The following is a 53,295-nucleotide window of genomic DNA, read 5'->3' as shown; positions in this document are numbered from 1 at the left end:
GTGCAGGTGCAGCAGTCGGTGTTCCGCTGCTTTCTGGTGCAGTATCTATGGAGGGGGTTGGTACAGCTGCTGTTATCGCCGGCAGTGCAACTGTCGGTAGTGCACTGAGCAAAATCAACGTTCCCGTAGGGAGCTTACAGTACAGCTTTGCGAAGAGTTATGAAGATTATTCCAAAAGTGTTAAGAGAATGGGACCGCGCAAAGGAAAAACTCCCGGGAATAATCAATCTCAAAATAAACAGTTCAATGACATTATAAAAAAATACAAATTGAATAAAGCTCAACAAAGAACACTTCATGAGGAAATAACAGGCCAAGGAATGGGCTATCATGAAATTGAAGAAATTGCGAGGGATATAGTAAATGGAAAATAAACTGCAAAAACTGATAGGGCAAAAGGTGGTGAAGAGTTGCGCCGGTGGTGGCGCAGGCTCAGTCATGGAAGTAGATTTTTCTGATGATTCATATTTCTTTATATGGTGTACATGGAGGATAGAGCAAGGTGGAGAAGTTATTGTGACATCAGCTGATACTATTGCTCCGTCAGGATACAACGATAGCCAAAATGGTTTTATTGGTGAAAAAGTTCCGCTGCTTATCGGAGGTGAAGTAGTAGATGTAAAATTGTCTCCTCTTAATGACTTAGAACTTCTGCTAAGTAATGAATATCGACTCAGAATTTTTTGCGATATAAGTTATTCACGAGACGATTATGCGCATAATTGGGAGTTTAATATCCCAACAAAAAATCTTTCGATAGAAGTGGATAACCACTTTGAAATCAAAGAGTCACCATATGATAACGAAGAGATTGCAACTGAAGATTTTGTGGCTGATGGGAGTTCTTTCTATGAAGATGTTGAGGCTTTAAAAGCTGAACTTGAGGAACTCCGTACCTACAAAAAAACACAAGAGAATAGGGAAGCAATTGCACCTGAGGATGTTGAAGCTTTCAAAAAATGGAAAAAGAGACAGGAAGAATTGAAAGCCTTCGGATTTTAGTATGCAGCCTCAATAACAAATTCTGCTGAAAAGCAGGATTTTTAGCAAAGACGGCAACATTCTGCAGATTGGGCCTTTCCAGCAGGGTGTCATCGTCCTGAAAAACGACATTTACGATGAAGCTTTGACTGACCGCGCGAACAAAGAATACGACGCTGAAAGCTGGGAGCGTGCCAGAGAAAGTTTTGCACAGCTGTTTGTAGGCGGAGCTTCCATGATTGGCGGTGCCCTGTTAGATTTAGTCGGTGTTCCGCTGCTTTCTGGTGCAGTATCTATGGAGGGGGTTGGTACAGCTGCTGTTATCGCCGGCAGTGCAACTGTCGGTAGTGCACTGAGCAAGATGAACGTCCCCGTAGGGAGTGTGCAGTACAGCTTTGCGAAAGGGTATGAAGAACGGCGTCAAAACATAGGCAAGACAAGTGAGACAACAGTGAAAAATGTGGAAGGAAAGGTCAGAGGAAAATCGTCCAAGTTTCGTGTTGATGTTGAACCTGATGGGGACAAGATCCAAGTTCAATCAGGTAAAGGGAAAAGCTCGAAAGATATACGGATAAGACCCGAGAAAATCACGGACGATGACAAAAGCATTATAGAACAAATTGAAGAAAATAATCAGGGTGTGAAATTCAATAAAAATTCAATGGAGCAGCTTGTAAAAGGTATTCGCAAGGCAATGGATAGATTAAAATGAGGGGGGTAGATAATGATTATTTATGGACAGATTAAGTATAAGAAAGATTTTCCTGATTACAATGAAATTGTTGAAAAAATGTGGTTCAAGAAAAAAGATGGAAGAGTAATAGAATTTTCACATGATTGGGATAACGAGGATTTTACTTTTAGTAATAGTCTTGATAGATGGCTCAATGGCGACCGTTGGAAAGATGTTGATGTTGAATTAGATAGGGAATGGATTGCTTCTTCTGTAACTAAAATTGATGATTTTGATGAACTTCAATTTATAACCAGCCATGTTGATATTTTGACCTCTGATAAACGCGCACTTTTTATTCTTATTGTGGAACGTATGAGAATGGTTGGTGGATTAATCAGCGAAGACGACAAGAAAACATGGATTACTGTTGAGGAATTTGAAAAGCGTCATCATGATATTTTGAGTCTAACCTATGACGAAGCTGATGATATTAGTTTTAAGGAAATCAAAACAATGGTGGCAACTCGGGAACGTCCCGCAGACTGGGAAAACGGGGAGGAAGAAAGGAATAGAGCTGAATATTTTCTAAACTTGGAGATAGAAAAGTTGCAAAAAGAAAACGAAAAGATGAAATCTGAGCTTGAAGAACTCAGAGCCTACAAAGTAGCACAAGAAAGCAGGGATGTAATTGCACCTGAGGATGTTGAAGCTTTCAAAAAATGGAAAAAGAGACAGGAAGAATTGAAAGCCTTCGGATTTTAGTATGCAGCCTCAATAACAAATTCTGCTGAAAAACAGGATTTTTAGCAAAGACGGCAACATTCTGCAGATTGGGCCTTTCCAGCAGGGCGTCATCGTCCTGAAAAACGGCATTTACGATGAAGCTTTAACCGACCGCGCGAACAAAGAATACGACGCTGAGAACTGGGAGCGTTCCAAAGAAAGTTTTGGTCAGCTGTTTGCAGGCGGAGCTTCCATGATTGGCGGTGCCCTGTTAGATTTAGTCGGTGTTCCGCTGCTTTCTGGTGCAGTATCTATGGAGGGGGTTGGTACAGCTGCTGTTATCGCCGGCAGTGCAACTGTCGGAAGTGCACTGAGCAAAATCAACGTTCCCGTGGGCAGTGGGCAGTACAGCTTCGCGAAAAATGTCGAAGCCAGAGCAAAAGAAGTAAGTGAAAAAGCTACCTATTCCCCACATACCAAGCATGTAGGAGTTAAGAGTTACGGCTCTAAGATGAAATTGAGCGATGAAGAAGCCCAAAAAGTCTTAGATGAGGCTGTACAATCCGGTGGACAAAAATATGGATACAAAGATGGGAAAGTCTATGAATTTCAATGCGATGACGCAGGAAACAATCCAACGTGGCATGGGTACGAAATCTCTGGAAATGAAATGGTCGTTGATAAGAAAGCAGGTAATGTTTTAAAGCAATGGCTGAGTGAAGGAAAGATTAATAAAGCTGAGTACGGAAAGTTAATAAAGGGAAAGGTTAAATAGTGTGAATGAAATGGACACTTTAACAATGAGATTTAAAAAAACAAAGACACCTTGTCAAGAAGAGCGTAAGGGTTCTTTGTACGATTTATGGGGGGAGTTGACTCTTCAATATGGTGATAAAATTCTTTTAGAATGTGAATGGGAAATGCATAGGTGGATTTTAAACTTTATTGAGAAAAAAAAGAATTTGCTGATTGAAAAGTATCCATTCCGATATGTTAACTCTATCAAAGAAAGCGATGATTTATTGATGGATAGTATCGATTTTGGAAATTTAGATGACGAAAGCACAGAAATACCTGAAAGTGCTTTTGAGTTGGTTGAGCTATATAGCGACTATATTTCACGACACAGTTTTCATCTTGACGAGACAACAACACAGCGGTTCTATATTGGCTTAAATCCAAGCGGGTATGGAGAAATCTCCTACTATGTTGAAAATGAAGACAGGTATTACAAATATGAGTTTGATATGCCAACTTTTGTGGCACAAGCAGATGCTGCAATCATCCACTATCTGAAGAAGTTCCAGCTCAAACTCACGAGTGATGAGGAGTATTTCAAGAAATTTTTGGGTGAGGAGTATGCCCAATATATCGGCGAAAACGCACGGCTAGATGCTATGAGCTTTGGCTTTTAAACCATCCTTCTTCGAGATTGGTTTGTAAACGAAAAAATTCAGCCGACAAGCAGGATTTTTCAATAAGACAATGACTGGAACCAGAGCTTGTTGACACTAAAATGTGATATAATTTAGCCATGACACATTCACTTTCTTACAAAAAGATTCTGCAAATTCTGAAAAAAAATGATTTACTTTCAGAAAGTCGGATTGAAAATCCTGAGGCAGAGGTCAGGAATATTTCGTATAACTCTTCTGAAGTCACGGCGGACACGCTTTTCTTTGTTAAAGGGGTTCATTTCAAAGAGGAATATCTGGTTCAGGCGCTGGCCGCCGGCGCTTCTGCTTATGTTGCTGAGCAGAAATATGCGCTTGACGCGGATTATATTCTTGTTAGCGATATTCGGCTGGCGATTTCAATTCTGGCGCCGATTTTCTTTGAGAATCCGGCGGATGACCTGGATTTAATTGGCATCACGGGGACAAAAGGAAAAACTACTGTTGCTTATTTTCTGAAAAATATACTGGACGCTGCGAGCGGGACTGAGACTGGCCTGATGGGGACGGAGGAAACGATTACGGGGATTTCGCATGTCGGCTCGCACAATACGACGCCCGAGCCTATTGACTTGCAGAACTTTCTGGATGAGGCCCGCGAGGTCCAGCTTCCTTACTTCACGATGGAGGTGACTTCGCAGGCCTACAAAGTCGGCCGTGTGCGCGGGATTACCTTCGACCACGGGATTTGGCTGAACATCGCCGAGGATCATATCAGCCCGGCTGAGCACCCTGATTTTGAGGATTATATCAGCTGTAAGCTGCAGCTGATGCTGCATTCGCGCGAAGTCTTGATTAACCGCGGCACGGACCACTTCGAGCGCGTTCTGAAAACTGCGGCTTCCTCTGAGCTACAGCCTGCCATCTCTCTTTACGGTGCGGAAAATTTCAGAGATGAAGTTGACTACTATTACTGTAACCTCGGCAAAGACGGTGCTTTACAGACTTTCACGGTCAAATCTGGCAGAACTGGTTATTCGGAGGATTTTGCCATCCGCACAGTCGGTCTGTTCAATGTCGAAAATGCCACAGCGGCCGTGGCTCAGGCCAAGCTCCTGAATATTCCGGATGTGGCGATTCGCTCTGGGCTTCTGAAGACTGTGATTCCCGGCCGCATGAATATCATGGAGAAAGACGGCATTACTTTTGTGGTTGATTATGCCCATAATTTCATGAGTTTCAGTGCGCTGTTCAAATCGATTCGCCAGGATTATCCGGACAATAAAATCATCGCTGTCGGCGGTGCGCCTGGTGAAAAGGCTTATCAGCGCCGGAAGGATTTTGCGGACGTGGTGAGTCAGTATGCTGATTATATTTACATCACCGCTGAGGACCCGCAGTTTGAGAGCGTGCGTGAGATTTCTGAGGAAATTGCCTCTTTTCTGCCTGAGAATACGAGGTATGAGATAATCGAGGACCGCGAGGCGGCGATTCGGGCGGCCTATGCGTCAGCTCAGCCTGGAGATGTCATCGTTCTGCTGGCTAAAGGCACAGAGGCTTTCCAGAAGGTGTGCGGCAAGTGGGCGCCTTATCCTTCGGATGTTGTGCTGGCGCAGGAATTGTTAAAATAAATGGAAAAAGGCTTGGAAATGTCACCTGTTAGTGAGCATCTCCAAAGCCTTTTATTTTTTACGGCTTCAAAACATTTCCCTGCTTGTCGACTGACCAGCCTTTCAGGTCAGTTTCAGGCTTTTCGCTGTCAAGCGTATCTCCGAAATAATTCGTCGGGAGCAGGCTGAAGACGAGGAAGGCGACCAGGAAGAAAAATGTCAGGATGAAGGCGCTGAAACCAAGCGCAGCATCGGCCTGAAGCTGGAAAATAAAGCCGCTGAATTTTACTGCTAAAAATAGGACCAGGAAAAGGAAAATAGAATAGCCTTTCATGCCCGTATCACGCATGCGGCGCGACAAGAGCGCGAATACCGGGAAAATCACGCCGATGCCCATGATGATGCCCAGATAAAGAAATGGATTGAAAAGGGTCGGGTTAAAGCTTAGGCTCGGAATGGCCTGCAGGACCAGCTGTGTTGCGCCGAACAGCATGAATACCGGGACGAAGAGGATGGCTAGAAAGAGGCAGGCAAACCAGAAGCCGGCACGAGTTGTTCGTCCAGTGAAATTAAAGTAGCCGGTGAAAAAGTCTTTGATTGCACGGCCGAAGCTGATTTTGCCGTATTGATTAATTTTTGTCATCAAAGTCTTCCTTCCTGCTCCGAATCAGGAGCTTTTTTTGCGCAGAAAATCAGCAGGATTAAGGCATAGACGCCTGCAAAAAGTGTGATACTGCTCAAAATAGGGACAGATACAAACTGTGCAATGGCATTTGCCAGATAAATGGCCGGCAGCGGATAAGCTAAAGCTGGAGAATAGCCGGCATCACGCAAACGCCGCGCGGTCAAAGTCGTCACCGGCACCATAATCAGCAGACTAAAAACTGTTCCAACAATCTGAAGAATTATAACTGACAGCGGCATATTGTTCATTAATTTCTCTGTAAGCTGCTGAATATCGTTCGGATTAGTTGTTGTAGTTATATCCGGCAGCAGTTTCATCGTTTCGCCAATAATAATGACAGTACTGAAGAGAGTGATAATCGCACGAATAATTGTGTTAATCAAAAAAGTCCACCAGTAATCACTGCGACTACTTCTTCCGTTCGGCTTCAGCGCCAGTTTCCAAAAATCTTTATATGCTTTTATCATTCAATCCACTGTGTCCGCTGTTTCCAGAATCGAACACATCCTTTCATTTTTTCAGTAATTTCTTGGCCTGCGCCAGCGCTTCAGGCGTCAAATCATCACCTGCCAGCATTTTCGCGATTTCCTCAACGCGCTCATCCGGATTCAGCTTGCGCACGGTTGAGGTCGTCACATCGTCGCTGGAAGACTTCTCGATATAAAACTGTGTATCCGCAATTGCCACGACCTGCGGTAGATGCGAGATGGCCAGAACCTGTCCCGACTGTGAAATCTTATAAATCTTCTGGGCAATGGCCTGAGCCACACGGCCCGACACGCCTGTATCCACTTCGTCAAAGACGATGGAGGTCTTATTTTCACGGCGGGCAAAGCTCGATTTGATGGCCAGCATCAGACGGGACAATTCACCGCCGGAAGCTGTTTTTGCCAGCGGCTTGAAGCCCTCGCCCGGATTGGTCTGAATATAAAACTCAACCGTTTCATTCCCTCGCGAGGAAAACTTCGCAGGGCTGAATTTGACCGTAAAATCGGCCTTTTCCATATATAAATCAGCCAATTCCTGCTTGATATCGGCTTCTAGGGATTTGGCAATCTTGTGCCGCGCAGTGTTCAGCTCTGCAGCGGCTGCGACAAGCGCCGTTTGTTTCTCCTTGACACCTTTTTCCAGGCTGAGCAGGTCTGAGGTTTCACCTGTTAAACTGGACAGTTCACGTTGAGAATTGTCCAAAAAGTCCAGCACGTCTGATAACTCAGGGCCATATTTGCGCTTCAGTGCGGTCAATGTAAAAATCCGCTCTTCCAGCTGCGTTAATTCTGCCGGATTGAACTCCAGGTCAGCCAGCGTATTGTCCAGGCTGGCCGCCACATCCTCCAGCAGCGAAGAAGCTTCCAGAACCTTCTCAGATAAAGTCTGATAAGCCTCATCAAATTCACTGACCTCATCTATCCGCCCCAGCACAGCCTGAAGCAGTGACAGGCCTGAGCCCTCTTCTTCATCTTCACCGTCAAGCAGCTGATAAGCGACATTCAGATTTTCAGCAATAAATTTCACATTGTTGAGTTTGTCACGCTGCTGCTGAAGTGATTCGTCTCTTTCCAGGTCAATACCTGCTGACTCAATTTCTTCAATCTGAAACTGCAGCATTGAAATCCGCTCTGCGAACTTTTTCTCGTTCTCCTGCCGCTCAGTCAGCAGAGAACGTGCCAGGCGATAGTCTTCAAAGTCACGCTGATAATCAGCTTTCAGTTTCAGAAATTCTCCATCGCCGAATTCATCCAGCATCGCCAGATGATGACGAGCATTCATCAGTTCCTGATTGTCATGCTGCCCATGGATATCAATCAGAAACTCGGAAATCTCACGTAAACTGGTCAAATTCACCATTTGGCCATTGACTCGGCAGCTAGAGCGCCCATTGGCAAAAATTTCACGCCGCAAAATCAGCTCGGAAGACGGCGTCAGCCCAAGCTCTGTCATTTTAGCGTCTAAGGCCGAACTAGCACTGACAAAAAACAGCGCTTCAATTTCCGCCTTGTCTGCACCGTGGCGCACGAAATCACTAGACGCCCGCTCGCCCAAGAGCAAGTTCATCGCGTCAATAATAATTGATTTACCCGCACCTGTCTCGCCCGTTAAAATGGTCATGCCCATATCAAAGCTGAGCGAGACTTCCTCGATAATCGCAAAATTTTTAATGGAAAGTTCCTGCAGCATTAATCCTTTTTGAGCTCCTTGTATATGGTCTCCGCATCTGCCGAGTTTTTCGCCACAATCAGAATCGTATCATCGTCGTTGATGATGGCAAAAGTCCATTCTGAAAAACGTACACGGAAGTCGTTCTTGATGCCGGCAGTCGTACCAGGCAAGACGTCGACCCGAATCATGTTGCCCTGTCTCATCACAGAATTAACAAACTTTTCCGTCAGACTCTCACGGCCGCGCTTTTCGCTGGAACTAATGTAGCGATAAGTATCATGACCCGTTGCAACCTTGACCATGCCAAGCTCTTTGATGTCACGCGAAATTGTGGCCTGAGTCGTGTTCAAACCGCGTTCTTTCAAAAGCTGCACCAAATCATCCTGCCGTTCAATCTCAATGTTGGAAATCAGGTTTTGCAATAAGGCCAATCGATCGGCTTTTTTCATTTGAGTTGCTCCTTTTCCTGCTCAATTACTGCATCAATGTTAATCGCAGCAGATTGCATTGTTTTTTCTTTTATTAAATGAACCAGAAATTCTACATTTCCAGCTCCGCCCTTTATGGGTGAAAAAGTCAGATTTTTTAGGCTGAAGCCAATATTTCCTGCTGTCGCGAAAACTTTTTCGATTACTTGAAGATGAACCCTCGTATCTTTGATAATTCCGTTTTTCCCGACCTGCTCACGTCCAGCCTCAAACTGCGGTTTTATCAAAGCAGCAACTTGCCCCTGCTCAGGAAGAATCTGATACAGCGGCGGAAGAATCAAATCCAGTGAAATAAAGCTCACATCAATACTGGCAAATTCCGGTTGTCCTTCTGTAAAATCAGACAAGCGGGCATTGCGGAAATTGAACTGCTCCATCACAGTCACACGCGCATCGCTGCGAATCTTCCAGGCCAGCTGATTAGTCCCGACATCCAAAGCGTAAACATGTTCAGCGCCTGCCTGTAGCATAACATCAGTAAAGCCGCCTGTTGAAGCGCCAATATCAAGACAGTTCTTTCCTTTGACAGAAATTCCAAATTCTACCAGTGCCTTTTCGAGCTTCAAACCACCGCGAGACACGTATTTAAGCTTTTCACCTTTTAAGCGAAGCTCTGTTGACGCATCAATTTTTACGCCTGGCTTGTCAAAACGCTCGCCGGACTTGGCATCAACGACTAAACCAGCCATGACGCCGCGCTTTGCCTGCTCACGTGTCTCAAATAGTCCCTGATTGACAGCTAAAACGTCGATTCTTTCTTTCATAATGACAAACTTTCTACGATACTCAGAATCCCAGAGGAGTCAAAATTCGGCAGATTCAGCAGCTCAGTTCTGACTTCGGCCAAGTTTGAGGCCAGTTCAGTCTTCGCGCCGTCAAGCCCAAGCAGAGCCACATAAGTTGACTTTTCTTCCAGAACATCCTTGCCGGGCGTCTTGCCAATTTCTTCCAGCGTGCCTGTCACATCGAGAATATCGTCCCGAATCTGAAAAGCCAAACCCAGCTTCTCTCCAATATGCCGCAAAACTTCCACATTCACTTGTCCAGCTATGATTCCGGCTGCTGCAAATGGGAAAGTCAGCATGCGCCCGGTTTTCAAGCTGTGAAGATGTTCAATCTCATCCAATGACAAGGTTTTCCCCTCACCAGCCATGTCCAGAACCTGACCAGCCACCATTCCCTGTGAGCCAGACGCCGCAGACAATTCGCGCACCAGCGCAACAATTGTCTCAGCAGGCAAATCGCAAGTCGCAAGCAGATAATAAGGGTCTAGAAAAAGTGCATCACCCGCCAGAATCGCCAGCGCATCGCCATAAACCTTGTGATTTGTCAATTTACCGCGCCGATAATCGTCATTGTCCATGGCAGGCAAATCATCATGAATCAGCGAGCCCGTATGAATCAGCTCCACCGCAGCTGCCGCCTGATAATGCGCCGCCGTCAGCTCTATGCCGAATCCCTCCAGCATTTCCAGAAACAAAATCGGCCGAATCCGCTTGCCGCCTGCCGTGACAGAATATAAAACTGACTCGCGCAGCTCAGCTGGAATCTCAGTTTTCTGATAAAATGAACGCAATGCTGTCTCAAGTTTTGTCATTTCAAACACTCCTTTATTTTAGCATATTTTCTCTCTTCTTTCTCATTTCATTGCTAAATTTATAAAAACAGTCTTTAATCCTCCCTTACTTATAAATACGTATTTTTTCTGGAAATGTTACATATTTTAAATAAAAACCGGTTAATGAAACCAGGTTTTTACAATATTTTTTGACAAACGACGCATATTGTCTAAAGTGGTTGTCTTATCCATGGCCTCTTCCAGGCTGATTGGGCCTGTTTGAATCGAGTAAGCCGCTGTCAGGATTTCGTCCAGCTGGCTTAAATCGTCTGCCAGCGAGCCGCAGAGTGCAATGACCGGCACCTTGTGTTTAGCGGCGAGAAGCGCCATTCCATAAGGTACTTTTCCAGAAGCAGTCTGCGCGTCCATCCGCCCCTCACCTGTAAGCACAAGGTCAGCATCTGCAATTTCATCTTCAATTTTCAGCAGCTCAGCTATTTTCGGAAAGCCGAGTTCAATTTTCCCGCCGAGAATGGCAACCGCGGCACCTAGACCGCCAGCTGCACCGCTTCCTGGAATTGCCTGCAAATCAAGCCCTAACTGCTGCTTCACTTGCTCAACTACTTGCTGCGCCTGTTTGTCCTGTGCGGCCATGATTTCGGCTGTTGCGCCTTTTTGTGCGCCAAAAAAATAGGCGTAGCCCGTTGAACCTGCGTAAGGATTCACAACATCGGCCAGTCCGATTAGTCTCGGTAACTTCGGAAACGTCCCGGAAAGATTTTCTAATTCAACTCCGAGTCCTGCAAGCAGGCCCAGCCCGCCGTCCGACGTGCCGCTGCCGCCCAGTGTCAGAATAATCTCAGCAGCGCCGCGTTCAGCGGCATCACGAATCACAGCGGCTAAGCCGAAACTAGTTGCTTTCTGCACGGTCACAGAATCTGGGATGATTTTGTCAATTCCCGCAACCTGCGCCGATTCTATCACTGCTGTATCATCAGCTAGTAAATAGTGGGCTGTAATGGGACGACGCAGCAAATCAAGCGTCTCGACAGAAATCATCTCGCCCTGCAAGGTCTGCCGCAGGGCGGAGATTGTGCCTTCACCGCCGTCAGCAATCTCAAAGACTTTGACTTCAGTGTCAGGCAGGCACACCAAAATACCGGCTTTTGCCGCCTCACCCAGCTCCAGACTGCTGGCAGAATTCTTGAAAGAATCGATGGCGACGACGATTTTCATTTAGCCGACAATCTTCTGATGCAGCGCTGCGTATGCCTGCGCCTCTTCTGCTGCCGACCAGACTACCAGCTCCTGCCGGCCCAAAAATGTGTCGACCTCGGCGATGAAGTCCTTGTCGGGCACGTCTGCAAAGGCCACAAAAATCGGCTCGTCCGACTCAGACGTATGTGCCAGCGTATAAACCTCAAACTCGGCATTGCGGCCGTTTTCGTCAATATGAAAATGCGCCGACGGCTTGCCCACATAGAGCACGCGGTTGGTCTGGTCGACGATAATGTCGCGCTGCTCTGCCGGGATGCTCATCGCCATGTTTGTCATCTGCGCCATCTGCTCGGGCGTGAAATTCTCGCTGGCAAACTGCTGCACGGCCATCGCCTGCTCGAAAGGATTCATGCCAGGCAGCCGCGCCATCAGCTCCTGAAACTTCGCCAGCATCGCCGGGTCAGACATGCTCTGCAGAAATTCCGGGTCCATATTATTTATATCAAAAGGAAACATTTTTCACCTCAATTCGCTCTAAAACAGCATAACATAACAAATGCTCAAAAATCTCCGTCCAAAGTCGGATTTTTATTCAGCGGCAAAGTCAGTCTCTTCGCCGTTCTTGCCGACTGACTTGACCAGCACCTGCTCCGCCTCGTCCAGCGTCTTCTTCAAGCTTTCGGACAGCTTCATGCCGTTCTGAAATTCCTTGATTGCGTCTTCCAGCGGCACATCACCGTTCTCGAGTTTATGCACAATTTCTTCAAGTTGTGCAAGTTCATCTTCAAATTTTACGTCTTCTTTTTTTGCAGTCATATTTTCCTCTTTATTCTGTCACTTGCGCATTTACCCGACCGTCTGCAAGCTCGATATTCAAGCTGTCGCCGAGCTTAAGCTGCTTAACCGACTTCAAAATCCTCTCGTCTTTTCCCCGGACAATGGCGAAACCTCGGGCTTTTATCTTACTGACATCAAGAAGCAATAAGCCTTGACTTGCCCGCTCTGCACGGTTCTTCTTCGCCTCTAGAATCTTCTGGAAATCCGGAATCAGCCTCCGGGAATAGATTTCAAACTGATGCTGGCTGTTTGTGAGCTGACGCTCGGTCAAGCTCGTCAGGCGCCGCGTCAATTCATCCAGATTTCGCCGGTGCCCGTCGTAGAGTCGCTCCGGCTGCCGGAAAATCACCGAATTTGATAGTTTTTCAACGCGCTCCCGCTTCTGAGCGATTAAATTCTGCAGACGCCGTGACAGCCTCTGCTGCTGCTCATTTGTCCAGGACAGAAGGTCATACTTTGTATTCGGCGTAGCCAGCTCTGCGGCCGCTGTAGGTGTGGCTGCACGTCTATCGGCTGCGAAATCTGACAGGGTCACGTCTGTTTCATGCCCAACCGAACTAATTATCGGCAGTTTCGAGTCAAAAATCGCCCGGACGACAATCTCTTCGTTGAAACACCAGAGGTCCTCAATTGAACCGCCGCCGCGCCCTATAATCAGCAAGTCTAAATCCTCACGCGCATTTGCCCGGGCAATATTTGCCGCAATTTCCTCGGCACTGCCTGCTCCCTGGACTTTTGTCGGGAACAGCAGAATCTCCATCATTGGAAAGCGCCGGTTGATGGTCGTGATGATATCGCGAATTACCGCGCCTGAGGGCGAAGTCACCACGCCAACTTTTCGTGAAAAGGCCGGAATCTGCTGCTTGAAACGCGCGTCAAACAAGCCTTCCTCTGTCAGCTTTTTCTTCAGCTGCTCGAACTTGACCGCCAGCTCGCCCACGCCGTCTGGAATCAGCTCTTCAATGATGATGGAATAGCTGCCGCCCGGCGCATAGAGCTCAACTCGGCCGACCGCGTTGACTTTCATGCCGTCCTCAAGCTTGAATTTCAGCCTGGAAAAATTCCCCGCCCACATGGTCGCAGAAATCACGGCTTTTTCGTCTTTCAGCTTGAAATACTGATGACTCGGCCGCTGCCTGAAGCCGGACACTTCACCTGTCACGAAAACGCGCTCAAGGTATGGGTCCTTGTCAAATTTGGCCTTCAGATACTTGGTCAGGGTTGATATTGAAAGGTATTCTGTCATTTTATTATGTTCACTTTGTGGTATAACTCCGCTGAGCTGCATCCACCGTCTGCTTCATTAGCATCGTCCGCGTCATTAAACCAACGCCGCCAGGTACTGGTGTAATCAGGCTGGCAATGTCTTTCACTTCCTCAAAATCCACATCGCCGTGCAGCTTGCCTTCAGAGTCACGGTTCATGCCCACGTCAATTACCACTGCGCCAGGCTTGACATCCGCCGCCTTGATAAAGCGGTCAGAACCGATTGCCACGACCAGAACATCCGCCTGCCGCGTCAATTCTGACAAGTCCTGCGTCTGCGAATGGGCAATTGTTACCGTCGCATGCTGCATCATCATGAGCTGCGCAATGGGCTTGCCGACAATGTTGCTGCGGCCGACCACGACAACACGTTTCCCGTCAAGTTTAACGTTATATTCCTTGAACAATTCCATAATTCCTGCTGGTGTTGACGGAATCATCAGCGGATTGCCGGCCCAGAGGAGGCCCATATTCAGCGGGTGAAAACCGTCCACGTCTTTCTCAGGCAGAATCTTCATCAAGACTCTCTCGGCGTTAATCTGTTCAGGCAAAGGCAGCTGGACAATAATGCCGTGCCAGTCTGAATCCTGATTGTACTGGTCAATGACAGCCATCAGCTCAGCTTCGCTCGTTGATTCAGGCAGTTTTATCGTCTTTGAGCGAATTCCGATTTTCTTTGCGTCACTCTCTTTTCCGCGCACATAAATCTGACTCGCAGGGTCTTTCCCCACTAAAATCGTGATTAAACCAGGAAGCACAGGCATTTGTGCAATCTTTTCTTTCAGCTCCGTCTGAATTTTCGCAGCTAGAGCTTTTCCATCCATTATTGTCATATCTATTATTATACCTTATTCTAAGTGCGAGCGTCTTATAAAATGATTAGAATTTTCTTGGTAATGGGAAGACGACCCTCCCTGTATTCTTCTTGTGTCATTCTCATTCCGTGCGCAATGCAAAGTAGACCAGCAAGAGGAGAAAGGCCGAGCCCAAAAGCGTCCAGCTCTTGAAGACTTGCCCCAAAAATCCTGAAAAAATGACGCCGATAAATAAAACTAAGATGAGCAAGCCGAAAAACCAGACACTGCGCCAATGCTTCCTGTCACGTGTGATAATCAGCTGCGTCAGACTCGTCGCAAATCTTTTCAGATTCGCAGTCGACAAAACCGAGCCGAAATTCATATTTTCAAGCTGCGAGAAAGTCGTGTCCTGGATTGCCATAAAAAAGGACAGAATTCCCACAAAAATGCTTACTGAAAGATGATGCCAGACCGTATTGTACAAGACTGTAATCACCGCAATCCCGCACATCTGCACCAGAATGAGATAAAGCGTGTCAAACTTGCGCCGAACCAGCAGCCAGTGCGAAAAGGTCTCTCTGAACATGACGCCCAGTGTAAAAAAGATAATCGGAATCACAAAATTCCAGACGTGCGGAATATTCCACTGCACTAGGCAAATCCCCGCCTGAATCATATTTCCCGTCATCATATCGGCAAAACGCTGGTCAAAATAAAAAAACGCATAGCCGTCAACAAATCCTGCGTTAAAAACCAGAAGCAGGATGATGAAGAGCTTTCTTTTGAACTGAGTCTCCATATAACAATTATATCAGATTTTTCAGGCGATTTTCTTCCAAATTCGAACTATTTCTTTATTTATTTTTCAGCTGTAAGTAGAATAACTTCTTTTCCTTGCTCTTTCAGTGTTTTCACATGTCTCTCGCCCCACTGGCAAAGACTGTCCAAAACAGCGCTGAGGCTTTCTCCGTATTCGCTGAGCGAATATTCTACTTTAGGGGGCACTTGATTGTAGGATTGACGCTCTATAATGTTAGATTCTTCGAGTTCACGCAGCTGCTGTGTCATCATTTTTTGACTGATTCCGGGAATTTTTCTCTGCAATTCTCCTGGACGGACTGCTCCATGTCTCAGATTACATAAAATAATCGGTTTCCATTTTCCGCCAATGACATCCATTGTTGCTTCAACTCCGATATTATAAATTTTTTCTTCCATTTCTGAATCTTTCTGTCTGTAGTATTTTGCAATGCATACTTTTTAGTGGGTACAGCACAAAAAAGTAGGTACTATACAAAGGAACAAGCATATTATATAATAATTTTTGTAATAAATAAAGACGAAAAAGGAGAATTAATTCTTGATTACTTCACTGACAGATAGAATCGAACTGAACAATGGGACGAAAATTCCTGGAATGGGTCTGGGTGTTTTTCAAATTCCGGATGCTCAAACGGCTGAGGTTGTGAAAAACGGCATCATCCATGGTTATCGCCTGGTTGATACAGCAGCTATCTACGGCAATGAGGACGGAACCGGCATTGGGATTAAAGAAGGGCTGGCTGCTGCCGGCTTGAGCCGCGAAGAGCTTTTTGTGACATCGAAAGTCTGGAACAATCATCTCAGCTATGATGAAACAATCAAAGCATTTGAGGAGACAATGGCGCGCATTGGTTTAGATTACCTTGACTTGTATTTGATTCACTGGCCTGGTCACGATGCCTATGAAGAATCATGGAAAGCACTTGAAGACCTTTATCTTGCCGGGAAAATCAAAGCAATCGGCGTCAGCAATTTTGAAGTTCATCATTTAGAAAAGCTTTTGAGCTTTGCCCGGGTTATTCCAGTGCTCAACCAAGTTGAACTGCATCCGAAGCTTTCACAAACTGAACTTCGTGCTTTTGCCGAAAAGCATAACATCAAGATTCAAGCCTGGTCACCTTTGATGCAGGGACAGCTCTTGAGCCATCCCGTGATTGCAGAAATTGCCGAGAAACACCATAAGTCTGCTGCACAAGTGATTTTGCGCTGGGATGTTCAGCAGGAAATTCTTCTGGCTGTGAAATCTGTGCATGCCGAGCGCATGCTAAGCAATGCAGATATCTTTGATTTTGAACTCAGCCAGGAGGACATGAATCAGTTGAATGCGCTCAATGAGTCGCTGCGAGTCGGTCCAAACCCTGATGAGTTTGATTTTGCTTAATTGTTAGACTCTTGTAACATTTAATTTTTCAGATTGTAAACAAAATCACGATGAATTTTGTCTACAGTCTGATTTTTTGTCCCCTGAATAAATATCTGCCTGACTTGTACGAAAAAGAACCAGCTGTTCAACTGGTTCTTGAGCCTTCCGACATTGCCAAATCCTCGTGAATTGCCTGAATATCCTCATCAAGCTTGACCTTGCGGAAATTCCGCGGCAAAAACTTGCGGATATCATCCTCATTGTAACCGACTTGCAAGTGTGTGTCGTCAAAAATAAGCGGCCGGCGAAGCAGCGTACGATTCTCGTTGATAAGTGCGATAAGCCTGCTGATAGAAACATTGTCAAAATTCACATCAAGGTGTGTATAGGCTTTGCTGCGTTTAGAGATGATTTCTTCCGTCCCGTCATCCGTCAATGAAAGAATTTTCAGCAAATCCTCTTTCTTGATTTCATCGGTCAAAAGATTAATTTCCTTATATTTGAGTTCGTGCGCACGGAGCCATTCCTCAGCCTTTTTACAAGAACTGCACGACGGCACCGTATAAACTATTATCATAGACACTCCTCGCTTTCTAAGCTCATATCCCGTCCTACTCTAATAAACTGTCTGCTTACATTGTAGTTTGTTCTACTGAAAGAAAGCTTAAAAACATCTTAAAGATATTCTCGATAAATCCTATCCGACAAAGAGGTCAAAATTTCATAATTTATTGTCCCGCGATAGTCGGCAATATCATCAGCTGTAATCTCCAAATCTCCGTCCCGGCCGATTAATACCACCTTTGTCCCTATAGGATAACGGTGCTCAAGCCTAATCGTCATCTGGTCCATCGAAACCCGCCCCACAATTTCACAGAATTTGCCGTCAACCAGCACGCGAAAGCCCTGTAAATCCCTCGCCCAGCCGTCTGCGTAGCCTATCGGCAATGTTCCAATGAATGTAGGCTCAGTGGCCGTATAAGTCGCGCCATAGCCGACCGTGTCGCCTGCTTGAATTTCCTTCACATGCGTAAGTTCCGACTGCAGCGACAAAGCAGCCTCCAGCTTCACATCAGCCGGCAGCATCAGTGCCCTTCCGCTCGGATTCAGCCCGTAAAGCGCCAAACCCAGCCGCTCAATGTCCTGAACCTGTTCACTGTGCCAAATTCCTGCAGCAGAATTTGTAGAATGGACATAATGCGGCCGTCTGGACAAATTTGACAAAAGCTCAGCAAATCTTGACGCCTGCAAGTCATATTGACTGGTGTCCACCTCATCCGCCGTGGCAAAATGGGTGAAAACGCCGTCAAATATTATCCCGTGATTATCCATTAAATCAATCATGGCATTTGCTTCAGCGAAATCACGCACACCAATGCGTCCCATTCCGGTGTCAATCCCAATATGCAGCTTCAGACCAGATAAATCCTCATCAGACTTGAGCACAAGCTCCAGCCATTCTAAACTAGGAGCAGTCAATGTCAAATCCAGCTCACGCGCAATCGATGCATCTTCAGGCACAATTCCCGATAAAATCAGAATCGGCTTTTTCTGTAGACCGCCGTCACGCAGCTCGATTGCCTCATCTAGATTTGACACACAAAAACCGCCGACCAAATCTTCAATCGCCCGTGAAACTTTCACTGCGCCATGCCCATAGGCATTTGCCTTGACGGCTGGCCAAATCTCAGGCACCTTTCCGTCATCATTCAGTCCAATATGGCTGCGAATCTTTATCAGATTGCGCCGAATCGCTGCTAAATCAATTTTTGCCGGTGTATGCCGATGTGGTGCTGGAATCACTGTATTTTCCCTTCTACTTCAACTGAGTTCATCTTCGCCGTTTCGCGTCGTGTTTCACATCTTATTCTCCAAAATAACAAAAGCCGTCGCTTCAAACTGGGTATGAGAAATTGACAAATGGACATTTCCCTCATCAAAGGGCTGCTCCACAAAAAAAGGATTTCCCTTATCATCGTTGTCAATCGTCAGGTCCAGAAAATGCAGCTGTGAGCTGATGCCCGTTCCGTAAGCCTTCGCAAATGCTTCTTTCGCCGCCCAGCGTCCTGCCAGAAATTCCGTTTTCCGGACAAGTGTAGCAAAACTGTCAAATTTCAGCAGTTCAGTCTCCGTCAAAACTTTTTCAACAAAGCGGCGATTCTCAAGCGCTGTCGTAATTCGGGACAATTCCACTGTGTCCACGCCAATTCCAATAATCATTATGATAAGTATATCAAAAATTCGCTTGAAGCGAATTTTAACGATTTTTATTATTCGGAATCTTTCAGAAACTTAAATAGCTTAATCTGCGGACCTGCCAGCGCATGGCTTTTTAAATCCTTTTCGGACAGCCATTTTTGATTGTACAAGGCTGATTCCTCATGCACTTGTCCTGTTTCCAGCTGGCAAACGATTAAACGCACATGCCATTTTAGATGCGAGAAAACGTGTGTGATTTCGCCTATTTCCTCAAATTTGACGACAGAAGATTTGAAATCCGCCGGCAAATCAATCTCAGCATTTTCTTGGACTTCTTTCAGCGGAAAGGTCCACATATCAGCTAGCAGGCCATTTGACGGCCGCTGTGCCATCAGATATTTACCCGCAGATTTAAGTGCAAATGCTTGATAATAAACGTCTTTCTGCTTCAGTTTTTTTGACTTGACAGGAAATTTCTCCTGCGTACCCTGGGCGAACGCCGCACAATAGGCAGAAATTGGACAAATTTCACATTTTGGCGATTTCGGCAGGCAAATGCTAGCGCCAAGGTCCATCAATGCCTGGTTAAAATCTCCCGGCTCCTTATAACTAATGACTTGGCGGAACTTTTCATCAAAAATTTTTCTTGTTGCGGCTTTGGAAATGTCGTCAGAAATCGCAAAAACTCGACTGCCTACGCGAAAAAGATTCCCGTCAATCGCAGCTTCCGGCAGATTAAAACAGATAGAAGCAATGGAGGCTGCGGTATATGGACCAATTCCCTTGATGGAGCGGATTTTATCTATTTCTTGAGGAAAGTCGCCCTTGAACTCAGACATTATCTGCTGGGCACCGGCTTTCAAGTTTCTCGCCCGCGAATAATAACCCAGACCTTCCCAGAGTTTCAGTAATTCTGCATCGTCAGCATTTGCTAGGTCGGAAATGGCCGGATATTTTTTCAGAAATTTCTCGTAATAGGGAATGACTGTCTCCACTTGTGTCTGCTGGGACATGATTTCTGAAATCCAGATTTTGTAGGGCTCGTTTGTCTCACGCCAGGGCAGAGCTCTTTTACTGGCCTGATACCATCTCAGCAGCGAAGTTTGAAAGTCTTTGATTTTTGCTTTGTTCCAATTCATGTGCAATTATTTCATTTCTGTGCAGCTGGTTCTGTCTCTTTCAGAGCGTTCCAGTTCTCGTCAGGCTTTTCTTGTCCGCTGAGCTTTGCTTTGACGCGTTCAGCCACCTCGTACGGCACGCCGGCATCGGCTACCTGCTGGATGCTGGCTTCCTCGACGGCTTTCATGTTTTTAAAGGCTGTCAGCAGCTTCTGTTTTCGCTTAGGCCCCAGCCCTGCAATCCCGTCCAGCTTGGATGAGAAAGTATTTTTCCCCCGAACCTGCCGGTGGAAAGTGATGGCAAATCTGTGGACTTCGTCCTGTATCCGCTGCAGCAGGAAGAATTCCTGAGAATTCCGGCTCATCGGCACGACTTCCAGCGGGTCGCCGAAGAGCAGCTCGGAGGTCTGGTGCTTGTCGTCTTTCTGCATGCCGGCCACCGGAATGTCCAGCCCCAGCTCGTCTAGAATCGCCTTGGCCGCGTGTACCTGCCCCGCTCCGCCGTCCATGGCAATCAGGTCCGGAAGCACGCCGCCCTCACGAATGGCCCGCGAATAGCGCCGGGTAATGACTTCACGCATCGAGGCATAGTCGTCCGCCCCCTCGACGGTTTTGATCTTGTACTTGCGGTAGTCCTTCTTCGAGGGCTTGCCGTCAATGAAAACGACCATCGCGCTGACTGGCGACGTCCCCATGATATTCGAGTTGTCAAAGCTCTCAATCCGCGTAGGCGTAGGAATCCCCAGCATTTCACCGAGATTTTCGACAGCGCCCTTGGTTTTAATCAAATCTTTTTCGACGAGGTCAAATTTCAGCTGGAGCTGCTGCTGCGCGTTTTTATTGGCCATCAGCACCAGCTGCTTTTTCTCGCCGCGCGCAGGCTGGAAGACCTTTGCCTTGTTATCCACCAGGGCTGAGACAGAAGCCGTGTCAATGTCCTTCGGAATAAATATCTCGCCTGGCAGTAAATGCTGCTGGTCCTTGTAAAACTGGCCGATATATGTCAGAAAGTCTTCTTCCGGTTCATTGTAGTAGGGGAAAAGATTGACGTCACGCTTGATGAGCTTGCCCTGGCGCATGAAGAAAACCTGCACACACATCCAGCCTTTGTCCACAGCATAACCGAAGATGTCACGGTCTTTATTGTCCAGATTACGCACGCGCTGCTTGGTTCTCAGGATTCCGATGGCTTTGATGATGTCGCGATATTCGGCAGCCTGTTCAAATTCCAGATTATCCGAAGCCTCCTGCATTTTCTGCTTCATTTCATCCACGATTTCATTGTCATCGGTCGTCAGAAACTTCGTGACCTGTTGGGTCATTTTCACATAAACCTGCGGATCCACGTGATTCACGACGGGGCAGAGACACTGATGAATATGGTAATAAAAGCAGACCCGCGTTTCGTGCAGGCTGCACTTGCGGAAAGGGAAAATCCGGTCTATCAGATGCTTGATTTCCTGTGCGGCGCCTACATCCGGATAAGGCCCGAAGTAATGCCCGCCGTCTTTCCTGACATTGCGTGTGATTTCCACGCGCGGATATTTTTCATTGGTAATTTTGATGAAAGGATAAGACTTGTCGTCTTTCAGCAGAATGTTGTATTTCGGCTTGTACTCTTGAATCATGTTGATTTCGAGCAGGAGCGCCTCAATATTTGAGCCTGTGACAATCCATTCGACATCGGCGATTTCAGAAACCAGCAGTTCTGTCTTCGTGTCGTGCGAGCCGTGGAAATACGAGCGCACGCGGTTTTTCAGGTTTTTGGCCTTGCCGACGTAGATGATTTGTCCGTTTTTATCTTTATGCTGATAGCAGCCGGGCGAATCCGGCAGGAGCTCGAGTTTGTGTTTGATAATGTCGTTCATTGTTTTAGATAATTATAACATTTTTGCGCTGTGAGTACAGGCAAATTTTTTAATTTAAATCTTATGTATTTGCCACTTTTTTCTAAATAATATATAATGTTTTTGACATTTTTAAACAAATATGTTACAATCGTATTTATAACATATAGAAAGTGAGGAACATTAATATGTTAAACAATTCTTTTTCAAAAAAGCTGCGCAGCCATATTGGTATTAACGGGCTTCTGTCACTGATTGCTGGTCTGCTCATTCTTTTCTGGCCTGGGAGGTCGGCTGCGGTTGTGACGGTTCTCATCGGCATTTCCTTTGCGATAATCGGACTCTTTTATGTCATTACCAGTTTTTCTGCTGTTGATGAATCAGGCTGGGGGCGCTTCGGGCATTTGCTTCTGGGCGCGCTTTATCTCGTTGCCGGGATTTTCTCTTTCATCAATTTGGCTGCAACGACGACTTATCTTTTCCTGTTTATTGGAATTTTCGTGGGAATCACTTGGCTGGTGGAAGGTTTCACAGCATTTGGAATGGTGCAGTACAGCTCGTCTAAGGGCTGGACAATCTTTTCTGCGATTTTGAGTGTACTGGCTGGTCTTTCGCTGCTTTTCACGCCGTTTATGGGGGCTGCTTTTCTCTGGATTTTATTGGGTATTTCTCTGGTTGTGCTTGGCGCTATCAAGATTATCCGTTATTTCATTTGGTGATTCTCTTTCAAAAACAAAAAAATTTTCCGCTGAATGTTCAGAGGAAAATTTTTATTTATCGTCGATTTCGGAAAAAATTCTGCATGATGGCTGCGCATTTTTCTTCTAAAATCCCGGATTCAACTTGCACGCGATGGTTGAGACGTTTGTCCTGCAGGACTTGATAAAGGCTCTCCACGGCACCGAATTTCGGATTTGCCGCGCCATAATACACTTCCGGCATTCTGGCTAGTCCGATTGCGCCGGCACACATCAGGCAAGGCTCTATCGTCACAAAAAGTGCGCAGTCTGTCAAGCGCCAATTTCCAGTCGCCGCATTGGCCGCTTCAATGGCGGAAATTTCCGCATGATGAGTGGCACGTTCATCGAGTTCGCGGCGGTTAAATCCTCGGCCGATGATTTTTAATTCGGCTTCTGGAATTCGCTCAAAGAGTCCTGAGGCTGCTTTTTCCCGCGGAATCTGCACAATCACGCAGCCAATCGGCACTTCGTTGTTATCTGCTGCCTTCTGTGCTTCAATTAGGGCCTCTTGCATGAAAAATTCTTTTTCTTCCGCCGTGAATGTCATAGCTGCCATTGCTTGTGGGGCTGCGCAAGCTCGACCTTTATCTCATGGCCTGCCGCGTCTTGCGCTTCTTTCTCTAATTGATTTAAATCACAAAACTGCGGTAGATGGCTTAAAATCAGTGTTTTCACATCTGCTTCTCGCGCAATTTTTCCCGCTTCTTCGCTTGACAAATGGTTGGGCATGTTGTGCTTGTCTTTCAGGAAATAAACATCCGCCAGCAGCACGTCCGCCGCCTTGCTGAACTCCGCCAGCTCAGGGAAATAGCCGGTGTCGCCCGTGTAAAGCAGCACCTGTCCTGTTCTGCGCTCAATAATGCGCATGGCATAGCAGGTCACGGGATGGACTGTTTTCAGGAAAGTTACATCAAATGGCCCGATTTTATTGACTTTATTGACATCATAAGCATGTCCTTCGGAAACCTTATCCATGGTGAGTTTGGCGAATTCAAAGGCATTTTCATCGTGTCCGTAAATTTTCAGAATCATGCCGTCCCAGCCGTCCTGTCCCAGCGGATAAAGCTGGCGATACTGCCGCAGCACGCCGAGATCTGCAATGTGATCCTCGTGATAATGGCTGACCAGCACCGCATCCAGCTGCGTCGGCTGCAGTTCGTGCTCGAGTTCGGTTACTGCCCGGCTGCCGCAGTCTAGAAGCATGTTGAAGCCGGATTCTGACTGCAGCAAATAGGAAGTTGTTCCGGCATCGCGGGTGGGGTAGCCTCCCCAGACGCCTAAAGCTGTTAATTTCATTCTTTCACCTCGTTTTGCTTTTTGTTCTTGGAAGTATTTAAGTTTCTATTTAAATTATAGCAGAAAATTGGGTATGTTGATGGCTTCTGGCCCTTAAAAAAATCCACGATTTCTCGTGAATTTTCAGACTTTTACCAAATCCCGATAATTTTCATCCAGCCGGTACCAATCGTCAGGAAAATGACAATATACATCAGTCCCAAGATAAAACACAATCGCCACCAGTCATTTTGTTTGACGAAACCTGAACCGAAGACGACGGGAGCAGGGCCTGAGGCATAATGCGTCGTTGAGCCGAGCAAATTGCCGAAATAGCCAATCATCAGGGCCGCAAGCATTGGCGGAACGCCGCCGGCCAGGGTCAAGGCGAGTGCCGCTGAATATAGGGCGGTGGTATGCGCTGTCTCTGAAGCAAACATGTAATGAACATAGAAATAAGCAAGCAGGACGATAACCAGAACGGCAAACCAGGGCAGACCGTGGAGCACTTTGCTCACATCTGTTGAGAGCCAGGAAATGAAGCCCAGCTCGTTAAGCTGACCGGCCATCATTACCAGCACGGAGAACCAGAAGAAAGTATTCCAGGCTCCCCCTTCGTTCAAGATGTCTTTCCAGGTCAGCACGCCTGTCAGCAGGAGAATTGCGATGGCAATAAAGCCGACGGTTGTCGCATCCATACCGATAAAACTTCCGGCAACCCAAAGAGCCAGCGATAGAAGGAAAGTGCCCATCATAATTTTTTCAGCTGCTGAAATCGGCCCTTGAGCTGCCAGCTCTTTCTGCGCCCAGTCTTTTGCACCTGGCGTCTCTTTGATTTGCGGCGGATAAATTTTGTAAAGAACCAATGGTGCCAGGATTAAGGCAATCACTCCGGGAACAAGTGCTCCCAGAAACCAGATGAACCATGACATGTGAATGCCGGCTTTCAGTGCGAGTGCATAAGCAATCGGGTTACCAGCTTCGGCTGTCAGAAACATGGCTGAGGTGACGACATTTGCCTGATATTGTGTGAAAGCCAGGAAAGAGCCGACTTTAGCTTCGGTATGATCTTCCGGATCTGAACCGAGTGCGTGAGAAATTGATCTTACAATCGGGTGGACAATTCCCCCGCCGCGCGCAGTATTACTTGGTGTTGCCGGCGCCAGAATCAGGTCTACGCCGACAATTGAATAGGCTAGTCCCAGCGTTTTTCTGCCGAATGTTCGAACAAATATCAAGGCAACGCGCCGGCCTAGTCCTGTTTTGATGAAGCCTCGCGAGAGGAAGAATGCCAGTGCAATGAGCCAGATGCTCGAATTTCCGAAGCCTGTGATTGCTTTAGCCATCGGCACTGTTCCTGTCAGCACTGTAAGTGTAAATCCAACCAGTGCAATTGCGCCAATCGGCAGTGGTTTGGTGATGAGGGCAACGATGGTGGCAACAAAAATTGCAAACATGTGCCAGGCTGCCATTGACACGCCTGCTGGTTTAACGGGAGATAGGAGCCAGATAATCAGCCCGATGACAATTGGTATGATGAATTTTTTGTAGTTTATTTTTTCAAGGGTACTCATTTTTTCTCCTTTAAATAGCGTTCGACTCAGTTTTTTGAGTAAGCGCTTTCTTGCTCTGTGCAAATAATGACACTAATTTCATAATGTGAAAAATTTCTTTTATTCTTTCGCTGAACGTTCCAGATTCGTCATGGCCGAAAAGTCCATCCACTCGTCATATTCAGCGGCACTGATTCGTCCATCGGCAAGTGCCGCCGCCCGTAAACTTGTGCCTTCGCGGTCAGCTTTCTGCGCAATTTCAGCAGCCGCATGGTAACCAATATGGGGAGAGAGCGCAGTCACTGTCATCAGCGAATTCTCGAGCAATTCTTCCATACGTGCCGCATTGATTTCAAGGCCTGCCACGAGCTTGTCCGCAAAGCCCGTCATTGTTCCGGCAAGCAAATTCGCCGACTCCAGGAAACTGGCAATCAGAACAGGTTTATAGACATTCATCTCGAAATTTCCCTGGCTGGCCGCAAGTCCAATCGTCACATCATTGCCGAGCACACGAACCGCCGCCATGGTCAGAGCCTCAGCCTGCGTCGGATTGACTTTCCCCGGCATAATCGAGCTTCCCGGCTCATTGGCAGGAATTTTGAGCTCACCGTAGGCAGCCCGAGGTCCAGAAGCCAGAAATCGGAGATCATTGGCAATTTTGATGAGATCAGCCGCCAAAGTTTTGATGGCGCTGTGGACGATAACCAAGGCAGAATGATGCGCCAGACCATAGAATTTATTTGATTCAGCTGTAAATGGCGCATCGTAGAGCTCCGACATCTGCGCCGCAATTTTTCCGCCCAGCTCCGGGTTCGCATTTAAGCCTGTACCGACAGCCGTACCGCCGATTGCCAGCTCATAGAGCGTGGGCTTGAGCGTCTGCAGATAAGCCAAATCATGCTTCAAAGCAGACAAGTAGCCGGAAATTTCCTGTCCAAAAGTCAAAGGCGTGGCATCCTGCAGATGGGTGCGTCCAACTTTCACAACGCTCCAGAATTCGTCCTGCTTGATACGCAATTGCACAATCAGATTCTGCAGCGCTTTTTCCAGTGCCGTGACGGCTTCGACGGCCACCAGGTGCATGGCTGTCGGAAAAATATCATTGGAGCTCTGAGCGCGGTTGACATCATCATTAGGCGAAATTTCAAGGCCGGGACGGCTGGCAAGATGCGCTACCACTTCGTTGACATTCATATTGGTCTGTGTGCCGGAGCCTGTCTGATAAACAGACAAGGGGAAATCTTTGCCTAAGTCGTCATCCGATTGTGCTAGTAAAGTTGTGATAGTCTGCACAATGGCTTCTGCTTTTTCAGCTTCAATTTGGCCAAGTTCCTGATTAGACAGGGCGGCGGCTTTTTTCAAATTGAGCAGGGCACGGATAATCGGCAGAGGCATTTTCTCACCCGTCGGGAAATTTTCCAGACTACGCTGCGTCTGCGCCGACCAATGCGCATTCACCGGCACTTTAACCTCTCCCAGAGTATCTTCTTCGATGCGATAATGTTCACTCATTCGTATTTTGCCTCCCAGATTTCATTTTCCACAGCTGCTTTGACATCTGTTATCACCCGCGCTGCGACACCGTCGTCAATTGCTGCTTGTACCACGGCCTCAGCCACGAGTCGTGAGGCTTCGCGGACATATTGAAGCGGCGGCAGAATCGGTGCGCCTGCCTGACTCAAATCCTGCAGCGCTGAAATCGCGCCTGCGGCTTTTGACAGCATGTTTTTCGTGACCGTACTTGCCTTCGCCGTCACAATTCCTAAGCCCAGTCCAGGATAGAGCAGAGCATTATTAGCCTGTCCAATGATGTATTCAACGCCGTCAAATTCGACAGGGGCTGAAGGGCTTCCCGTCACTACCAAAGCTCGGCCGTTTGTCCATTGAATGAGATTTTCAGCTGTAGCTTCACAGAGCTTCGTCGGATTGGAAATCGGCAGGATTGCTGGACGGTCATTGATTTCTGCCATTTTGCGCACGGCTGCTTCGGTGAAGGCACCTGGCTGTCCAGAGCAGCCAATCAGTACCGTCGGCTGAACCGCCTCAATGATTTGAGTCAAATCTGTCAGATTTTTCAAATTCTCTTCATCTGAACGGGCATAACGTTGTTGCCCTTCAGTTAAGTCCGCCATATCCGCCGTTACCAGTCCATATCGGTCCACCACATAAATCCGCGCATAAGCCTCCTCATCAGAAAGCCCGGTCAGCCGCATTTCCTGCCGAATCTGGTCAGAAATCCCAATACCGGCCGTCCCGCCGCCGAAAATCAGATAACGGTGCTCTGTAATCGGCTTTTTCGTGACCTCAGCTACCGCATAAACAGCCGCCGCCATCATAATTCCTGTTCCCTGAATGTCATCATTAAAAGTCGTAATCTTATCCTGATACTGCGCCAGAATCGCCGCCGCATTGCCCCGGCCGAAATCCTCCCAGTGGAAAAGTACACCAGGAAACAGTTTTTTAGCCGCTGCAACAAACTGTTCAATATATGCCAGATAATCACTGCCCGTTTTACGCGCACATTTTTTCCCGACATAATGCGGGTCTGCCAGCAATTCCGGATTTTCCGTGCCGTTGTCAATCACCACAGGCAGCACCCGCCGCGGATTGAGCCCGGCCGCCACCGTATAAACTGCCAGTTTCCCGACCGAAATCATCACGCCGCCAACGCCCCAGTCGCCGATTCCCAGCACACCCTCGCCGTCCGTAATGACCATGACGTCCACCTGCTCCAAATCACTGGCAGCCGCACGCATTGCCGCTTCAAGCATTTCAGGATAATCCGTATCCAAATAAAGCGCCCCGTGACCCTGAACAAAATCCCGTGAAAAATTCGTCACAGCATCCGCAATCGTCGGCGTATAAATCACTGGCAGCAGCTCCTCCACATGTGCGGCCACAGTTGCATAATAAAGCACGCGATTACTGTCATAAATCGTCATCAGATATTGATTTTTGGCATAATTATCAGAAATCTGGGTTAATTTTTTATAAACTGCAGATGTCTGCGTTTCCAAGGTCTCTACCGCGGCTGGAATCAGCCCCTGCAGCCCATATTTTTCGCGTTCCTTGTCAGTAAAAGCTTGCCCCTTGTTCAAAAAAGCTTTCGTCAGCACATTCTTCCCGTAAAAATCCGTCATTTTCAGTTTTCCTTCCTTTTGTTAAGTTGCGTGATTGCGTTCAAGCAAACGCTTCGCTTGCTCGATTGTGTATCCGTTTTCACCATTATTATAACGGCTCTATCGGCAAATGTAAAATACTATTTTTTAATCGAATTATAGATAAAAACTATAACTAAAGCCCAGCATTTGCCCGAATCAGATTTTCCTTCACTCTTTTTTCAAATTCCGAAAGCTCCCTGTCCTTTTTAAAAACCAGATAAACATAAAAATAAACCGGAACCTTTAGCGGAATCGCCCGAATATCCTTTCGCGAACCCAGTGAACTCGTAATCAGAAAGCCGATTCCGGTCCCGTTTGAAATCAAAGATTTAGCGGTCTGAATTTCATTGGCAATCACGAAATTTTTTACTTCATCTTTCATGCCGTGTTCCAGACACAGCTCCTTCAAAATCTTATACTGAACAAAGTCATTTCCCAGCGAAACAAACTGCTCGCCTGCAAGCTCGGAAAAATCAATACTTTTGCGCTTGGCCAAAGGATGCTCCAGACTCATGCAGATTGAATAACTGTCCCGCATGATAAAATAAGTCTCCAGATGACTATTCTTTATTGGCGACTCAGTCCCGATAAAACACATTTCCAGCTTGTCCTTTTTAAGAAGCTTCTTCATATTTTCAGAACCCGTTTCAATCAGCTCAAGACCGCCAATTACACTCTTATCTAAACGTTTCATGATTTTTGGGAAAAGGTAAGCCCCAATAATTGGCGGTACACCGAGCCGTACCTTTTTCTCCTCTTCGTCCTTAACCTCCATGTAAATAATGTCAATCTCCCGCAGAATTTTCTTGGCGTGCGCAAAAACAAGCTCACCCTCTGCAGTCAGCACCATCGCCTTAGCGCCGCGCTTGCGGATTAACAGACGCTTCCCCAGCTCATCCTCCAGCCGATTGATTGAAACCGTCAAAGAAGGCTGAGAAATAAAAAGCCGCTGTGAGGCCTTGGTAAAGCTCTTTTCCTCAGCAACCGCTACAAAATATTTTAAGTCACTTAAATGCATATCATCCCCCTTGTATGCGATTACACCATTATAGCAGAATAAACAGAACCGACTTATATTAATTTTTAATCTACTTATCGTTTAAACAAATCAATCTCCCGCTCAACAAATCATAGCTTGCGAACAAGTTATTTTAGACAAAAAATGATGCCGGCAAAATACCAGCATCATTTAGCATAAAACAAAATCAAATTATTTAAGCAGATCTTCCCAGTTCAAATCAGCAAATTGATCAGCCAAAGTGATTGTCTCAGCCGGCTCATTAAATTGTGCTGTATTCTGATGCTGGTTATCGCGCTTACCACGCGGCTTGCGCTCACGTCTCTCACCTTCTCCGTGAGACTTGTGCTCAGCATGAGCAGGTGCTTCCTCAAGCGCCTTGATTGAGAGTGAAATACGCTCTTCTTCAGGCTTGATGTCAAGGACTTTAACCTTAACAGCCTGACCTGGCTTAAGTACATCTTTCGGATTCTCAACACGCTCCCATGAAATCTGTGACACATGTACAAGTCCTTCAACACCAGGGAAGATTTCAACGAACGCGCCGAAGTCAGTCAAACGCTTCACAGTGCCGTCAACCACATCACCCTTGGCAAGCTTCGCTTCAATACCGTCCCATGGCCCAGGCTGTGTTGCCTTGAGTGACAATGAGATACGGCCGGATTCAGCATCCAGGCTCAAAATCTTAACATTTACCACGTCACCGACTGAAACAACATCAGACGGCTTTCTGATACGGCCGTGCGTCAGCTCAGTAATATGAACCAGTCCATCCACGCCGCCAAGATCAATAAATGCGCCGAAGTTTGTTGTGCGGGCAACTTTACCCTCAAGAATATCACCGACATTAAGTGCAGCAAAAACCTCTTTGCGGGCCTCAAAGTTTTCAGTCTCAATCACAACACGGCGATCCAGAATGAAACGCTGCTCAGCCGGATTGATTTCAATGATCTTCGCTTCAATTTCCTGGCCTTCAAAACGCTTTGTATCGCGCACAAAGTAAGTGTCAATCAGTGAAGCCGGAATAAATCCGCGTACACCCTTATATTCAACAGAAAGACCGCCTTTAACAGCTTTCAGAACTTTTACTGTTACAATCTCGCCTTCAGAGCCTTCGATTTCAGTCCAGGCCTTACGTGCAGCCAGACGCTTCAGAGAAAGCAGATAAACATTTGCCCCCTCAGACTCTTTACCAACGATTTGCTTAATGACCATCAAGTCCAGAACGTCACCAACCTTAACGAATGAGTTAATGTCAGCATCTTTCTCGTTAGTGATTTCACGAAGTGTCAGGATACCCTCAACGCCTGTACCAACGATAGACACAGTCGCTTGATCATTATCGACAGTCAGGATCTCTCCTTTCACGACATCCTTCACTTTAACGTCCTCGACGCTATTTAGCATTTGCTCAAATTCATTCATTAATGAAATTCCTCCTACTTCCCCGCGGGAAGCTATATTTAATTTATTTGACGGCCAAAACCGTACTTGTTCATTTTGCCACAATCTGCTGGATTTGTCAAGGTTAAAGCATTAAAATCAGTTTTTTATGAGAACTAATTAAGCTTTGTAAAAATATCAACGCTTTGTTCAATTTCTAAAACACTGAAAAACAGTCTGCAGACATTCATCCGCTCATAGCAATATTCTTTGAGTGAACAATCGATTTTTTATCCTCTTATAGTTTTAGACATTTTGTCCTGCAAAATATGCTTCACAATTTCACCTAAAAAACAGACCCGAAGGTCTGTCTTTTTAATCAGAATTAGATGTTAGAAGTATGCATCACTTCGTCATCGTCAGTTGACAAGACTTCGTGGAAGACACGCTCTGTCAATTCCTGCTTCTGCTCTGCAGTCAGATACTTAGTATTGACGCAGTAGCCGGAGATACGTACGATAACGTCTTCGCCGCGCATAATCTTGTCGTAGACATCTTTAAGGTCCATGACATTCAAGTTGATATGCTGGCCGGCAAAGTCAGTTCCGCCAATCAAAGCACCTGGTGTGAAGTAGCCGTCAAGAATGTTGACCAAGTTCGTCACTTGCTCTTTTTCTGTCTTGCCGAGTGCACGTGGTGCAACCTGAGTTGTCAGTGAGATACCGTCATTTGCATCTTTAAATTCAAGTTTTGCTAATGAACGGAGATTCTGCAGCCAGCCGCCTTTTGCCTTGTTTGAAGGGTTAGCGCCTGGTGAGAAGAATTCAAGCTTGCTCTTGTTCACAGTGCCGTCTTCATTGAGGTAGACACCTTTATGAACAGGTGAGTTACCCGTCTGCTTAGAATAAGCCACGTTTGAAGTGATGGTCAGCAGAGAAACAGTTGCTTCTGCATTCTTGTAAAGTTTATGTGAAGCCAGTTTTTCATGGTACATCTTCATCACAAGCTTCGCAATATCATCAGCACGGTCATCATCTTCACCATAACGAGGGAAGTCGCCTTCTACTTCGTAATCGTAGATGTAGCCGTTCTCGTCGCGGAGTGTCTTAACTTTCGCATATTTAATGGCTGAAAGTGAGTCGACAGTGTTGGCGAAACCGCAGATACCAAAGCCCATGTTAGCACGAACCTTAGTCGGCAGGAAGGCCATCTGAACTGCTTCGTAGTTGTACTTGTCAGTCATGTAGTGAATGATGTTCATGGCATCTACATAAGTCGAAGTCAGCCAGTTAAGTGATTTATCGAAGTTTGCCATGACAGTGTCATAGTCAAGAACTTCTTCTGTCACTGGCTCGATGTCAAAGACTTTGTAATCTTTATGAACATCGTCATATCCGCCGTTAAGACCTGTCAGCATTGCTTTCAGAACGTTGACACGCGCGCCGAAGTATTGAAGATTGTGACGTCCTTCTTCATTTTCAGGGTCCAATGGAGACACACAGCAAGAGATACATGACATTTCGCCGTAGCCGTCTTTGGCCATTGTATCAACTCCTTCGTATTGAATCGAGCTGTGCTTGTAGCTCATGTGCATGCAGTAGTACTTGAAGCTGTATGGCAGCTTAGATGACCAGAGCACCGTCAAGTTTGGCTCTGGCGCATTGCCGATGGTGTCAAGCGTGTTCAGGAAACGGAAGTCCATCTTTGTGACACGGTGACGACCGTCATTGCCCATACCAGCCATAGAAGTTGTGATAAATGTTGGGTCGCCTGAGTAAAGCTCATCGTAGGCCTGTGCACGTGCAAACTTGACTGTGCGGAGCTTCAGAACGAAATCATCTACGAATTCCTGGATTTCCTGCTCGGTGAATGTGCCGCGCGCCAAGTCACGTTCTGCGTAAATGTCAAGAACGATAGGCACACGTCCCATTGAAGTTGCAGCACCATTAAGAACACGGCAGACTGCCATGTAGGCAATGTTAACCCATTGAATGGCTTCTTGTACGTTCATAGCTGGACGTGAAACATCAAGGCCGTACAAATTACCGAAGTTGATGACCTGCTGCAGTGCTTCGTACTGCATGTTGATTTCTTCCTTAAGACGAATGTTCTCATCGTTGATTTCAGTGATGGCATCCCACTCGCGGGCTTTTTCCTTCATCAGGTAATCTGCACCGTACAATGGAAGACGGGCATAAACACCGATGATACGGCCGCGTGAATAAGCATCCGGCAGACCTGTGACAGTGTGAGCATGACGTGCTTTACGGACATTTGAAGTGTAGGCACGGAAGATACCGTCATTTACAGAAGTCATGCTGGTTGAAAGAATCTCGTGCAAATGAGGATCAACACTCAGACCATGCTCTGTCAGAACTTTTTCTGCAACGCGCAGTCCGCCTTTAGGCATAAAGTTCAAACGGAAAAGCTCTTTGTTCTGCATGCCGTAGATAACTTCAAGGTCCTTATCGTTAGGATCTACATAACCTGCAGGAATCTTATCGATTGAAGTGACGACATCTGTATCAAACGGAAATCCAACTTCTTCGTAGTGAGCTTTTGTATCCTCAATGATTTTTTTAACCTTAAGAGTACGCTCAGTAACGCCTGCTAAAAAGCTCTCATCACCATCATATGGTGTGTAATTGTCTTGGACAAAACGAGAAACACTGGCTTTATCCTGCCAATCAGTTCCTTTGAAGCCTTCCCAAGCTTGGTCAAAAATGTCTTTAGTCACTTTGACTTTCATCTAATCTTTCTCCTCCGAGCCTCTAATTTGGCTCTATTTTTTTACACTTCTATTTTAGCACTTAAGCCTTTACTTGTAAAGAACTAGTGTCTGAAGTTTTCAATCATTTTTCCGACTTTTGTAAGGTTTTCAGGAATTCTGAAAATGTTTGAATTGGCTTCCAAATATTTTCAGAAAATCCGTTTACAAACTGTCCATAATTCTTCATGGGCAAACAAAAATCACAATTTTTACTCTGTCAACTCAATAATTTCATTGATTTTCTGTAAGTCGATTTCGTTTTTCAGGAAATTTTCATCATAAATTGAAAAATCCTGCTCAATTCTATCAATTTTTCCTAATTCAACTTCGGCATTTTCCATGTCAAAATCATAGACATGTCCGCCGACGGTTTTATCGTCCGAGATGAAATGCAGATGGAAGCCTGCCAGAGCTGCGCCCTGAAAGAGTGAGGGAGCCCAGAAGCCCACGATTGTACCGGTCAAGTCAGAAAGCTCATACTCTGCCTGATGCGCCGAAACGACGTCAAAGCCTACACCAGAGGGAGTTTTCGTTGCCATTCTGATTTTCATTCTGGGAAAGTCGCCGTGGATTTTGACGGAATGAAAGAGATTTCTGCTTATCAGCCGGTTTTCTATCTGTTTTTCCGTTTCTGCCAGGCCAAAATTGCCCATAAGACCAAATTTAACATCTGCCTTCTGCTGCGTCACTGCAAGGTAGGGTGAGGTCTGAGCTGAATCAACAATGCGGACGCTGTTGTCGCCTCTGGCCTGATAAACTTGGCCGTCAAGCACAATCATTTCGCCGTCAACCTGGTCAAAGCTGCCGAGGCCGAAGTCGCCGTGCTGCGTGATATCTGAAACGCTGATTTGTCCGTCGTAGAATCCGGACATAAGCGATGCAAGTGTGTTGAATTGGTATAAAGCTGCCATAGCTTCCTTTCAATTTATAGTTTATAATACGATTCTTAAATTATTAATAAAATTCATCAGGCAATAGAGTCTCGCCTAACTTGATATTGTCCTTGTAATCAACTGGTATGTCAATCAAAACCGGACCGGTCGTCTCTGGAATTTCTGACAGGACCTGTTTGAGCTCGTCCTTGCTGTGTACGCGATAGGCTTTGGCGCCCATTGACTCTGCGTATCTGACATAGTCCACTTTGCCGAAATCAACACCGGCGCTGCGCCCGTATTTCATTTCTTCCTGGAATTTGACCATGTCGTAGTGGCCGTCATTCCAAATCAGCTGTACAATCGGGAGGTTCAGGCGAACGGCTGTTTCCAGCTCTTGACCGGTGAATAGGAAGCCGCCGTCTCCGGAGTTTGAATAGACTTTCTTTCCTTGGCGCACTAATGCGGCCGAGATTGCCCACGGCAGAGCAACACCGAGTGTCTGCATGCCATTTGAAAAGAGCAGGTGACGGGGTTCGTAGCTCCTGAAATAGCGTGCCATCCAGATGTAGAGCGAGCCGACATCCACGGTGACGGTTTCGTCATCCTTGACGCTTTCCTGGAGTGTCTGGACGATTTCGAGGGGGTGCAGGCGTCCTTCTGCTGGTTTGAGCGCTTCGGCAGAGAAGCAGGAGATTTCATGCAGTTCGTTCAAATACTCGTTTGAGCCCTCTGAAAGCTGGTAGCCGCGGACTGCCGGAAGCAGATTTTCCAGCGTGGCTGCAATATTGCCTAGGAGTTCTCTCTCCGGCTGGAAGTAGCTGTCAATTTCAGCCAGTGCGTCGTCAATGGCAATGATACGGCTGTCAATTTCCGCGTTCCAGTTTCGGGCTTCGTATTCAATCGGGTCGTAGCCTACTGTAATGACGAGGTCGGCGCGTTTCAGCAGCATGTCGCCCGGCTGATTGCGGAAGAGTCCGACACGGCCGAAGAAGGTGGATTCCAGCTCGCGTGAAATCACACCTGCGCCCTGGAATGTTTCAACGACTGGAATCTGGACAACAGAGAGTAAATTGCGCAGTGCTTCGGCCACTTTTTCGTCTGAAGCGCCCGCACCCACAAGAATCACGGGCAAAATACTGGTACGAATGGCCTGTGCCAGATAAATAATGTCATCTACAGAGGCGTCGCCGAGTTTTGGCGCCGACATAGGTTTTATTGTCTTGGTGTCGCCGATTTCTGCGTCTGTCACGTCTTGAGGAATCGAGATGAAGCTGGCGCCGCCTTTACCTGCCTTGGCAATCCGGTAGGCGTTCGCAATTGTTTCGGGCAGGACGCTGGCGTCTTCAACTTCGGCAGAAAACTTTGTGACGGGCTTCATGAGTCCTACGTTGTCCATGGACTGATGGGCGCGTTTCAGCTGGTCTGAGCGTTTGACCTGACCACCAAGTGCCAGAACCGGGTCGCCTTCGGCTGTGGCTGTCAAAAGGCCTGTGGCCAGGTTTGAGACGCCTGGGCCTGAGGTTGCAATGACAACACCCGGTTTGCCTGTGATGCGGCCGATTCCCTGTGCCATGAAGCTGGCGCCTTGTTCGTGCCGCGTGACGATGAGTTTGGGACCTCGGTCATTCAGCACGTCAAAAACGCGGTCGATTTTTGCGCCGGGGATACCGAAAATATAGTCAACGTCGTGGTTAATCAGACTGTCAACAATGAGGTCTGCACCAAATTTTTGGGTCATATTTGCTTTTGTCTCCTGTAATAGCATTCGTATAAAAGTTTGTCTCTTAGACAAATTTTAGCAAACTTTCAGAAAATTGCCGAATGAACAGCTTGTGAATTTCAAAACAAGTTGAACATATCAATGTTAAGCGATGAGACGCTGGCATTTCGGACAAATATGTGTCCCGCGTCCAGCGACTTTCAGCTTGATGATTTCAGTGCCGCAGCGCGGACAGGGCTGCCCTTCGCGACGGAAAACATTGGCAAACAGTTCCAGATAATTGCCGCGGCTGCCGTCAGCTCTCACAAAGTTTTTCATGGTGGAGCCGCCGGATTCGATGGAGCGGGTCATGGATTTTTTGACTTCGCGCAAAAGCTTTCGCAACTCCCTGTCTGTCAGATTTTTGACATGTGCTGCCGGGTGAATTTTGGCGCCCCAGAGCCCTTCATCCGCATAAATATTGCCGATTCCTGCCACAACTTTCTGGTCCAGAATGACAGCTTTTACTGGTGCATTCGGGTGCCGGCGTACACGTCTCAAGAACTCCTTATATGTGCTTTCCGAAATTTTCTCAGGAATCTTTTCCTGTGTGAAGTCAACGATTTCTGGACCCAATTCTGCCAGGAACTTCTGCTCCATAACTTTGGCGGTCGGCAGAAGTTTAATCCAGCCGAACTTTCGCTGGTCGTTGAAAAAAAGCTGCGCTTTGTCAGCCATTTGAAAAATCACACGCGTTGATTTGTCCGGCAAATTGACCAGCCAGGAGCCAGTTGGATGTCCCGCGGCAAAATTCCTGTCATCTGTTAATTCTGAATCAGCTTCTCGATAAATCAGCTGCCCGGTCATTTTCAGATGGAAAAGCAGTGTGTAATCTGTGTCTAAATCAAGCATAAGGACTTTCGCCCGCCTGCGGACAGCTGTGATTGCTGCTTGCAGCCAGACTCTGTCTTCATCCTCAATCTGGAAGCTTTTTGCTTCTAGAACAGTGATTTTATGGATTTTCCGGCCGATTAAACGTCGGGACAGGCCGCGGCGGATTGTTTCTACTTCTGGTAATTCCGGCATAATATTATCATCTCCAACTTTAAAAAAATCTGACTCTAATAGTCAGATTAGGTCAGATTTATTTTATCACAAAATTCACAAGTTTATTTGGTACGACAATTGTTTTGACGATGTTACCGTCAGGTTTTACCGCAGCGGCAGCAGCTTCGGCCAGCTCCTCGCGCGAGGCGTCTTTTACAACTGTCAGTCTCTTTTTCAGTTTGCCGTTAACTTGAACAACGATTTCTACTTCGTCTTCGACCAATTTTGCCGGGTCATATTCCGGCCAGGCAACGTATGAGATTCCGCCTGTTTCACCTAGAAATTCCCACAGTTCCTCAGCCAAATGCGGGGCAAAGGGCGCAAGCAATTGAACGAAACCTTTGGCATAGGCGCGCGGCAAGCTGCCGGCCTTATTGGCCGCATTGACAAATATCATCAGCTGTGAAATCGCCGTGTTAAAGAGCATTGTTTCAATACGCTCTGTCACGTTTTTGACAGTTTCATTATAAACCTTGTCCAGCTCAGGCACGGCTTCATCTGTCAAATTTGCCCGTGTAATCAGGCGATAGACCCGGTCGAGGAATTTGCGCGCACCTTCCAGACCGTCCTCAGACCATGGAATGCTTGCGTCCAGCGGTCCCATGAACATTTCGTAGATACGGAGCGCATCGGCACCGTAGTGCTCGACGACATCATCCGGATTGACCACATTTTTCAGTGATTTTGACATTTTAGCAGGCGCCTGCTCGAGCGGCTCACCTGTTTCAATGCTGTAGAAGCCGCCGTCGCGCTTCTCGACTTTATCAGTGGCCACGAGTGCCCCGCGGGCATCCCGGTAGCTCGTTCCCAGAATCATGCCCTGGTTAAAGAGCTTCTGGAAAGGTTCTTTCGTCGGTACAATACCTAGGTCATAGAGGAATTTGTGCCAGAAACGGGCGTAAAGCAGGTGCAGCACGGCATGTTCTGCACCGCCGACGTAGATGTCAACGGGCAGCCAGGCTTTCAGCAGCTCAGAATCAGCTAGCGCCTTGTCATTATGCGGGTCTATGTAGCGCAGATAGTACCAGCTTGAGCCGGCCCACTGCGGCATGGTATTGGTCTCACGGCGGCCTTTGACGCCGTCAGCTCGTGTCACTGTCAGCCAGTCTGTCAGATTGGCCAGCGGAGATTCGCCGGTGCCTGAAGGCTTGATGTCGTCCATCTCAGGCAGAACCAGCGGTAAATCCGCCTCCGGAACAGCGCTTGTGCTGCCGTCTTCCCAGTGAATAATCGGAATCGGCTCGCCCCAGTAGCGCTGGCGGCTGAAGAGCCAGTCACGCAGCTTGTAGGTAATCTTTTTCTGTCCGACTTGTTTTTCTTCCAGCCAGGACAGGACTTTCGCAATGGCATTGGCCTTGTCCAATCCGTTGAGGAAGCCGGAGTTAATATGGACGCCGTCGCCTGTGTAGGCTTCTTCTGCCACGTTTCCGCCTTCAAGTACGGGTACAATGTCAATGCCGAATTTTTCAGCAAATTCCCAGTCACGCGTGTCATGGGCCGGTACGGCCATGATTGCCCCGTGACCGTAGCTGGCCAGGACATAATCTGCAATCCAGACTGGTACTTCTTCGCCGTTGACTGGATTGACTGCGTAGGCACCTGTCCAGACGCCTGTTTTCTCTTTGGCTAAATCTGTGCGCGCCATGTCTGATTTCAATGAGGCTGTGTGCTTGTATTCTGACACTGCCGCTGCTTGTTCTGCTGTTGTAATCGCATCGACCAGCGGATGCTCCGGCGCTAGAACACAGTAAGTTGCGCCGAACAGCGTATCAGGGCGTGTGGTAAAGACGGTGAATTCTTTATCAGAATTAGCCACTTTGAAAGTGACATCTGCCCCGACTGATTTGCCAATCCAGTTGCGCTGTTGTTCCTTGATAGACTCAGGCCAGTCAAGGTCGTCCAAGTCGTTTAGCAGGCGCTCGGCATAGGCTGTGATTTTCAAAATCCACTGGCGCATGGGTTTGCGAACGACGGGATAGCCGCCGCGCTCGGAGGTCCCGTCCGGCAGGACTTCTTCATTGGCAATGGTGGTTCCGAGCTCTTCGACCCAGTTGACGGGCACTTCGGACTCGTAGGCGAGCCCCTTTTCGTAGAGCTTGGTGAAAATCCACTGTGTCCACTTGTAATAGCTCGGGTCGGTCGTGTTGACTTCGCGGTCCCAGTCGTAGCTGAAGCCGAGTGAATTAATCTGGCGCTTGAAATTGGCGACGTTTTCAGCGGTAAAATCGGCCGGCCTGTGACCGGTGCTCATGGCATACTGCTCGGCAGGCAGACCAAAAGCGTCCCAGCCCATCGGGTGGAGAACGTTGTAGCCGCTGGCGCGCTTGTAGCGGCTCAGGATGTCAGTGGCTGTGTAGCCTTCCGGGTGTCCGACATGGAGCCCCGCGCCTGACGGGTAGGGGAACATGTCCAGCGCGTAGTAGTTCGGCTTGTCAGGCTCATTGGTGGTGCGGAAAGTCTGGTTTTCTGCCCAGAACTTCTGCCATTTTTTCTCAATTTGATTGTGGTTAAATTCCATTTTTGACTGTCTTTCGTAAAAAAGCGACAAAAGTCGCTTGCTTTATTTATGTTAGGAAAATGCCTGTTAATCGTATCAGTGCTTCGCAAATTCAGGGATATAAGATTCAAAGAGCGGGGATAATGGACGATTTTCGTCTGTCCGGATAATCGCTTCTGCCAATAGGTTGGCAATCGAAATTTGAGTAATTTTCGGCGAGAATCGGTCAGCCGGCTGCTGAATCGTATCAAGTATCACTAATTCTTTAATCGCTGAATCATTGATTCGCTGAATGGCAGGTCCTGAGAGAACCGCATGCGTACAAGAGGCGTAAACTTCTGTGGCGCCTAATTCGCGCAGGGCATTGGCCGCCAGGCAGATTGTACCAGCTGTATCAATCAGGTCGTCAATGAGCACGCATTTCTTGCCTTTGACGTCGCCGATAATATTCATGATTTCAGCTACATTAGCGCGCGGACGTCGTTTGTCAATGATGGCAATCTTTGTGCCTAAGAAATTCGCCAGCTTGCGGGCACGCATCACACCGCCGTGGTCTGGTGAAACAACGACGACTTCCTCGCCGAACAAGCCTTGACGCTCAAAGTAATCGGCAATCAGCGGTGCACCCATCAAGTGGTCAACCGGCATGTCAAAGAATCCCTGAATCTGCGCGGCATGCAGGTCAACAGTCAAAATATGGTCAACCCCAGCCACTGAAATCATATTGGCCACAAGTTTTGAAGTAATCGGCTCACGTGCTCTGGCCTTGCGGTCCTGGCGGGCATAGCCGTAATAAGGCAACACCAGATTGATTGTCCGGGCCGAGGCGCGGCGCAAAGCGTCAACCATAATCAGCAGCTCCATGAGGTGGTCATTGACCGGGTTGCTCGTTGATTGAATCAAGTAAATGTTCTTACCGCGGACTGATTCTTCAATGTTAATCTGAATTTCACCGTCTGCATAGGTTCTGGTCGTGACTTTTCCAAGATGCAGACCGACTTCTTTGGCCACATGCTCGGCTAATTCCCGGTTGGAACTCAATGAAAACAGCATTAGATTTGAATAGGACATTTTGCCTCAACTTTCCTTAAATAAATTTACCATGATTTCCGTGTTTTTTCAAGTCAGACTTTTCAGAAAAAACTTTACAGCAAATGATGGATTAAATCAGGCCTTTGAAAAGCCCGCGGACAAAGAATTCTTCGTCAAATTCGGCCAGGTCGTCAATTTTTTCGCCTAAACCGACCAGTTTAATCGGAATTTTCAGCGTCTGAATGATTGACAGGACAATTCCGCCCTTTGCAGAGCCGTCTAGTTTGGTTAAAATAATGCCGGTGACGGGAGTGACTTTAGAAAATTCTTTCGCTTGAGAAACGGCATTTTGACCCGTTGAGGCATCCAGCACCAACAATGTCTCATGCGGCGCTGATGGAAGCTCCCGTTGGATAATCCTGCGGATTTTGGCCAGCTCGGCCATCAGATTGTCCTTGTTCTGCAGGCGCCCTGCTGTGTCAATCATCAAGATGTCAAAGTTCTCGTTTTTCGTGCGCTGCATGGCATCAAAGACAACGGAGGCCGGGTCACCGCCCTCGCGACCAGTGACGACCGGCAGTTCTGAGCGTTTGGCCCATTCGACGAGCTGGTCGGTTGCTCCGGCGCGGAAAGTGTCGCCGGCTGCCAGCAGAACTTTCTTGCCTTCTCGTTTGAAGCGGGCTGCCAGTTTGCCGATTGACGTCGTCTTGCCGGCGCCGTTTACACCGACGAAAATCATGACGGTCGGGCCGGTTGCCTGAATATTCAGTGCTTTTGACAAGTTTTCTTCGTCCAGATTGTCGACCAGTTTCTCGATGATAAGCTGGCGGAGCTGCTCCTGACTCTTGGCATTCTGCAGTTTGGCTTCCTGGCGAAGTTCTTCTGATATTTTCAGCGCTAAATCAGCACCGACGTCTGACAGAATCAAGGTTTCTTCTAAATCTTCAAAAAATTCTTCGTCAACGGAGCGGAAATTTGCCAGGAAGCTGTTGAAGCGCTCACCAAAGGACTTGTTGGTTTTCTCCAGTGTTTTTTCATATTTTTGTTCAACGTTTTCAGCGGGAGCACCCGTTGTGTCCAGTGCTGATGGCGTGTCTGGCGCCGTTTCCGTTTGGCCGGGCGTCTCGGTTACGGGCGACGCAGCCTCATCTTCGGCCTTTTTCCCGAATAATCTATCAAAAAGTCCCATTTTTACCTCAAAACATTCTTTGTCTTAATTATAGCAAAACCTGCCAAAATTGGCAGGTACCAGGGATTTTATTTTTTGAAAAGTTTTGCGAACCAATCCGTAATCGGTTCTGTGCGATTCTTGTAATAATCGGTTTCGCGAACTTCCAGGACGATGAAATAGACCGCCAAGGCAAGCATGGCAATGCCAAAGAGGAAACCAAATACCGGAATGAAACTGAAAATGTATAAGGCCGCATAAAAGACAATTAGTGCCACAATGTTCATCGTGCCAAGGCCGGTGTCGCGCAGACGGCGGAAGAAAATTGCCAGGCTCGGAATTAAAACCGCCAAGCCGAAGAGTATTATTGGAATAAGGGTTAGCAGGCTTCCGACAATCACACCCGAAATTGAGCTGTCATCTAAGTAACCATAGTGTCCGCCCAATCCTCCCACCATGGCGAAAAGACTGGCGAAAATTATAATTAGTCCGGGGACGAAGATAATGATGGAAATAACGCTGTTAATTAGATAGGTCCACCAGAACTCAGAGCGGCGTGAACGGCCGGTGAAGTTGACGTAGTTTTTCCAGAAGAGTTTGTAGGACTCAAAGATGCCGACATGATGGTCGCTGGTTGGCACTGCGGTGTTTTGACGCGGCAGGAAAGGCTGCGGTGCCGTCGGATTCGGCTGAGCGGCAGCCGATTGTTCTGTCACAGCCGGTGCGGGTGCAGACGGTGCCATGTCTTCAATCTCGCCCTTTTCAATTGCAGCTTGGAATTCTTCCAGGCTTGGCTCGCGATTATTCATGAGTTTGAAATATTCGCGCCATTGTTGTTTTGTTGCCATAAAATTCTCCTTTGGCCTTTTTATAAGACGTGTGCCTTGAGCGCTTCAGCGATGGTGTTTTCGTCGTTTGTAAATGCGGAGATTTCGTCTGCAGCTGCGAGTGCGGCCGCTTTCGAGTTCGCCGGCGCTATGCCGAGTCCTGCCCAGAGCAGCATTGGCACGTCGTTGTCCTCGTCACCCATTGCAAGTACGTCGGAAGCCGGGATGTCAAGGTAGTCACAGAGCTTTTCGAGTCCTGTGGCTTTGCTGATACCTTTGGGCATAAATTCAAGCAGGACATCTCGTGTTCTGAAAATTTCAAAATTCCGGCTGATGGCTTCATCCTCTTCATTAATTGAGGCCTGCAGGGCATCTAATTCTTCGTTTTCAGCTGAAATAATAATTTTGTTGAATTCAGCTTCCAGCGGGAGTTGCTCTAAGCTGATTTTCCGAAAATCTAAAGTGTTGTTGACATAACTCAGCAGTGATTCCCGGCCGAACTCAATGGTGTAGCAGATGTCGTTGCTGATGATGTCGCAGGGAAAATCTGCCGCTTCGGCCATTTCTATAATCTGCAGGACTTCTTCCCGCGTTAAAAGCGTCTTCGACAAAACAGAGCCGTCATTTCTCTGAACCAGACCGCCGTTGTATGTGATGCTGTATTCGCCTGCACCATAAAGGTCCAGCGTTGACAAGTACTCCAAAGTAGAAACCATCGGGCGTCCGGTGTTGATGACAACCTTAACACCTTTGGCTTTGGCGGCCATCAGAGCATCCAGATTTCTGTTGGAAATCCGTTTTTGGCTGTCCAGCAGAGTACCGTCTAAATCAAGGGATAATAAACGTATGTTTGACATGTGTAAATTATACCATATAAAACGCGGGACAGGCTTTCCAGTGAATTTCAGAAAATTCTATGAAAGTCCTGCAGAATCTGTGAAATCAGGCCTTTTTGCTGTTCACCTTTTTCCGGCTTTCCAGGTATATCATCAGAATACTGATGTCGGCCGGGTTGACGCCGGGAATTCGGCTGGCTTGTCCCAGTGTTTCAGGATTGATTTTTTTGAGCATTTCACGCGCTTCTGTCGCAATACTGTCAAGTGCGTCCCAGTCAATGTCCTCAGGGATTCGTTTTTCTTCCAGGCGGTGCATTTTTTCTACTTGGGACATGGCTTTGGCGATGTAGCCTTCGTAGATGGCCTCGGTCTCAATCAGCTCAATGACACTCTGCTCCAATGGCGTTTCTGCGGCGCCGATAAAATCGCAGACAATCGCATAATTGACTTCGGGTCTTTTGAGAAAGTCACGGCCGCTGACGGCGTCCTGCAAGGCTGGAAAACCGTAGGCGGCGAGTTTTGCATTCGTCTCGGGTACGGGTTTCAGCTTCATTTGCTTCAGGCGTGTCATTTCTGCTTCAAATTGTTGTTTATGCTCAGTAAAGACATTCCAGCGGGCATTGTCCACCAAACCGATTTTCCGGCCGATGGGGGTGAGACGCATGTCGGCGTTGTCGTGTCGCAGAATCAGACGGTACTCGGCGCGTGAGGTCAGTAGGCGATAGGGCTCTACAACGCCTTTTGTCACCAGGTCGTCAATCATGACGCCGATGTAGGCTTCTGAGCGCCGCAAAATCAGTTCTGGCTTACCCTGAACTTTCAGCGCGGCATTGATGCCTGCCAACAGGCCTTGCCCGGCAGCTTCTTCGTAACCTGAGGTGCCGTTTGTCTGTCCAGCAGTGAAGAGCCCGGAAATCCGCTTAGTTTCTAGCGTCGGGCGCAGCTGATGGGGCAGAATCATGTCATACTCAATCGCATAGCCCGGCCGCATCATTTCTGCCCGCTCAAGTCCCTCAATCGAATGCAGCAAGTCAAACTGCACGTCCTCGGGCAGGCTAGTCGAGAGGCCTTGTATGTAGACCTCCTCGGTATGACGTCCTTCCGGCTCCAGAAACAATTGATGGCGCTCTTTATCTGCAAAGCGCACGATTTTTGTCTCAATTGACGGGCAATAACGCGGGCCGACTGAGCTAATCATGCCATTATATAAGGGTGCCCGATTGAGATTGTCCCGGATAATCTGATGACTGTTCGCATTGGTATAGGTCAGCCAGCATGGAATCTGGTCTGTCAGGTAGTCCTCGTCTTTGGTCAGGAAGCTGAAAGCGTGCGGTGTCTCGTCTCCTGGCTGTATCTCGGTTTTGTCGTAGTCAATCGTTGAGGCCAGCACACGCGGAGGAGTCCCTGTTTTAAAGCGCTCAATCTCAAAGCCAAGTGCACGCAGGTTATCCGCCAGCTCAACAGAGGCAATCGTGTTATTCGGACCCGAACTGTATTTCAAATCACCGATGATAATCTCGCCGCGCAGTGAGGTGCCGGTAGTCAAAACAACAGTTTTCGCGGAATATTGGAGACCCGTGTCTGTCAGAACACCAGTCACAGCGCCGTTTTCTACGATGAGCTCCTTGACCATGCCTTGGCGCAGACGCAGATTCTCCTGCTGCTCGAGCGTGTGTTTCATGGTCTGGCTGTAGAGGTCCTTATCCGCCTGCGCGCGCAAAGCCCGGACAGCAGGTCCCTTACCCGTGTTCAGCATTTTCATTTGAATGTAAGTCTTGTCGATGTTGCGTCCCATCTCGCCGCCCAGCGCATCGATTTCGCGCACAACCACACCTTTAGCCGCTCCGCCAATGGACGGATTGCAAGGCATGAAAGCCACCATATTGAGACTTATCGTGAGCATCAGGGTTTTGCAGCCCATCCGGGCTGCGGCCAGTGCTGCTTCGCAGCCTGCGTGTCCGGCGCCGACAACGATAACGTCAAATTCTTCGTAAAAATTCATTCTCTTTAGTATCTCTCCAAAATAAAAAATCAAAACTGCATGAAAAAATCCGCTATTTCAGAAGATTTTTCCCGAGCTTTGACTTTCGGTTGATTTATTTTACCGCAAAATCAGATTTTGCGCAAGTTGAACGTTTTACTGTCATTCTCATCTCCAGTTGACAATTTCACAAAAATTAGTTAAAATAGTCACAAAGATTGTTAGCACTTCCATAGATAATTATGGCGGTTAGATTGGAGCCAAAAATGACCGAAGAGACTGAGATGGACAACAAACACGCAAATCACGCAGATTTGCCGAAAGCTACGATTAAGCGTTTACCGCAATATTATCGCCTTTTTAAAGGTCTGGTTGCCGAGGGAATTACACGCACGAATTCACGGCAGATTTCTGAAAAAATTGGTGTGGATTCCGCCACTGTAAGACGTGATTTCTCACTTTTCGGCGAATTAGGACGCCGCGGCTATGGCTATGATAGTCTTGCTTTACGAGATTTTTTCGCCAATCTTCTCGGCAATGACACGGCCACAGACATTGCACTGGTCGGCATAGGTAATCTGGGGCGTGCCCTGCTGAATTATCCTTTCCAGCGCCGCAACAAGCTGCATATTGTTCAAGCTTATGATGTTCCCGGCAATCCGCTGGTCGGAACTGAATCTAAATCCGGCATTCCGATTTACGATATTGCTGACTTGAAGGAAAATATTGAACATGCAGGAATTGAAACAGCTATTTTATCTGTTGATACGGAGCATTCTCAAGAGGTCGCAGATAAACTGGTGGATGCCGGTATACACGGCATTCTCAACTTTACGCCGGTTTTCCTCAAAGTACCTGATGACGTTTTCGTCCAGTCCATTGACCTGACAAAGGAGCTCCAGACGCTTATCTTCTTTATGAAGCATTCTTCTCAGCTTTAAACGATTTAAAAAGCCCTTTGCTTGGGGCTTTTTTGTTAATAATTATCGTACTTTTCCAGAAATTCCGAAACTGTTTTCCGGTAGAGTTCTGGCTCAGTCTCAAAAGACTTGGCGTGTGCGGCACCTTTTACAATCAGCAGCTGCTTCTCTTTATCTTTGTCGGCCGCGTAGTTCTGGTAGACCATCTTTGTCGGCACGTAAGTGTCCTTGCTGCCGTGAATGAAAAGCATCGGCCGGGAGTTTTGCGCGAGTGCTTTAACTGAGCTGGCCTCGCCGTATGTCCAGCCGTCGCGAATTTTTGACATGGCTGAAACTTCATAGATGAGCGGGAATTTGGGCAGATTGTACATTTGCTTCGCCTGATAGGCTGTCTCGTCCCAAACGCTGGTGTAGCCGCAGTCTTCGATGATTTGATGCACATTGACCGGCAATGTCGGCTCGCCTGAGGCCATCATGACTGTGGCGGCGCCCATTGAGACGCCGAAAAGCGTCAGGTCCGCTTTAGAATCGGCTTTGATGAGTGTGTTTGCCCAGGCAATAATGTCAAACTTGTCATGGTAGCCGTAACTGATGATTTGTCCGCCTGATTCGCCGGCCGCCCGGTTGTCGGGCATGAGCACATTGTAGCCGAGCTGGTGATAGAGGACGGCGTATTGGCGCATCGCCTCTTTACTTGAATGGTAGCCGTGAACCACTATCACGGTCTTATTCGTTTTGCTGGCTGCAGGCACATACCAGGCGACGAGCTTGATTCCGTCATTTGTGATTTTCTTTGTCGTCTTTTTATATGCGGCAAATTCGGCCAGTAAACTGTAATTTTTGCTGGTCTTTTTTAGCTCGGTAACTTTTCCATTGTAGCGAGCTTGCGAGACGTGAAAGAAATAAAAAGTCGCACCAATATCTGCCGCCAAAATGAGGGCAATCAGTGCAACTATTATTACTCTTAATCTTTTCCAAACTTTTTTCTTATTCATGCTGATAATTTTATCATCATGAACTTAAATGTCAAGTCACTGATACTGCATGACCATTTGATTCTTATAAGCGCGGTCAATCATGGCTCCACCCAGGCACTCTTCTCCGTCATAGAAAACGACGGCCTGACCAGGTGTAATGGCACGTACTGGCTCATCAAAGGTCACGATGACTTTGTCGCCTTCAAACTTGGCTGTCACAGGAACATCCTGCTGGCGATAGCGGAACTTGGCTGTGCAATGCAGTTTAAAATTTTCCGGCATTTCGCGGGTGAAGCTCACGCCTGAGGCTTCAAGACTGGTGGTGTATAGCGCATCGTTGTGATAGCCTTGTCCGACATAGAGAATGTTTTCTTTCTGGTCTTTTCCAACGACAAACCAGGGCTCACTCTCAAGCTCGCCCGATTGTCCCCCGATGCCTAAACCGCCGCGCTGACCGATGGTATAGTACATGAGGCCGGCATGCGTGCCCATCTCTTTGCCGTCAAGCGTCATCATTCTTCCAGGCATGGCCGGCAGATACTCGCTCAAAAAGTTTTTAAAATTCCGCTCGCCGATGAAGCAGACGCCTGTTGAGTCTTTCTTGGACGCGGTTGCAAGTCCTGCTTCTGCTGCTATCCGGCGGACTTCAGGCTTTTCCAGGCCGCCTAGCGGGAACATGACATGCGAGAGCTGCTCTTGAGACAGCTGGCTCAGAAAATAGGTCTGGTCTTTGTTGCTGTCAACGCCGCGCAGCATGTGCACCCTGCCCTTATCATCACGTGTGACGCGCGCATAATGTCCGGTTGCGATGTAATCCGCGCCTAGGCCCATTGCGTACTCAAGAAAGGCTTTGAACTTGATTTCCTTGTTGCACATGACGTCTGGGTTCGGCGTGCGGTCGGCCCGATACTCGGCTAGGAAATACTCGAAGACGCGGTCCCAGTACTCTTTTTCGAAATTGACTGAATAGTAGGGAATGCCGATTTGGTCTGCGACCGCCGCAACATCTTTGTAATCTTCCGTTGCAGTACAGACGCCGTTTTCATCGGTGTCGTCCCAGTTCTTCATGAAGAGGCCGACCACATCGTAGCCCTGCTGCTTCAGCAAAAGTGCGGTGACGCTTGAATCCACACCGCCTGACATGCCCACGACGACGCGGGTTTTTGAATTATCTTTCATTTTACCTCCATTGGAATAGCGTTCGGCTATTCTACCCCTGGGAAATTGGGGCGATTGTATTTTTGTGTTGACATTTGTCAACGTTTTTTATTATAACATTTTTATCTGAATGTACATGGACAATTTACTTAACAATGTCTTTTTTCAGTTCCGCTATCCATTTTTCCAGGGCTTGCGCAAGGGCCAGCTGCTGATGCAGAACGGTGACGGCAATCGCTGAAATTTCCGGATTCTCTTTTTTTATCTGAAGGTTTTCCTGCACGCTGGCTTTCATCGCACGGATGTTTTGCTCAATCCCTGCAATGCATTTCTTCTGCTTCGATTTCGGCAGTTCCGGCAAATTGACAATTACTGCATTAAAGTCTAAAAAGATATTGACGGGCTTCTGTGTTATTTCCATCATAAGCTTTTCAAATTCTTTTTCACCGGCTTTCGTGAGGGAATATACTGCCTTATCAGGCATTTTTCCCTCTTTGGTGATGCGGCCTTTTATCAGGCCTTTTCCTTCCAGCTGGATGACTTTTTTGTAGATTGAAGGGGTGCTGATTTTTACCCATTCTGACACTTTGCGGTACTCAACCAGCTTTTGGATGTCGTAGGCGCTGAGCGATTCTTTTTTCAGCATGCCTAATACTATCAAATCAATTGTTGCCATATTCTCTTCCTTTTTTCTTGACAGGTACTATAAATTATAGTAAAATACTTAAACAGTTGCAAGTGCTATAATTTATAGTACTATATATTATATCTCTTTTTTGAAAGGATTGAGAAAAATGAACGAACAAAACCGGAAACTTGAGCTCCTGGGAAAAGCTCCTGTTCCAAAAGCATTATTGGCCCTAGGGATTCCCTCAATGATTGGGATGCTTGTCAATACCCTGTACAATGTCGTAGATGCCTACTTTGTCGGAGGCTTGGGCGAGCGTCAGGTAGGTGCAATTACCGTCGCTTTTCCGCTAGGACAGGTCGTTCTCGGACTAGGGTTGCTGTACGGTTCTGGTGCCGCCTCCTACATCGCAAGACTCTTGGGACACGGCGACAAGGAAAAAGCGGATAAAGTGGCCAGCACCGCTCTATACAGCAGTCTAGCGACTGGCCTTGCGGCAATCATCCTCTCGGTTGTCTTTTTATCGCCTATTTTAAGACTGCTTGGCGCGACAGACGGGATTATGCCTTATGCGACGAGCTATGCAAGTATTTATATCATCTCCTGTATTTTCAGTGTTTTCAATGTCACCATGGGCAACATCATCTCCAGCGAGGGGGCTGCAAAGGTGACGATGATTCGGCTCATTATCGGGGCTGTGCTCAATGCCGGCCTGGCACCGCTTTTCATCTACAGCTTTCATCTTGGAGTGACAGGGGCAGCCATTGCAACGGCTCTGTCACAGGTGATAAGCAGCGGCTTATTCCTGCTCTACATCTTCCAAAAGAAGAGTGTGTTCCGTTTTCGCATTCAGGATTGTACTTTTTCGAAAGACATCGTGTCGGAGATTTTCAAGATTGGAATACCAGTTCTGATTTTCCAGATTTTAACCAGCGCTTCAATCACGTTAATTAATCAAGCTTCTGCTCAGTATGGTGATGCGGCCATCGCAGGCATGGGCGTTGTCACGCGGCTGATTGCGATGGGAAGCATGACTGTGTTCGGCTTTATCAAAGGCTTTCAGCCCATTGCCGGTTATAGTTACGGCTCCAAGAACTTCAAGCGGCTGCGCGAGGTTACTAAGCTGTCTGTCCTCTGGTCCACTGTGTTTTGTGTTATTTTGGGAGCTGTGTTTTTCCTGTTTCCAAGAGAGATTGTCTCGGCTTTTACTGCCGGCAATCAAGAGATGCTCAGCGTCGGAGCCGCAGCACTGAGAATCAGCAGCGTCAGCTTTATCGTGTTCGGATATTACAGTGTTTACTCCTCGCTCTTCCTTGCTTTAGGAAAAGGGAAAGAGGGATTCTTCCTTGGGGCTCTTCGCCAGGGGATTTGCTTCATTCCCGTCATTTCCATTTTCCCGGCCTTCTGGGGAATCAACGGTGTTTTCTTCGCCCAGCCTGCTGCCGATGTCCTTTCGGCGCTGATTACGGCGTTGATGGCGGTGAGGCTTTCTAAGGAGCTAGCGGGAAATGAAAGTGCCTCAGCCTCACAGACAGCCCGCGGCACGGCCATCCTGAGCCCGGACAAAATGGAAAACGACCAGCTCCTGTGAAGCCGGCCGAGCTGGAAATTGAGCGTCTTACTTAAGATAAGCGACCAGATTATTCCTGCCTCGCCTCTACTGTATTAGTTTTATCCACTTTTTACTTCGGGCATCCACGCTCACAAAATACAGTCCAGAGTTCGTGTAGGCTCTAGCTAACTTTTTTACCTTTAGTTCTTTCGTTGTCATGTGATACTTACCGCCCAGCAGTTTTGTGACTTCAACCAGATTTGCCCAGCCGTCACGCACAATGCTTTCTTTATAAGCATACTCCATGATAGTGGCTGCCATAGGCTCAAGTTTGACGACATTTTCGATATTATTCTTGCTTTTGACTCTCAGAGGCTTATTTGGGGCAGAAGGGAGAGGAATCTCTTTATAACCTAACTGTCGTAATTTCTGATTGTACAGAGTGATGAGTCTGCTCTTTATTGCAAACCTCAACTCGGACAAATTTTCGTACCTGTCCAAGTAAAAATTTAAAGTCGACACCGGAGAAACTCTAGGGAAATGGGTACGTAATGCAATTTTAAAGGATTTCTCAAAATGTTTTAGCTGAATATAATAATACATTGAATCTGTCGTCATTGATTTCACTACTTTTGTGACTCTAACAAAAGTTAAACTGTTTAGTGTGCTTCTAACTTCACGTTTTATCGTGTTAAAATAATACTCGGATTGGTCCTTTGTTTGATAAAACGCGACTTTCTTTCCATCGATTTCCATATTAATTTTCCTCAAGCTGATAGGGGAGGGAGTTGTCGTTCATAAACCACCGCTGCTTTACCGTCTCACACATCTTTCATTGCCATTTTCAGGTGAAGTGGGCGCAAGCACGCGGTTATATTTTGTATTAGAAGATTAATTAGAATTATATCATAACAACTTAATTTTATAGAAGCATTTGGTTAATTTTTTGACAGCTTTAGAATTAATGTATAATAATCCAGCAGATAAAATTTTAGTTGGCAGCTTCAGCGAGAGGAATCTATTTGAAATACCATAAAAAAGCTGTTGCCAGACCGACAACAGCTTTGATTTTAGTATTTGACTTAATAAACTCTCGTCAAAATGACCCTCTGGAATCAAAACAGGTTCATTTTTTACAGCACGCTCATTCATAAAATTTGCAAGGCGCTGATAACCTGTGATGGAGAAGTCGTATGCATTTCCACTCGATAATTCCATGTTCAGGTGCAAAGAGCTACGACTCTAAAACTGGGCTGTCTTTATTTTAGGAGAAAAAATGGTTTGGGAACCATTCAATTTAACACGACTCTAAAACTGGTTTCAGTCCCTAAAAGTGTTTGAATATGTTTGGGAACCATTCAATTTAACACGACTCTAAAACCGAACGGAATTACAAACTTTCAGGATTTGAGTTTGGGAACCATTCAATTTAACACGACTCTAAAACTGCCTGACAAAATGGCAGACAGCACTTTTTGTTTGGGAACCATTCAATTTAACACGACTCTAAAACTACGCCGCCGACGTCTGGCAAAACTACAAGGTTTGGGAACCATTCAATTTAACACGACTCTAAAACGTTTCAACGGCCTGGGGACTCTGTTCCTGTGTTTGGGAACCATTCAATTTAACACGACTCTAAAACCAATGGCTTGTTTGGTTCCGCCGGTGGCTAGTTTGGGAACCATTCAATTTAACACGACTCTAAAACGGAAAACGTGCTTGCGATTTGCGAAAGCTTGTTTGGGAACCATTCAATTTAACACGACTCTAAAACGATTTTCGTTTGGTTCTCCTGATTTTGACAGTTTGGGAACCATTCAATTTAACACGACTCTAAAACACAATTACGGAAATCTTAGAATCACAAAAAGTTTGGGAACCATTCAATTTAACACGACTCTAAAACTTCGCGTCTGTATAAGGAACCAAATCCTGCGTTTGGGAACCATTCAATTTAACACGACTCTAAAACGGGTCACGAGCAGATTTAATTCTCCGTTGAGTTTGGGAACCATTCAATTTAACACGACTCTAAAACGTCCGTCGAGGGCGGAATCTTCAATCATCTGTTTGGGAACCATTCAATTTAACACGACTCTAAAACATTTTATCAGGACTTGACGTCCTTTCTACAGTTTGGGAACCATTCAATTTAACACGACTCTAAAACTATCACCTTTATAAACATAATAGACAATTAGTTTGGGAACCATTCAATTTAACACGACTCTAAAACGAAGCTGCCGCAAATCGCATGTCCAGGCGAGTTTGGGAACCATTCAATTTAACACGACTCTAAAACATTTTATCAGGACTTGACGTCCTTTCTACAGTTTGGGAACCATTCAATTTAACACGACTCTAAAACTATCACCTTTATAAACATAATAGAC

51 protein-coding genes and 1 CRISPR repeat array are annotated in these 53,295 nt (G+C 47.0%); of the genes, 11 read left to right on the top strand and 40 right to left on the bottom strand.

What is annotated here, in order from left to right; translation table 11 throughout:
• The 7 genes from ACYQ2E_RS09255 to murE form a co-directional block, all read left to right on the top strand.
• Nucleotides 1-374 (top strand): hypothetical protein (locus ACYQ2E_RS09255; protein ID WP_460017782.1); only part of this gene is annotated, 374 nt, incomplete at its 5' end.
• A complete protein-coding gene (locus ACYQ2E_RS09250) occupies nucleotides 364-1,002 on the top strand; it encodes a hypothetical protein (protein WP_460017781.1) in 639 nt (212 codons plus the stop codon). The genes ACYQ2E_RS09255 and ACYQ2E_RS09250, both read left to right, overlap by 11 nt.
• 214 nt (nucleotides 1,003-1,216) lie before the next feature.
• Nucleotides 1,217-1,693, top strand: a complete 477-nt coding sequence (locus tag ACYQ2E_RS09245) for a hypothetical protein (protein WP_460017780.1) — start codon at nucleotides 1,217-1,219, stop codon at nucleotides 1,691-1,693.
• A gap of 12 nt (nucleotides 1,694-1,705) precedes the next feature.
• The gene (locus ACYQ2E_RS09240) at nucleotides 1,706-2,419 is read left to right on the top strand and encodes a hypothetical protein (RefSeq protein WP_460017779.1); all 714 of its coding nucleotides are present in this window, start codon (nucleotides 1,706-1,708) and stop codon (nucleotides 2,417-2,419) included.
• A 214-nt stretch (nucleotides 2,420-2,633) separates the two neighbouring features.
• Complete coding sequence (locus tag ACYQ2E_RS09235) at nucleotides 2,634-3,155, top strand: hypothetical protein (protein ID WP_460017778.1); 522 nt, start codon at nucleotides 2,634-2,636, stop codon at nucleotides 3,153-3,155.
• Nucleotides 3,156-3,180: 25 nt separating this feature from the next.
• Complete coding sequence (locus ACYQ2E_RS09230) at nucleotides 3,181-3,795, top strand: hypothetical protein (protein WP_460017777.1); 615 nt, start codon at nucleotides 3,181-3,183, stop codon at nucleotides 3,793-3,795.
• Nucleotides 3,796-3,914: 119 nt separating this feature from the next.
• Nucleotides 3,915-5,405 carry a UDP-N-acetylmuramyl-tripeptide synthetase gene (gene murE, locus ACYQ2E_RS09225; RefSeq protein WP_460017776.1) on the top strand — a complete coding sequence of 497 codons (1,491 nt, stop codon included), beginning with the start codon at nucleotides 3,915-3,917 and terminating at the stop codon, nucleotides 5,403-5,405.
• A gap of 58 nt (nucleotides 5,406-5,463) precedes the next feature.
• Here murE and ACYQ2E_RS09220 read toward each other — a convergent pair whose 3' ends face one another.
• The 13 genes from ACYQ2E_RS09220 to ACYQ2E_RS09160 form a co-directional block, all read right to left on the bottom strand.
• Nucleotides 5,464-6,027 (bottom strand): DUF805 domain-containing protein, encoded by a 564-nt coding sequence (locus ACYQ2E_RS09220; RefSeq protein WP_460017775.1) that lies wholly within the window; start codon nucleotides 6,025-6,027, stop codon nucleotides 5,464-5,466.
• A complete protein-coding gene (locus tag ACYQ2E_RS09215; protein WP_460017774.1) occupies nucleotides 6,027-6,536 on the bottom strand; it encodes a DUF805 domain-containing protein in 510 nt (169 codons plus the stop codon). Before ACYQ2E_RS09215 ends, ACYQ2E_RS09220 begins: the two co-directional genes overlap by 1 nt.
• A 43-nt stretch (nucleotides 6,537-6,579) precedes the next feature.
• Entirely contained in the window at nucleotides 6,580-8,247 is a 1,668-nt protein-coding gene (recN, locus tag ACYQ2E_RS09210) for a DNA repair protein RecN (RefSeq protein WP_460017773.1), read from the bottom strand.
• The gene (locus tag ACYQ2E_RS09205) at nucleotides 8,247-8,678 is read right to left on the bottom strand and encodes an arginine repressor (RefSeq protein WP_460017772.1); all 432 of its coding nucleotides are present in this window, start codon (nucleotides 8,676-8,678) and stop codon (nucleotides 8,247-8,249) included. Before ACYQ2E_RS09205 ends, recN begins: the two co-directional genes overlap by 1 nt.
• The gene (locus tag ACYQ2E_RS09200) at nucleotides 8,675-9,481 is read right to left on the bottom strand and encodes a TlyA family RNA methyltransferase (RefSeq protein ID WP_460017771.1); all 807 of its coding nucleotides are present in this window, start codon (nucleotides 9,479-9,481) and stop codon (nucleotides 8,675-8,677) included. The genes ACYQ2E_RS09205 and ACYQ2E_RS09200 overlap by 4 nt, the downstream gene beginning before the upstream one ends.
• On the bottom strand, nucleotides 9,478-10,314 hold the full coding sequence (locus ACYQ2E_RS09195; RefSeq protein ID WP_460017770.1) for a polyprenyl synthetase family protein: 837 nt from the start codon (nucleotides 10,312-10,314) through the stop codon (nucleotides 9,478-9,480). Before ACYQ2E_RS09195 ends, ACYQ2E_RS09200 begins: the two co-directional genes overlap by 4 nt.
• 141 nt (nucleotides 10,315-10,455) lie before the next feature.
• Nucleotides 10,456-11,511: a glycerate kinase family protein gene (locus ACYQ2E_RS09190; RefSeq protein WP_460017769.1), complete on the bottom strand. Its 1,056-nt coding sequence runs from the start codon at nucleotides 11,509-11,511 to the stop codon at nucleotides 10,456-10,458.
• The gene (locus ACYQ2E_RS09185) at nucleotides 11,512-12,009 is read right to left on the bottom strand and encodes a hypothetical protein (protein ID WP_460017768.1); all 498 of its coding nucleotides are present in this window, start codon (nucleotides 12,007-12,009) and stop codon (nucleotides 11,512-11,514) included.
• Between the two features lie 72 nt (nucleotides 12,010-12,081).
• The gene (locus ACYQ2E_RS09180; protein ID WP_460017767.1) at nucleotides 12,082-12,309 is read right to left on the bottom strand and encodes an exodeoxyribonuclease VII small subunit; all 228 of its coding nucleotides are present in this window, start codon (nucleotides 12,307-12,309) and stop codon (nucleotides 12,082-12,084) included.
• Between the two features lie 10 nt (nucleotides 12,310-12,319).
• A complete protein-coding gene (xseA, locus tag ACYQ2E_RS09175) occupies nucleotides 12,320-13,576 on the bottom strand; it encodes an exodeoxyribonuclease VII large subunit (RefSeq protein WP_460017766.1) in 1,257 nt (418 codons plus the stop codon).
• Nucleotides 13,577-13,586: 10 nt separating this feature from the next.
• Entirely contained in the window at nucleotides 13,587-14,429 is an 843-nt protein-coding gene (locus ACYQ2E_RS09170; protein ID WP_460017765.1) for a bifunctional methylenetetrahydrofolate dehydrogenase/methenyltetrahydrofolate cyclohydrolase, read from the bottom strand.
• A 103-nt stretch (nucleotides 14,430-14,532) separates the two neighbouring features.
• Nucleotides 14,533-15,192 carry a YoaK family protein gene (locus ACYQ2E_RS09165; protein WP_460017764.1) on the bottom strand — a complete coding sequence of 220 codons (660 nt, stop codon included), beginning with the start codon at nucleotides 15,190-15,192 and terminating at the stop codon, nucleotides 14,533-14,535.
• A 59-nt stretch (nucleotides 15,193-15,251) separates the two neighbouring features.
• Nucleotides 15,252-15,611: a winged helix-turn-helix transcriptional regulator gene (locus tag ACYQ2E_RS09160; RefSeq protein ID WP_460017763.1), complete on the bottom strand. Its 360-nt coding sequence runs from the start codon at nucleotides 15,609-15,611 to the stop codon at nucleotides 15,252-15,254.
• 142 nt (nucleotides 15,612-15,753) lie between these two features.
• On the opposite strand from ACYQ2E_RS09160, the gene ACYQ2E_RS09155 reads away from it, so the two are divergent.
• On the top strand, nucleotides 15,754-16,596 hold the full coding sequence (locus tag ACYQ2E_RS09155; RefSeq protein ID WP_460017762.1) for an aldo/keto reductase: 843 nt from the start codon (nucleotides 15,754-15,756) through the stop codon (nucleotides 16,594-16,596).
• Nucleotides 16,597-16,723: 127 nt separating this feature from the next.
• Here ACYQ2E_RS09155 and ACYQ2E_RS09150 read toward each other — a convergent pair whose 3' ends face one another.
• From ACYQ2E_RS09150 to uvrC, 5 genes are all read right to left on the bottom strand, one after another.
• Nucleotides 16,724-17,155 carry a Spx/MgsR family RNA polymerase-binding regulatory protein gene (locus tag ACYQ2E_RS09150; protein ID WP_460017761.1) on the bottom strand — a complete coding sequence of 144 codons (432 nt, stop codon included), beginning with the start codon at nucleotides 17,153-17,155 and terminating at the stop codon, nucleotides 16,724-16,726.
• Nucleotides 17,156-17,253: 98 nt separating this feature from the next.
• On the bottom strand, nucleotides 17,254-18,381 hold the full coding sequence (gene alr / locus ACYQ2E_RS09145; protein ID WP_460017760.1) for an alanine racemase: 1,128 nt from the start codon (nucleotides 18,379-18,381) through the stop codon (nucleotides 17,254-17,256).
• A gap of 54 nt (nucleotides 18,382-18,435) precedes the next feature.
• Complete coding sequence (gene acpS, locus ACYQ2E_RS09140; protein ID WP_460017759.1) at nucleotides 18,436-18,798, bottom strand: holo-ACP synthase; 363 nt, start codon at nucleotides 18,796-18,798, stop codon at nucleotides 18,436-18,438.
• Between the two features lie 50 nt (nucleotides 18,799-18,848).
• Complete coding sequence (gene mutY / locus ACYQ2E_RS09135; protein WP_460017758.1) at nucleotides 18,849-19,916, bottom strand: A/G-specific adenine glycosylase; 1,068 nt, start codon at nucleotides 19,914-19,916, stop codon at nucleotides 18,849-18,851.
• An 11-nt stretch (nucleotides 19,917-19,927) separates the two neighbouring features.
• Entirely contained in the window at nucleotides 19,928-21,763 is a 1,836-nt protein-coding gene (gene uvrC, locus ACYQ2E_RS09130; RefSeq protein WP_460017757.1) for an excinuclease ABC subunit UvrC, read from the bottom strand.
• Nucleotides 21,764-21,930: 167 nt separating this feature from the next.
• Here uvrC and ACYQ2E_RS09125 point away from each other — a divergent pair, with 167 nt between their 5' ends.
• Nucleotides 21,931-22,461: an HdeD family acid-resistance protein gene (locus ACYQ2E_RS09125; RefSeq protein ID WP_460017756.1), complete on the top strand. Its 531-nt coding sequence runs from the start codon at nucleotides 21,931-21,933 to the stop codon at nucleotides 22,459-22,461.
• Nucleotides 22,462-22,516: 55 nt separating this feature from the next.
• On the opposite strand, the gene ACYQ2E_RS09120 is transcribed toward ACYQ2E_RS09125, so the two are convergent.
• From ACYQ2E_RS09120 to mnmG, 17 genes are all read right to left on the bottom strand, one after another.
• Nucleotides 22,517-23,029: a nucleoside deaminase gene (locus ACYQ2E_RS09120; RefSeq protein ID WP_460017783.1), complete on the bottom strand. Its 513-nt coding sequence runs from the start codon at nucleotides 23,027-23,029 to the stop codon at nucleotides 22,517-22,519.
• Entirely contained in the window at nucleotides 23,026-23,778 is a 753-nt protein-coding gene (locus ACYQ2E_RS09115) for an MBL fold metallo-hydrolase (RefSeq protein ID WP_460017755.1), read from the bottom strand. Before ACYQ2E_RS09115 ends, ACYQ2E_RS09120 begins: the two co-directional genes overlap by 4 nt.
• Nucleotides 23,779-23,909: 131 nt before the next feature.
• Nucleotides 23,910-25,331 carry an anion permease gene (locus ACYQ2E_RS09110; RefSeq protein ID WP_460017754.1) on the bottom strand — a complete coding sequence of 474 codons (1,422 nt, stop codon included), beginning with the start codon at nucleotides 25,329-25,331 and terminating at the stop codon, nucleotides 23,910-23,912.
• Between the two features lie 99 nt (nucleotides 25,332-25,430).
• Entirely contained in the window at nucleotides 25,431-26,822 is a 1,392-nt protein-coding gene (locus ACYQ2E_RS09105; protein WP_460017753.1) for a class II fumarate hydratase, read from the bottom strand.
• Nucleotides 26,819-28,450, bottom strand: a complete 1,632-nt coding sequence (locus tag ACYQ2E_RS09100) for an NAD-dependent malic enzyme (protein WP_460017752.1) — start codon at nucleotides 28,448-28,450, stop codon at nucleotides 26,819-26,821. Before ACYQ2E_RS09100 ends, ACYQ2E_RS09105 begins: the two co-directional genes overlap by 4 nt.
• Nucleotides 28,451-28,604: 154 nt before the next feature.
• Complete coding sequence (locus ACYQ2E_RS09095; protein ID WP_460017751.1) at nucleotides 28,605-29,489, bottom strand: LysR family transcriptional regulator; 885 nt, start codon at nucleotides 29,487-29,489, stop codon at nucleotides 28,605-28,607.
• Nucleotides 29,490-29,681: 192 nt separating this feature from the next.
• Nucleotides 29,682-30,914, bottom strand: a complete 1,233-nt coding sequence (gene rpsA / locus ACYQ2E_RS09090; RefSeq protein WP_460017750.1) for a 30S ribosomal protein S1 — start codon at nucleotides 30,912-30,914, stop codon at nucleotides 29,682-29,684.
• Between the two features lie 343 nt (nucleotides 30,915-31,257).
• On the bottom strand, nucleotides 31,258-33,621 hold the full coding sequence (gene pflB, locus ACYQ2E_RS09085; RefSeq protein ID WP_460017749.1) for a formate C-acetyltransferase: 2,364 nt from the start codon (nucleotides 33,619-33,621) through the stop codon (nucleotides 31,258-31,260).
• Nucleotides 33,622-33,851: 230 nt separating this feature from the next.
• Nucleotides 33,852-34,553: an acetolactate decarboxylase gene (budA, locus tag ACYQ2E_RS09080; RefSeq protein WP_460017748.1), complete on the bottom strand. Its 702-nt coding sequence runs from the start codon at nucleotides 34,551-34,553 to the stop codon at nucleotides 33,852-33,854.
• 43 nt (nucleotides 34,554-34,596) lie between these two features.
• A complete protein-coding gene (gene alsS, locus ACYQ2E_RS09075) occupies nucleotides 34,597-36,255 on the bottom strand; it encodes an acetolactate synthase AlsS (RefSeq protein WP_460017747.1) in 1,659 nt (552 codons plus the stop codon).
• 126 nt (nucleotides 36,256-36,381) lie between these two features.
• Nucleotides 36,382-37,302: a bifunctional DNA-formamidopyrimidine glycosylase/DNA-(apurinic or apyrimidinic site) lyase gene (gene mutM / locus ACYQ2E_RS09070; RefSeq protein WP_460017746.1), complete on the bottom strand. Its 921-nt coding sequence runs from the start codon at nucleotides 37,300-37,302 to the stop codon at nucleotides 36,382-36,384.
• A 58-nt stretch (nucleotides 37,303-37,360) separates the two neighbouring features.
• A complete protein-coding gene (leuS, locus tag ACYQ2E_RS09065) occupies nucleotides 37,361-39,841 on the bottom strand; it encodes a leucine--tRNA ligase (protein WP_460017745.1) in 2,481 nt (826 codons plus the stop codon).
• 75 nt (nucleotides 39,842-39,916) lie between these two features.
• Entirely contained in the window at nucleotides 39,917-40,891 is a 975-nt protein-coding gene (locus ACYQ2E_RS09060) for a ribose-phosphate diphosphokinase (protein ID WP_460017744.1), read from the bottom strand.
• Nucleotides 40,892-40,982: 91 nt separating this feature from the next.
• Nucleotides 40,983-42,041, bottom strand: a complete 1,059-nt coding sequence (ftsY, locus tag ACYQ2E_RS09055; RefSeq protein ID WP_460017743.1) for a signal recognition particle-docking protein FtsY — start codon at nucleotides 42,039-42,041, stop codon at nucleotides 40,983-40,985.
• Between the two features lie 68 nt (nucleotides 42,042-42,109).
• Nucleotides 42,110-42,868 carry a DUF805 domain-containing protein gene (locus ACYQ2E_RS09050; RefSeq protein ID WP_460017742.1) on the bottom strand — a complete coding sequence of 253 codons (759 nt, stop codon included), beginning with the start codon at nucleotides 42,866-42,868 and terminating at the stop codon, nucleotides 42,110-42,112.
• A gap of 20 nt (nucleotides 42,869-42,888) precedes the next feature.
• Entirely contained in the window at nucleotides 42,889-43,704 is an 816-nt protein-coding gene (locus ACYQ2E_RS09045) for a Cof-type HAD-IIB family hydrolase (protein ID WP_460017741.1), read from the bottom strand.
• 85 nt (nucleotides 43,705-43,789) lie between these two features.
• Nucleotides 43,790-45,685 carry a tRNA uridine-5-carboxymethylaminomethyl(34) synthesis enzyme MnmG gene (mnmG, locus tag ACYQ2E_RS09040; RefSeq protein ID WP_460017740.1) on the bottom strand — a complete coding sequence of 632 codons (1,896 nt, stop codon included), beginning with the start codon at nucleotides 45,683-45,685 and terminating at the stop codon, nucleotides 43,790-43,792.
• 245 nt (nucleotides 45,686-45,930) lie between these two features.
• Here mnmG and ACYQ2E_RS09035 point away from each other — a divergent pair, with 245 nt between their 5' ends.
• Entirely contained in the window at nucleotides 45,931-46,605 is a 675-nt protein-coding gene (locus tag ACYQ2E_RS09035; protein ID WP_460017739.1) for a redox-sensing transcriptional repressor Rex, read from the top strand.
• A gap of 35 nt (nucleotides 46,606-46,640) precedes the next feature.
• Here ACYQ2E_RS09035 and ACYQ2E_RS09030 read toward each other — a convergent pair whose 3' ends face one another.
• From ACYQ2E_RS09030 to ACYQ2E_RS09020, 3 genes are all read right to left on the bottom strand, one after another.
• Nucleotides 46,641-47,579 carry an alpha/beta hydrolase gene (locus tag ACYQ2E_RS09030; protein ID WP_460017738.1) on the bottom strand — a complete coding sequence of 313 codons (939 nt, stop codon included), beginning with the start codon at nucleotides 47,577-47,579 and terminating at the stop codon, nucleotides 46,641-46,643.
• Nucleotides 47,580-47,615: 36 nt separating this feature from the next.
• On the bottom strand, nucleotides 47,616-48,740 hold the full coding sequence (mnmA, locus tag ACYQ2E_RS09025) for a tRNA 2-thiouridine(34) synthase MnmA (RefSeq protein ID WP_460017737.1): 1,125 nt from the start codon (nucleotides 48,738-48,740) through the stop codon (nucleotides 47,616-47,618).
• A 124-nt stretch (nucleotides 48,741-48,864) separates the two neighbouring features.
• On the bottom strand, nucleotides 48,865-49,395 hold the full coding sequence (locus tag ACYQ2E_RS09020; protein WP_460017736.1) for a PadR family transcriptional regulator: 531 nt from the start codon (nucleotides 49,393-49,395) through the stop codon (nucleotides 48,865-48,867).
• A gap of 118 nt (nucleotides 49,396-49,513) precedes the next feature.
• On the opposite strand from ACYQ2E_RS09020, the gene ACYQ2E_RS09015 reads away from it, so the two are divergent.
• Nucleotides 49,514-50,938: an MATE family efflux transporter gene (locus ACYQ2E_RS09015; RefSeq protein WP_460017735.1), complete on the top strand. Its 1,425-nt coding sequence runs from the start codon at nucleotides 49,514-49,516 to the stop codon at nucleotides 50,936-50,938.
• A 66-nt stretch (nucleotides 50,939-51,004) separates the two neighbouring features.
• Here ACYQ2E_RS09015 and ACYQ2E_RS09010 read toward each other — a convergent pair whose 3' ends face one another.
• Nucleotides 51,005-51,655 carry a hypothetical protein gene (locus ACYQ2E_RS09010; protein ID WP_460017734.1) on the bottom strand — a complete coding sequence of 217 codons (651 nt, stop codon included), beginning with the start codon at nucleotides 51,653-51,655 and terminating at the stop codon, nucleotides 51,005-51,007.
• Nucleotides 51,656-51,805: 150 nt separating this feature from the next.
• Entirely contained in the window at nucleotides 51,806-52,117 is a 312-nt protein-coding gene (locus ACYQ2E_RS09005; RefSeq protein ID WP_460017733.1) for a hypothetical protein, read from the bottom strand.
• Nucleotides 52,118-52,178: 61 nt separating this feature from the next.
• Nucleotides 52,179-53,270: direct repeats of the CRISPR family, unit length 36 nt; unit sequence GTTTGGGAACCATTCAATTTAACACGACTCTAAAAC.
• Nucleotides 53,271-53,295 lie beyond the last annotated feature (25 nt).

This window comes from Lactovum odontotermitis, from assembly GCF_054658595.1.
Note: the sequence above shows the minus strand (reverse complement) of the source record. Positions and strands in the feature narration are given on the sequence as shown.

Coding starts and splice junctions, on each gene's coding strand:
- pflB (WP_460017749.1), bottom strand. CDS start 33,621: ATGAAAGTCAAAGTGACTAAAGACATTTTTGACCAAGCTTGGGAAGGC.
- ACYQ2E_RS09030 (WP_460017738.1), bottom strand. CDS start 47,579: ATGAATAAGAAAAAAGTTTGGAAAAGATTAAGAGTAATAATAGTTGCA.
- ACYQ2E_RS09165 (WP_460017764.1), bottom strand. CDS start 15,192: ATGGAGACTCAGTTCAAAAGAAAGCTCTTCATCATCCTGCTTCTGGTT.
- ACYQ2E_RS09185 (WP_460017768.1), bottom strand. CDS start 12,009: ATGTTTCCTTTTGATATAAATAATATGGACCCGGAATTTCTGCAGAGC.
- ACYQ2E_RS09015 (WP_460017735.1), top strand. CDS start 49,514: ATGAACGAACAAAACCGGAAACTTGAGCTCCTGGGAAAAGCTCCTGTT.
- recN (WP_460017773.1), bottom strand. CDS start 8,247: ATGCTGCAGGAACTTTCCATTAAAAATTTTGCGATTATCGAGGAAGTC.
- ACYQ2E_RS09205 (WP_460017772.1), bottom strand. CDS start 8,678: ATGAAAAAAGCCGATCGATTGGCCTTATTGCAAAACCTGATTTCCAAC.
- ACYQ2E_RS09180 (WP_460017767.1), bottom strand. CDS start 12,309: ATGACTGCAAAAAAAGAAGACGTAAAATTTGAAGATGAACTTGCACAA.
- ACYQ2E_RS09110 (WP_460017754.1), bottom strand. CDS start 25,331: ATGAGTACCCTTGAAAAAATAAACTACAAAAAATTCATCATACCAATT.
- ACYQ2E_RS09100 (WP_460017752.1), bottom strand. CDS start 28,450: ATGACGGATTTTTACGGGAAGAATGTGCTGACGAAAGCTTTTTTGAAC.
- ACYQ2E_RS09150 (WP_460017761.1), bottom strand. CDS start 17,155: ATGATAATAGTTTATACGGTGCCGTCGTGCAGTTCTTGTAAAAAGGCT.
- xseA (WP_460017766.1), bottom strand. CDS start 13,576: ATGACAGAATACCTTTCAATATCAACCCTGACCAAGTATCTGAAGGCC.
- uvrC (WP_460017757.1), bottom strand. CDS start 21,763: ATGAACGACATTATCAAACACAAACTCGAGCTCCTGCCGGATTCGCCC.
- mnmG (WP_460017740.1), bottom strand. CDS start 45,685: ATGAATTTTTACGAAGAATTTGACGTTATCGTTGTCGGCGCCGGACAC.
- mutY (WP_460017758.1), bottom strand. CDS start 19,916: ATGAATTGGAACAAAGCAAAAATCAAAGACTTTCAAACTTCGCTGCTG.
- ACYQ2E_RS09010 (WP_460017734.1), bottom strand. CDS start 51,655: ATGGAAATCGATGGAAAGAAAGTCGCGTTTTATCAAACAAAGGACCAA.
- ACYQ2E_RS09005 (WP_460017733.1), bottom strand. CDS start 52,117: ATGGAATTATCGAGTGGAAATGCATACGACTTCTCCATCACAGGTTAT.
- mutM (WP_460017746.1), bottom strand. CDS start 37,302: ATGCCGGAATTACCAGAAGTAGAAACAATCCGCCGCGGCCTGTCCCGA.
- alsS (WP_460017747.1), bottom strand. CDS start 36,255: ATGACCCAAAAATTTGGTGCAGACCTCATTGTTGACAGTCTGATTAAC.
- leuS (WP_460017745.1), bottom strand. CDS start 39,841: ATGGAATTTAACCACAATCAAATTGAGAAAAAATGGCAGAAGTTCTGG.
- ACYQ2E_RS09195 (WP_460017770.1), bottom strand. CDS start 10,314: ATGACAAAACTTGAGACAGCATTGCGTTCATTTTATCAGAAAACTGAG.
- ACYQ2E_RS09240 (WP_460017779.1), top strand. CDS start 1,706: ATGATTATTTATGGACAGATTAAGTATAAGAAAGATTTTCCTGATTAC.
- acpS (WP_460017759.1), bottom strand. CDS start 18,798: ATGATTATTGGAATTGGCGTGGACACAGTGGAATTGTCCCGAATTACG.
- ACYQ2E_RS09105 (WP_460017753.1), bottom strand. CDS start 26,822: ATGAGTGAACATTATCGCATCGAAGAAGATACTCTGGGAGAGGTTAAA.
- ACYQ2E_RS09060 (WP_460017744.1), bottom strand. CDS start 40,891: ATGTCCTATTCAAATCTAATGCTGTTTTCATTGAGTTCCAACCGGGAA.
- ACYQ2E_RS09160 (WP_460017763.1), bottom strand. CDS start 15,611: ATGGAAGAAAAAATTTATAATATCGGAGTTGAAGCAACAATGGATGTC.
- ACYQ2E_RS09170 (WP_460017765.1), bottom strand. CDS start 14,429: ATGACAATAATGGATGGAAAAGCTCTAGCTGCGAAAATTCAGACGGAG.
- rpsA (WP_460017750.1), bottom strand. CDS start 30,914: ATGAATGAATTTGAGCAAATGCTAAATAGCGTCGAGGACGTTAAAGTG.
- ACYQ2E_RS09220 (WP_460017775.1), bottom strand. CDS start 6,027: ATGACAAAAATTAATCAATACGGCAAAATCAGCTTCGGCCGTGCAATC.
- ACYQ2E_RS09035 (WP_460017739.1), top strand. CDS start 45,931: ATGACCGAAGAGACTGAGATGGACAACAAACACGCAAATCACGCAGAT.
- ACYQ2E_RS09125 (WP_460017756.1), top strand. CDS start 21,931: ATGTTAAACAATTCTTTTTCAAAAAAGCTGCGCAGCCATATTGGTATT.
- ACYQ2E_RS09215 (WP_460017774.1), bottom strand. CDS start 6,536: ATGATAAAAGCATATAAAGATTTTTGGAAACTGGCGCTGAAGCCGAAC.
- ftsY (WP_460017743.1), bottom strand. CDS start 42,041: ATGGGACTTTTTGATAGATTATTCGGGAAAAAGGCCGAAGATGAGGCT.
- murE (WP_460017776.1), top strand. CDS start 3,915: ATGACACATTCACTTTCTTACAAAAAGATTCTGCAAATTCTGAAAAAA.
- ACYQ2E_RS09050 (WP_460017742.1), bottom strand. CDS start 42,868: ATGGCAACAAAACAACAATGGCGCGAATATTTCAAACTCATGAATAAT.
- budA (WP_460017748.1), bottom strand. CDS start 34,553: ATGGCAGCTTTATACCAATTCAACACACTTGCATCGCTTATGTCCGGA.
- ACYQ2E_RS09120 (WP_460017783.1), bottom strand. CDS start 23,029: ATGACATTCACGGCGGAAGAAAAAGAATTTTTCATGCAAGAGGCCCTA.
- ACYQ2E_RS09250 (WP_460017781.1), top strand. CDS start 364: ATGGAAAATAAACTGCAAAAACTGATAGGGCAAAAGGTGGTGAAGAGT.
- mnmA (WP_460017737.1), bottom strand. CDS start 48,740: ATGAAAGATAATTCAAAAACCCGCGTCGTCGTGGGCATGTCAGGCGGT.
- ACYQ2E_RS09245 (WP_460017780.1), top strand. CDS start 1,217: ATGATTGGCGGTGCCCTGTTAGATTTAGTCGGTGTTCCGCTGCTTTCT.
- ACYQ2E_RS09235 (WP_460017778.1), top strand. CDS start 2,634: ATGATTGGCGGTGCCCTGTTAGATTTAGTCGGTGTTCCGCTGCTTTCT.
- ACYQ2E_RS09230 (WP_460017777.1), top strand. CDS start 3,181: ATGAGATTTAAAAAAACAAAGACACCTTGTCAAGAAGAGCGTAAGGGT.
- ACYQ2E_RS09045 (WP_460017741.1), bottom strand. CDS start 43,704: ATGTCAAACATACGTTTATTATCCCTTGATTTAGACGGTACTCTGCTG.
- ACYQ2E_RS09095 (WP_460017751.1), bottom strand. CDS start 29,489: ATGCATTTAAGTGACTTAAAATATTTTGTAGCGGTTGCTGAGGAAAAG.
- ACYQ2E_RS09200 (WP_460017771.1), bottom strand. CDS start 9,481: ATGAAAGAAAGAATCGACGTTTTAGCTGTCAATCAGGGACTATTTGAG.
- ACYQ2E_RS09020 (WP_460017736.1), bottom strand. CDS start 49,395: ATGGCAACAATTGATTTGATAGTATTAGGCATGCTGAAAAAAGAATCG.
- ACYQ2E_RS09190 (WP_460017769.1), bottom strand. CDS start 11,511: ATGAAAATCGTCGTCGCCATCGATTCTTTCAAGAATTCTGCCAGCAGT.
- ACYQ2E_RS09115 (WP_460017755.1), bottom strand. CDS start 23,778: ATGAAATTAACAGCTTTAGGCGTCTGGGGAGGCTACCCCACCCGCGAT.